Source organism: Shewanella psychropiezotolerans (assembly GCF_007197555.1).
In the GTDB taxonomy this organism is placed as follows: domain Bacteria; phylum Pseudomonadota; class Gammaproteobacteria; order Enterobacterales; family Shewanellaceae; genus Shewanella; species Shewanella psychropiezotolerans.
Genome location: NZ_CP041614.1, coordinates 4,088,281 through 4,145,951, shown reverse-complemented (window position 1 = coordinate 4,145,951; position 57,671 = coordinate 4,088,281). Strand labels below are relative to the sequence as shown.

General features: G+C 43.7%; 48 protein-coding genes and 6 pseudogenes (2 of these 54 only partly in view). 36 read left to right on the top strand and 18 right to left on the bottom strand.

Going from position 1 to position 57,671, the window contains the following annotated elements; genetic code table 11:
• From folC to FM037_RS18390, 5 genes are all read left to right on the top strand, one after another.
• Nucleotides 1–1,035: the 3' portion of a bifunctional tetrahydrofolate synthase/dihydrofolate synthase gene (gene folC, locus FM037_RS18410; protein WP_144047180.1), read on the top strand. Its footprint begins 249 nt before the window's first position; 1,035 of the gene's 1,284 nt are visible here — the last part of the coding sequence; its start codon lies beyond the left edge, outside the window; the stop codon is at nucleotides 1,033–1,035.
• A 2-nt stretch (nucleotides 1,036–1,037) separates the two neighbouring features.
• Complete coding sequence (dedD, locus tag FM037_RS18405; RefSeq protein WP_144047179.1) at nucleotides 1,038–1,709, top strand: cell division protein DedD; 672 nt, start codon at nucleotides 1,038–1,040, stop codon at nucleotides 1,707–1,709.
• Nucleotides 1,710–1,821: 112 nt separating this feature from the next.
• Nucleotides 1,822–2,310, top strand: coding sequence for a CvpA family protein (locus FM037_RS18400; RefSeq protein WP_144047178.1), 489 nt, complete (start codon nucleotides 1,822–1,824; stop codon nucleotides 2,308–2,310).
• Between the two features lie 99 nt (nucleotides 2,311–2,409).
• On the top strand, nucleotides 2,410–3,924 hold the full coding sequence (gene purF / locus FM037_RS18395) for an amidophosphoribosyltransferase (protein WP_144047177.1): 1,515 nt from the start codon (nucleotides 2,410–2,412) through the stop codon (nucleotides 3,922–3,924).
• 112 nt (nucleotides 3,925–4,036) lie between these two features.
• Nucleotides 4,037–4,957, top strand: a complete 921-nt coding sequence (locus FM037_RS18390; protein WP_144047176.1) for a M14 family metallopeptidase — start codon at nucleotides 4,037–4,039, stop codon at nucleotides 4,955–4,957.
• Nucleotides 4,958–5,067: 110 nt separating this feature from the next.
• Here FM037_RS18390 and FM037_RS18385 read toward each other — a convergent pair whose 3' ends face one another.
• Nucleotides 5,068–5,334 (bottom strand): hypothetical protein, encoded by a 267-nt coding sequence (locus tag FM037_RS18385; protein WP_144047175.1) that lies wholly within the window; start codon nucleotides 5,332–5,334, stop codon nucleotides 5,068–5,070.
• A gap of 185 nt (nucleotides 5,335–5,519) precedes the next feature.
• Between FM037_RS18385 and FM037_RS18380 the strand changes: the two genes are divergently transcribed.
• Nucleotides 5,520–7,469, top strand: a complete 1,950-nt coding sequence (locus FM037_RS18380; RefSeq protein ID WP_144047174.1) for a DNA topoisomerase III — start codon at nucleotides 5,520–5,522, stop codon at nucleotides 7,467–7,469.
• Nucleotides 7,470–7,601: 132 nt separating this feature from the next.
• Here FM037_RS18380 and FM037_RS18375 read toward each other — a convergent pair whose 3' ends face one another.
• Entirely contained in the window at nucleotides 7,602–9,473 is a 1,872-nt protein-coding gene (locus FM037_RS18375) for a methyl-accepting chemotaxis protein (RefSeq protein WP_144047173.1), read from the bottom strand.
• A gap of 264 nt (nucleotides 9,474–9,737) precedes the next feature.
• On the opposite strand from FM037_RS18375, the gene FM037_RS18370 reads away from it, so the two are divergent.
• Complete coding sequence (locus tag FM037_RS18370) at nucleotides 9,738–9,866, top strand: GrpB family protein (protein ID WP_185976854.1); 129 nt, start codon at nucleotides 9,738–9,740, stop codon at nucleotides 9,864–9,866.
• Here FM037_RS18370 and FM037_RS29635 read toward each other — a convergent pair.
• From FM037_RS29635 to FM037_RS18355, 4 genes and pseudogenes are all read right to left on the bottom strand, one after another.
• Nucleotides 9,856–10,274: pseudogene (locus FM037_RS29635) on the bottom strand (transposase); the annotation flags it as partial. The gene FM037_RS18370 and the pseudogene FM037_RS29635 sit on opposite strands and share 11 nt — an antisense overlap.
• 6 nt (nucleotides 10,275–10,280) lie before the next feature.
• Nucleotides 10,281–10,535: pseudogene (locus tag FM037_RS18365) on the bottom strand (DDE-type integrase/transposase/recombinase); the annotation flags it as partial.
• 289 nt (nucleotides 10,536–10,824) lie between these two features.
• Nucleotides 10,825–14,532 (bottom strand): hypothetical protein, encoded by a 3,708-nt coding sequence (locus FM037_RS18360; RefSeq protein WP_144047171.1) that lies wholly within the window; start codon nucleotides 14,530–14,532, stop codon nucleotides 10,825–10,827.
• A gap of 1,142 nt (nucleotides 14,533–15,674) precedes the next feature.
• Nucleotides 15,675–16,568, bottom strand: coding sequence for a LysR family transcriptional regulator (locus tag FM037_RS18355; protein ID WP_144047170.1), 894 nt, complete (start codon nucleotides 16,566–16,568; stop codon nucleotides 15,675–15,677).
• Between the two features lie 222 nt (nucleotides 16,569–16,790).
• Between FM037_RS18355 and FM037_RS18350 the strand changes: the two genes are divergently transcribed.
• On the top strand, nucleotides 16,791–17,291 hold the full coding sequence (locus FM037_RS18350) for a lactoylglutathione lyase family protein (protein WP_144049033.1): 501 nt from the start codon (nucleotides 16,791–16,793) through the stop codon (nucleotides 17,289–17,291).
• Between the two features lie 51 nt (nucleotides 17,292–17,342).
• Here the strand turns inward: FM037_RS18350 and FM037_RS18345 are convergent, their stop codons facing one another.
• Nucleotides 17,343–17,540 carry a DUF4250 domain-containing protein gene (locus FM037_RS18345; protein WP_185976853.1) on the bottom strand — a complete coding sequence of 66 codons (198 nt, stop codon included), beginning with the start codon at nucleotides 17,538–17,540 and terminating at the stop codon, nucleotides 17,343–17,345.
• Between the two features lie 662 nt (nucleotides 17,541–18,202).
• Between FM037_RS18345 and FM037_RS18340 the strand changes: the two genes are divergently transcribed.
• From FM037_RS18340 to FM037_RS18320, 4 genes are all read left to right on the top strand, one after another.
• Nucleotides 18,203–19,102: a hypothetical protein gene (locus FM037_RS18340; protein WP_144047169.1), complete on the top strand. Its 900-nt coding sequence runs from the start codon at nucleotides 18,203–18,205 to the stop codon at nucleotides 19,100–19,102.
• A gap of 430 nt (nucleotides 19,103–19,532) precedes the next feature.
• Nucleotides 19,533–19,961, top strand: coding sequence for a GNAT family N-acetyltransferase (locus tag FM037_RS18330; protein WP_144047168.1), 429 nt, complete (start codon nucleotides 19,533–19,535; stop codon nucleotides 19,959–19,961).
• A 47-nt stretch (nucleotides 19,962–20,008) separates the two neighbouring features.
• Nucleotides 20,009–20,614 carry a DUF998 domain-containing protein gene (locus FM037_RS18325; protein WP_144047167.1) on the top strand — a complete coding sequence of 202 codons (606 nt, stop codon included), beginning with the start codon at nucleotides 20,009–20,011 and terminating at the stop codon, nucleotides 20,612–20,614.
• Nucleotides 20,615–20,749: 135 nt separating this feature from the next.
• Nucleotides 20,750–21,691 (top strand): bile acid:sodium symporter family protein, encoded by a 942-nt coding sequence (locus tag FM037_RS18320; RefSeq protein ID WP_144047166.1) that lies wholly within the window; start codon nucleotides 20,750–20,752, stop codon nucleotides 21,689–21,691.
• Nucleotides 21,692–21,807: 116 nt separating this feature from the next.
• Here the strand turns inward: FM037_RS18320 and FM037_RS18315 are convergent, their stop codons facing one another.
• Together FM037_RS18315 and FM037_RS28590 are read right to left on the bottom strand one after the other, a co-directional pair.
• On the bottom strand, nucleotides 21,808–22,356 hold the full coding sequence (locus tag FM037_RS18315) for a disulfide bond formation protein B (protein WP_144047165.1): 549 nt from the start codon (nucleotides 22,354–22,356) through the stop codon (nucleotides 21,808–21,810).
• A gap of 10 nt (nucleotides 22,357–22,366) precedes the next feature.
• Nucleotides 22,367–22,522, bottom strand: coding sequence for a DUF5993 family protein (locus FM037_RS28590; protein ID WP_185976852.1), 156 nt, complete (start codon nucleotides 22,520–22,522; stop codon nucleotides 22,367–22,369).
• Between the two features lie 379 nt (nucleotides 22,523–22,901).
• Here FM037_RS28590 and FM037_RS18310 point away from each other — a divergent pair, with 379 nt between their 5' ends.
• Both FM037_RS18310 and FM037_RS18305 read left to right on the top strand, forming a co-directional pair.
• On the top strand, nucleotides 22,902–23,813 hold the full coding sequence (locus FM037_RS18310; RefSeq protein WP_144047164.1) for a cation diffusion facilitator family transporter: 912 nt from the start codon (nucleotides 22,902–22,904) through the stop codon (nucleotides 23,811–23,813).
• Nucleotides 23,814–23,959: 146 nt separating this feature from the next.
• Nucleotides 23,960–24,319, top strand: a complete 360-nt coding sequence (locus FM037_RS18305) for a nuclear transport factor 2 family protein (protein WP_144047163.1) — start codon at nucleotides 23,960–23,962, stop codon at nucleotides 24,317–24,319.
• Nucleotides 24,320–24,444: 125 nt separating this feature from the next.
• Here FM037_RS18305 and FM037_RS18300 read toward each other — a convergent pair whose 3' ends face one another.
• Nucleotides 24,445–25,017 (bottom strand): glycine betaine ABC transporter substrate-binding protein, encoded by a 573-nt coding sequence (locus tag FM037_RS18300; RefSeq protein WP_229380940.1) that lies wholly within the window; start codon nucleotides 25,015–25,017, stop codon nucleotides 24,445–24,447.
• Nucleotides 25,018–25,223: 206 nt separating this feature from the next.
• Between FM037_RS18300 and FM037_RS18295 the strand changes: the two genes are divergently transcribed.
• Nucleotides 25,224–25,754, top strand: coding sequence for a GNAT family N-acetyltransferase (locus tag FM037_RS18295; protein ID WP_144047162.1), 531 nt, complete (start codon nucleotides 25,224–25,226; stop codon nucleotides 25,752–25,754).
• Between the two features lie 124 nt (nucleotides 25,755–25,878).
• Here the strand turns inward: FM037_RS18295 and FM037_RS18290 are convergent, their stop codons facing one another.
• Both FM037_RS18290 and FM037_RS18285 read right to left on the bottom strand, forming a co-directional pair.
• A complete protein-coding gene (locus FM037_RS18290) occupies nucleotides 25,879–26,325 on the bottom strand; it encodes a DUF924 family protein (protein ID WP_144047161.1) in 447 nt (148 codons plus the stop codon).
• A 310-nt stretch (nucleotides 26,326–26,635) separates the two neighbouring features.
• The gene (locus tag FM037_RS18285) at nucleotides 26,636–27,391 is read right to left on the bottom strand and encodes a putative porin (RefSeq protein WP_077752138.1); all 756 of its coding nucleotides are present in this window, start codon (nucleotides 27,389–27,391) and stop codon (nucleotides 26,636–26,638) included.
• An 835-nt stretch (nucleotides 27,392–28,226) separates the two neighbouring features.
• Here FM037_RS18285 and FM037_RS18280 point away from each other — a divergent pair.
• Nucleotides 28,227–29,219 (top strand): catalase family peroxidase, encoded by a 993-nt coding sequence (locus FM037_RS18280; RefSeq protein WP_144047160.1) that lies wholly within the window; start codon nucleotides 28,227–28,229, stop codon nucleotides 29,217–29,219.
• 235 nt (nucleotides 29,220–29,454) lie between these two features.
• Here FM037_RS18280 and FM037_RS29625 read toward each other — a convergent pair.
• The 3 genes and pseudogenes from FM037_RS29625 to FM037_RS30465 form a co-directional block, all read right to left on the bottom strand.
• Nucleotides 29,455–29,670, bottom strand: a pseudogene (locus FM037_RS29625) (hypothetical protein); the annotation flags it as partial.
• Between the two features lie 177 nt (nucleotides 29,671–29,847).
• Nucleotides 29,848–29,973: pseudogene (locus tag FM037_RS30470) on the bottom strand (hypothetical protein); the annotation flags it as partial.
• 262 nt (nucleotides 29,974–30,235) lie between these two features.
• Entirely contained in the window at nucleotides 30,236–30,586 is a 351-nt protein-coding gene (locus FM037_RS30465; protein ID WP_194165811.1) for a winged helix-turn-helix domain-containing protein, read from the bottom strand.
• A 387-nt stretch (nucleotides 30,587–30,973) separates the two neighbouring features.
• Between FM037_RS30465 and FM037_RS18265 the strand changes: the two genes are divergently transcribed.
• The 8 genes from FM037_RS18265 to FM037_RS18230 all read left to right on the top strand — a co-directional run bounded on the left by FM037_RS18265 (nucleotide 30,974) and on the right by FM037_RS18230 (nucleotide 37,958).
• Nucleotides 30,974–31,756 (top strand): 1-(5-phosphoribosyl)-5-[(5-phosphoribosylamino)methylideneamino]imidazole-4-carboxamide isomerase, encoded by a 783-nt coding sequence (locus FM037_RS18265; protein ID WP_144047158.1) that lies wholly within the window; start codon nucleotides 30,974–30,976, stop codon nucleotides 31,754–31,756.
• Nucleotides 31,737–32,330, top strand: a complete 594-nt coding sequence (locus FM037_RS18260; RefSeq protein ID WP_144047157.1) for a hypothetical protein — start codon at nucleotides 31,737–31,739, stop codon at nucleotides 32,328–32,330. Before FM037_RS18265 ends, FM037_RS18260 begins: the two co-directional genes overlap by 20 nt.
• Nucleotides 32,312–32,788 (top strand): hypothetical protein, encoded by a 477-nt coding sequence (locus FM037_RS18255; RefSeq protein WP_185976851.1) that lies wholly within the window; start codon nucleotides 32,312–32,314, stop codon nucleotides 32,786–32,788. The genes FM037_RS18260 and FM037_RS18255 overlap by 19 nt, the downstream gene beginning before the upstream one ends.
• A 42-nt stretch (nucleotides 32,789–32,830) precedes the next feature.
• Nucleotides 32,831–33,487, top strand: coding sequence for an HAD family hydrolase (locus FM037_RS18250; protein WP_144047155.1), 657 nt, complete (start codon nucleotides 32,831–32,833; stop codon nucleotides 33,485–33,487).
• A 12-nt stretch (nucleotides 33,488–33,499) separates the two neighbouring features.
• Nucleotides 33,500–34,810 (top strand): adenylosuccinate synthetase, encoded by a 1,311-nt coding sequence (locus tag FM037_RS18245; protein ID WP_144047154.1) that lies wholly within the window; start codon nucleotides 33,500–33,502, stop codon nucleotides 34,808–34,810.
• The gene (locus FM037_RS18240; RefSeq protein WP_144047153.1) at nucleotides 34,807–35,259 is read left to right on the top strand and encodes an NUDIX hydrolase; all 453 of its coding nucleotides are present in this window, start codon (nucleotides 34,807–34,809) and stop codon (nucleotides 35,257–35,259) included. The genes FM037_RS18245 and FM037_RS18240 overlap by 4 nt, the downstream gene beginning before the upstream one ends.
• A 565-nt stretch (nucleotides 35,260–35,824) precedes the next feature.
• Complete coding sequence (locus tag FM037_RS18235) at nucleotides 35,825–36,217, top strand: H-NS histone family protein (RefSeq protein WP_144047152.1); 393 nt, start codon at nucleotides 35,825–35,827, stop codon at nucleotides 36,215–36,217.
• A 928-nt stretch (nucleotides 36,218–37,145) separates the two neighbouring features.
• Nucleotides 37,146–37,958 carry a RecX family transcriptional regulator gene (locus FM037_RS18230; RefSeq protein WP_144047151.1) on the top strand — a complete coding sequence of 271 codons (813 nt, stop codon included), beginning with the start codon at nucleotides 37,146–37,148 and terminating at the stop codon, nucleotides 37,956–37,958.
• Between the two features lie 438 nt (nucleotides 37,959–38,396).
• On the opposite strand, the gene FM037_RS18225 is transcribed toward FM037_RS18230, so the two are convergent.
• Nucleotides 38,397–39,293 carry a LysR family transcriptional regulator gene (locus tag FM037_RS18225; RefSeq protein WP_229380939.1) on the bottom strand — a complete coding sequence of 299 codons (897 nt, stop codon included), beginning with the start codon at nucleotides 39,291–39,293 and terminating at the stop codon, nucleotides 38,397–38,399.
• A gap of 228 nt (nucleotides 39,294–39,521) precedes the next feature.
• On the opposite strand from FM037_RS18225, the gene FM037_RS18220 reads away from it, so the two are divergent.
• Both FM037_RS18220 and FM037_RS18215 read left to right on the top strand, forming a co-directional pair.
• Nucleotides 39,522–40,616, top strand: coding sequence for an alcohol dehydrogenase family protein (locus FM037_RS18220; protein ID WP_144047149.1), 1,095 nt, complete (start codon nucleotides 39,522–39,524; stop codon nucleotides 40,614–40,616).
• A gap of 468 nt (nucleotides 40,617–41,084) precedes the next feature.
• Nucleotides 41,085–41,447, top strand: a complete 363-nt coding sequence (locus tag FM037_RS18215; RefSeq protein WP_407695665.1) for a GNAT family N-acetyltransferase — start codon at nucleotides 41,085–41,087, stop codon at nucleotides 41,445–41,447.
• Nucleotides 41,448–41,604: 157 nt separating this feature from the next.
• On the opposite strand, the gene FM037_RS18210 is transcribed toward FM037_RS18215, so the two are convergent.
• On the bottom strand, nucleotides 41,605–42,894 hold the full coding sequence (locus FM037_RS18210; RefSeq protein WP_144047148.1) for an alpha/beta fold hydrolase: 1,290 nt from the start codon (nucleotides 42,892–42,894) through the stop codon (nucleotides 41,605–41,607).
• Between the two features lie 325 nt (nucleotides 42,895–43,219).
• On the opposite strand from FM037_RS18210, the gene FM037_RS18205 reads away from it, so the two are divergent.
• The 10 genes and pseudogenes from FM037_RS18205 (at nucleotide 43,220) to FM037_RS18160 (ending at nucleotide 56,466) form a co-directional block, all read left to right on the top strand.
• The gene (locus FM037_RS18205) at nucleotides 43,220–43,864 is read left to right on the top strand and encodes an MBL fold metallo-hydrolase (protein ID WP_144047147.1); all 645 of its coding nucleotides are present in this window, start codon (nucleotides 43,220–43,222) and stop codon (nucleotides 43,862–43,864) included.
• A gap of 101 nt (nucleotides 43,865–43,965) precedes the next feature.
• On the top strand, nucleotides 43,966–44,985 hold the full coding sequence (locus FM037_RS18200) for an XdhC family protein (RefSeq protein WP_185977083.1): 1,020 nt from the start codon (nucleotides 43,966–43,968) through the stop codon (nucleotides 44,983–44,985).
• 25 nt (nucleotides 44,986–45,010) lie between these two features.
• Complete coding sequence (locus FM037_RS18195) at nucleotides 45,011–45,517, top strand: (2Fe-2S)-binding protein (protein WP_144047145.1); 507 nt, start codon at nucleotides 45,011–45,013, stop codon at nucleotides 45,515–45,517.
• A pseudogene (locus tag FM037_RS18190) lies at nucleotides 45,514–47,759 on the top strand (molybdopterin cofactor-binding domain-containing protein). The gene FM037_RS18195 and the pseudogene FM037_RS18190 overlap by 4 nt, the downstream one beginning before the upstream one ends.
• 371 nt (nucleotides 47,760–48,130) lie before the next feature.
• Entirely contained in the window at nucleotides 48,131–49,483 is a 1,353-nt protein-coding gene (locus tag FM037_RS18185; RefSeq protein WP_144047144.1) for a GMC family oxidoreductase N-terminal domain-containing protein, read from the top strand.
• Nucleotides 49,484–49,860: 377 nt separating this feature from the next.
• Nucleotides 49,861–50,376, top strand: a complete 516-nt coding sequence (locus FM037_RS18180; protein WP_144047143.1) for a DUF1097 domain-containing protein — start codon at nucleotides 49,861–49,863, stop codon at nucleotides 50,374–50,376.
• Nucleotides 50,377–50,437: 61 nt separating this feature from the next.
• A pseudogene (locus FM037_RS18175) lies at nucleotides 50,438–51,885 on the top strand (methyl-accepting chemotaxis protein).
• Nucleotides 51,886–52,197: 312 nt separating this feature from the next.
• On the top strand, nucleotides 52,198–52,836 hold the full coding sequence (locus tag FM037_RS18170) for a cupredoxin domain-containing protein (protein WP_144047142.1): 639 nt from the start codon (nucleotides 52,198–52,200) through the stop codon (nucleotides 52,834–52,836).
• A complete protein-coding gene (locus FM037_RS18165) occupies nucleotides 52,836–55,172 on the top strand; it encodes an EAL domain-containing protein (RefSeq protein ID WP_144047141.1) in 2,337 nt (778 codons plus the stop codon). Before FM037_RS18170 ends, FM037_RS18165 begins: the two co-directional genes overlap by 1 nt.
• 67 nt (nucleotides 55,173–55,239) lie before the next feature.
• Nucleotides 55,240–56,466 carry a hypothetical protein gene (locus FM037_RS18160; protein ID WP_144047140.1) on the top strand — a complete coding sequence of 409 codons (1,227 nt, stop codon included), beginning with the start codon at nucleotides 55,240–55,242 and terminating at the stop codon, nucleotides 56,464–56,466.
• Between the two features lie 58 nt (nucleotides 56,467–56,524).
• Here FM037_RS18160 and FM037_RS18155 read toward each other — a convergent pair whose 3' ends face one another.
• On the bottom strand, nucleotides 56,525–57,671 hold the 3' portion of the coding sequence (locus FM037_RS18155) for an NADPH-dependent 2,4-dienoyl-CoA reductase (protein ID WP_144047139.1). It continues 872 nt past the right edge of the window; 1,147 of the gene's 2,019 nt are visible here — the last part of the coding sequence; its start codon lies beyond the right edge, outside the window; it ends in the stop codon at nucleotides 56,525–56,527.

Here is a 57,671-nt window from a genome sequence, read left to right as displayed (position 1 = left end):
CATATGCTCAAATACAATGAACGGGTCCGTATTGATGGCAAAGATGTCGATGACGGGCTTTTTATTCAAGCATTCGATGCCATCAATCAGGCTCGTGGTGATATCTCCCTGAGCTACTTCGAGTTTGCTACTTTGGCAGGCTTATATATCTTCAAAGCGGCTAAGTTAGATACCGTGTTATTGGAGGTCGGACTGGGCGGCCGATTAGACGCCATCAATATTATCGATGCCGATATTGCCGTTATTACCTCAATCGATCTCGATCACCAAGAATATCTTGGCGATACCCGTGAGTCCGTGGGCATGGAAAAAGCGGGCATCTTGCGCGCCAATAAACCCGCGATAATCGGCGAGCCTGATTTGCCAGCCTGTGTGGTTGAATATGCCAATGATCTAGGTGCAGTGTTACATCGCGTCGGTCACGAATTTAGCTATCGCTGTGAGGCTGGTTTCTGGCAGTTTAGCGGTCTACAAACCATTAGTGATATTCCTCTGCCTTCGCTGCCATTGCCCAATGCGGCAACGGCACTAGCCTTACTCGAGCTGGGCTGGCCTCGACTCAGTGATGACATCATTCGCCAAGGCATACAAGGGGCAAGACTCACAGGTCGGCTCGAAGTGGTCAGCGAGCAGCCTCTGGTCTTGCTTGATGTGGCCCATAATCCTCATGCCGCACGTTATCTGGCTAAACAGCTTGAAAAGCATCAAGCTAAGCGGTTATTTGCTTTATGTGGCATGTTAAAAGATAAGGATTGTCGTCAAGTTATCGAGACGCTGGCACCACAGGTCGATATGTGGGCATTTTCCAGCCTAAAAACTGAGCGTAGCGCCTCAGGAGAGGCCCTCAAAAAGGTATTTGTGGAACACGTTCAACATACAGGTGGCGCATTGTCCGATGCTAAGCACTTCGATTCAGTAGAGTCGGCTTGGCGCGCAATTGCTGCAGAAATATGCCAAGGAGATGTAGTAATTGTATTTGGCTCCTTTTACACTGTGGCAGAGTTTAAAAATATCGAACTGGGTGGTCGTGATTAATCATGGATACAAAGGATAAAGAGCAAGATAACAAGTCGTCGGGTCATTTTCAGAACCGTTTAGTGGGCGTCATAGTCTTCGTTGCATTAGGGGTCATTTTCCTCCCCGATGTTCTCGATGGCAAGAAAGTGCAACAAGAAGAACAATTTTCCGAGATCCCCCTGCGTCCTCAAGTTGCCGAGATGACCTTGCCCGATGAGGCGATACAAGCGGTTGACCTCAGTGACAAGGAGCAAGCGTTTCAGCCTGAAGAGCAGGTCGCTACATCCGATTCTGGAAAGTGGGAAGTGGTCGAGACAGAGCCAAAACCACAGCAGACGGTGACTACTAATGTGAAGCCACAGAGCAAGCCCAAGAGTAAACCTAAAGTTAAGCCAGCTGTGAAGCCGACGAATAAACCTGTTGTTGAGCCTGTTGTACCGACGAGTTCAGCCTATACATTACAACTAGGCAGTTTCAATAATGCCGCCAATGTTAAAGGCCTTATCAGCAAGCTTAGAGCCGGAGGTTTCAATGCCTATACCTTGCCGACTAATCCCGTCGATGGCAAGTTGACTAAGGTGTTTGTCGGGCCTGAATTCTCCAAATCTAAGCTGCAGTCGCTTCAACCTGGTATCGAGAAGTTGACCAAGCTTAAAGGACGAATTGTCGCTTATCGCCCAACGGCCTCTTAAGCGAAAACTGTGATTAGAGATCGAAACAATAAATTATCCCATTTGGGGGTGAGAATGTGCTCGGTCTCTGTTAAAATCCCGCCGTCTTAACCCTATGTCGGATTATCATTAAATGGTTTGGATCGATTACGCCATTCTCACTGTTATCGGAGTCTCGACTCTAATCAGCTTGCTTCGTGGTTTCGCTAAAGAAGCCATGTCTTTAGTTGTCTGGTTTGCAGCCTTCTTTGTCGCGAGTCAGTTTTATCAAGACCTCGCGGTTTACCTCACCCAAATGCAAGATGAAATGCTTCGTAATGGCGTCGCAGTTGCTATTCTATTTATAGCGACACTTATCATCGGGGCGTTAATTAATTATCTCATCGGTCAGTTGGTCGACAAAACTGGGTTATCCGGGACCGACAGAGTCCTGGGTTTGTGTTTCGGTGCCTTGAGAGGCGCCTTAATTGTCAGTGCGTTACTGTTTTTCCTGGATGCGTTTACGGGCGCACCCAATACGGATTGGTGGCAGAGCTCAACACTCGTGCCTGAATTTGGCGTTGTTATCCAGTGGTTTTTTGACTACATAGAAAATACGTCAAGCTTTGTACCCAAAATATAAAATGCATTAAAGCATTAGTAGGTTTAGCTTAAGTCGATTCTGACTTTTGCGACTAAAAATTATAATTATCAGAACATCTTACAATGAGGAATCTCACCCATGTGTGGTATCGTCGGAATAGTTGGCCGGTCATCGGTTAATCAGCCTATCTATGATGCACTAACCGTACTCCAGCATCGCGGACAAGATGCTGCTGGTATCGTGACTGTTGATGGTAGTGCGTTTAGATTACGTAAGGCCAATGGTCTGGTAAAAGACGTATTTGAAGTTAAACATATGCAACGCCTGCAAGGTAACATAGGTATCGGCCATGTCCGTTATCCAACCGCAGGCAGCTCGAGTGCATCTGAGGCTCAACCTTTCTACGTAAACTCGCCATTTGGTATTTCATTAGCCCATAACGGCAATTTGACCAATACTGTAGAGTTACATCAGCGTCTGATTAAACAGCGCCGTCACGTGAACACCACATCTGACTCTGAAGTCTTGTTAAACCTGCTGGCCGATGAGCTTCAGCAGTGCAAAAACGAGAACTTAAGCGCCGATGAAGTGTTCGATGCGGTGACTAATGTGCACGCATTGATCCGTGGTGCTTATGCCGTTGTTGCCTTGATAATTGGTCAAGGTATGGTTGCTTTTCGTGACCCATTCGGTATTCGTCCTCTGGTACTGGGTAAGCAAGAGACCGAGAACGGCGTCGAATATATGATTGCTTCCGAGAGTGTGGCACTCGATGCGGTTGGCTTCGAGCTGATGCGCGATATCGCGCCGGGCGAAGCCGTGTATATCTCCCAAGATGGTGAGCTATACACACGTCAGTGCGCTAAAGATCCCGTCTACGCGCCTTGTTTATTCGAATTCGTTTACTTCGCACGTCCCGACTCAACCATAGATAAAGTTTCTGTCTACGGTAGCCGGGTGAACATGGGCGCTAAATTAGGTGAAAAAATTAAGCGTGAATGGGAAGATCATGACATAGATGTGATTATTCCGATTCCGGAAACGTCATGTGACACTGCGTTAGAGATAGCGCGTCACTTGGATCTTCCATATCGCCAAGGTTTCGTTAAAAATCGCTACATCGGCCGTACTTTTATCATGCCTGGTCAACAAGAGCGTAAGAAGTCGGTACGTCGTAAACTCAATGCCATAGGTGTCGAGTTTAAGGGCAAGAATGTCTTATTGGTCGATGATTCTGTGGTTCGTGGCACGACTTCAGAGCAGATCATCCAGATGGCTCGTGAAGCCGGCGCTAACAAGGTGTATTTTGCCTCTGCAGCTCCTGAAATTCGCTTCCCTAACGTCTATGGTATCGATATGCCAACGGCGAGTGAGTTGATTGCTCATGGTCGTGATGTGGACGAGATCAGTAAGATGATTGGTGCCGATGGTATGATCTTCCAGGATCTTGAAGACTTGGCTGAAGCGGTTCGCATGGAGAACCCTGAGATTAAGCGTTTCGAGACCTCGGTATTCGATGGCAACTACATCACTAACGATGTGGATCAGGCTTATCTGGATCATATCACTCAGTTACGTAATGATGATGCTAAGGCTAATCGCAGCAAAGATATCGGTACTAATTTAGAGCTTCACAACGTTTGTCATCCATAAACACTCGCTTAATAGTGAGTGTCTTCTTAGCGAAGGCAAGTTAACGTTTAGAAAGCCGACATATCAACTTTGAGTGTCGGCTTTTTTATTGTTCAAACTTTGGGGAATGAAGATGGTACAGGAAAACACTTATCCAATCGGCGTCACGGGTCAGAAGTGGGGCGCAGCGGAAAAGGTACTCTGGTTAACCAAGCAGACGATTAAGCGTTCCTATCAAGCTGAGGTGGCCGCGAGAATTGCGCCACTTGCCGAGCACTTTCAAGTCGACCAGTATGGCGCCTTGTCTTATAACCCCAGCGAATACCCCTTGTTTGTGGTCAAGTCTACGCAGTGGAGTGAAGATAAACCGACTGTGTTAGTCACGGGCGGGGTTCACGGCTATGAAACCAGTGGCGTACAAGGGGCGATACGTTTCTTGGAAACCAAGGCTAAGGCGTATGAGGACAGGTTTAATATCTTAGTAGCCCCATGTGTTAGCCCCTGGGGATATGAAACCATCAACCGCTGGAATCCCAATGCGGTCGATCCTAATCGCTCATTCTATCGAGACAGTCCGGCCGAAGAGTCAGCGGCCTTGATGGCGTATATTGCAGATTTAGGAATTGATATCACAGTGCATATCGATCTACATGAAACTACAGATACTGATAACTCAGCGTTCAGACCGGCCTTAGCGGCCAGAGATGCGGTGGAACATACCAATTGGAATATCCCCGATGGTTTTTATCTGGTGGGCAATACTGAGCTTCCGGCCGAGGCATTTCAAACTGCAATTATCGAGTCGGTAGAAAAGGTTACCCACATAGCTCCAGCCGATGATGCAGGTAAGCTTATCGGTGTCGCCTTGTCTCAGTTTGGCGTAATTAACTATGCTACTAAGGCTCTGGGACTGTGCGTCGGCTTTAGTGACAGCATCTATGCCACCACGACAGAAGTGTACCCGGATAGCCCTAAGGTAGATGATGAGAACTGTGTGTTAGCGCAAGTTTCCGCAATCACAGGTGGATTGGATTACATCTTACCACTCTCTTAATTACCTATCTTAATCCCTTATGTAAAGTTAGCTGTAGCCACTTATTAGCGTTAACTCTCTTATTGTAGAGTTAACGCTTTATTTATCGTTTTCCAAGCTCAAGCTGTAATTTAAGCTAAATGAACACACCAGACGAGCATCCAGATGGCGAAGAGTACGCTAGCAGCACGTTTACTCACAGTATGTCCCATGCTCAATCCTATGAGTGTGCTGATACAGGTTAAGACTATTTGCATGGTCACCAATAACATCAATTCAAAGATTTTATTGTCAGTGATTAGAGGGGTGATCAACAGGGCGACAGCGGTCACCATGAGGAAATGATATAGAAGTAGCTTATCTAAGCCGCTGCCGGTTTCTGTGGTCGATGCAATCATGATGTACCTGCTTAAAAGATTAGCTAGTCGCTAAATAATAACCAAATGATAATCATTCTCAACTGAATTTACACAATAATAAGTGTTGCAGTGCTATTGTAGGGAATTATACCTGCAGTGATTGCAGCTAGTGTCTCTTTAGGCTAAAGTTACTGGTAATTTGTACAGTAGTTTGAGTTCCGCTTATGATTCTTTATATCGCAGAAAAACCTTCCCTCGGGCGAGCCATCGCCGATGTGCTGCCTAAACCCCACAAGAAGGGTGACGGTCATATAATGGCGGCGAACGGTGATTGTGTTTCCTGGTGTATCGGTCATCTGTTGGAGCAGGCTGAGCCCGATAGCTACGATGCCGCATACAAGTCGTGGAAGTTTGAGCATCTGCCCATCATTCCCGAAAAGTGGAAGATGAATCCTAAGCCCAAGACTCGCAGTCAATTGACCGTGCTTAGGGGCTTAGTAAAAAAAGCCTCACAACTGGTTAATGCCGGCGATCCTGACAGGGAGGGGCAGCTATTAGTCGACGAAGTGATCTCTCATTTTGGCGTTAAAGGCGATAAGCTTAACAAGACACAGCGTCTGCTGATCAGTGATCTCAACCCCCAAGCGGTGAGACGTGCATTGGGTCAGATGCGCAGTAATCGGGAATTCATTCCCCTGTCTACTTCTGCTTTAGCTCGTTCTCGTGCCGATTGGCTCTATGGTATGAACATGACCAGAGCCTACACACTACAAGGGCGTAAGGTGGGTTATCAGGGCGTGTTATCAGTAGGGCGAGTGCAGACCCCCTTGTTAGGTTTAGTGGTTCGCCGGGATGAAGAGATAGCTAACTTTGTTTCTAAGTCTTTCTATGAAGTTCTGGCCAAGCTGACTACAGAGAAAAATGAGGCGTTTACAGCCAAATGGCAACCCAGTGAAGCCTGCCAACCTTATATGGATGAAGAAGGGAGAGTCTTGTCTAAAGGGCTGGCACAGAATGTCGCCGGTCGTATCAGTGATAAACCGGCACAAGTTACTCAAGTTACTGCTAAAGATAAGCAGCAAAATGCGCCTCTACCTTATAGTCTATCTTCGCTGCAGATTGATGCAGCCAAGCGATATGGTATGAGCGCCAAAGAGGTGCTCGACACCTGTCAGACGCTTTATGAGCGACACAAGTTGATCACTTATCCCAGATCTGACAGTCGTTACTTGCCGGCGGAGCAGTTTGCCCAAGCCCCTCAAGTCATAGATGCGGTGCTATCAGGGGCGGGTGAGTTAGTCGAAAAAAGTGATAAGCCAGATCCTAAGATAAAATCTAAGGCCTGGAACGACAGTAAGGTCGATGCTCACCATGCCATCATACCCACAGAAAAACGAGCCAACCTCTCGAGTCTTAGCGCTCGGGAGAGGCAAATCTACCTGCAAGTGGCTCGTCAATATCTCGCCCAGTTCTATCCGCCTTACCTCTATAGCGAAACTGAAGTTCATGTGTTGATCGAAGGCGGTCACTTCAAGACTAAGGCAAAGCAGGAAAGGGCGCAGGGTTGGAAGCAGCTATTTGCGCGAAATAATGCTGGTAACGCAAATAGCGCTAGCGCTGGCAAGGAAGACGATGATGAGTCACAGCAGAAGTTGCCAGCCCTGAAGAAGGGTCAGTCTTTGCATTCCGGGGCTGGTGTGCTTATCGAGAAACAGACCCAGCCACCGAAACATTTTACCGACGCCACCTTGCTTGGTGCGATGACGGGGATTAATCGCTATGTGACGGATCCTGAGGTCCGAAAAATATTGAAAGACACTGATGGGCTGGGCACCGAAGCGACCCGAGCCGGCATCATAGAATTATTGTTTAAGCGCACCTTCCTCAGCAGACAAGGCAAAACCATTATTGCTACCGAAGTCGGCAGGGGGCTGATTAACAGTCTACCTCTGAGTGCTACCACGCCGGATATGACTGCACTGTGGGAGAGTAATCTCGATGCCATCAGTCGTAAGGAAGCTAAGTATCAAAGTTTTATGACGCCACTCATCGACTCTCTAAGCAACTTGATCACTCAAGCCGGTTCACAACTGCCGACAGCCTTACAAGGGGTCAAAGCGCCGAAGAGCTCTTTTAAGAAGCGTCGTTACACTAAGAAAAAAGCCAAGAGTTAATCATAGGTCTGATTGGGATTAGATGACCATGAGCCGGGGATGGCTTGTTGAGGGAATTCACACCGATAGAAAAGGGAGAGAATGATTCTCTCCCTTTGGTTATGGCTTGTTATACCAATTGGTATTAATCAATTACAAAATGAAGGTGGATACCTGAGAGCTGAGATCGTTGGCACGATCTTTCAGTTTCTTGGCTTGTGATAAGTCAGCCATCGCCGCCACGGTTATTTCATCGGTGACATCTTTAATTGCGACGGTATTTTGGGTGATTTCACCCGTCACTTGAGTCTGCTCTTCGGCCGCTGTCGCAATTTGTCCCGCCATCTCTGAAATTGCATTGACCGCTTGAGTTATCTCCTCAAGGGCATTGGCCGCCTCATTGACATCTGACACACTGTTACTGGCTAATTCTTGACTACTCTCCATCAAGTTAACGGCCTTCTCTGTTGTGTGTCGTAACGTCTCAATCGTGGTGTTGATCTCTTGGGTTGAATCTTGCGTTCGACGAGACAAGACCCGTACTTCATCTGCGACAACCGCAAAGCCACGACCTTGTTCGCCCGCACGGGCCGCCTCGATAGCGGCATTGAGTGCGAGTAAGTTAGTTTGCTCAGCAATGCCCTGAATTGTCGTGAGAATACTCGAGATAGATTGAGCATGACGGCTCAGATCGCCGATGACATCTGTAGCTTGCTCGACTTCGTTGGCTAAAGAGTTGATGGTGGTGCGAGTCTTATCTACCAGGGCTTTACCATCTTCGCTGCTGGCTGCCGATTGTTGTGCAGCGGTCGCGGTATTTTCAGCATTGGCGGCAATTTCATTAGTCGCACTGGCCATCTCTGTAACGGCTGTGGCCACCATATCCACCTCTTGTTGTTGACGTTGCAGCTCGGTAACAGCCGTTTGGTTGGTGGCTAAACTTTGCTCAGCATCGGCATCGAGTTCGCTGGCTAATTGGCGGATATGACTGATAAGCAGATGTTGACTGCCGACAAAACGGTTAAAGCTATCGGCAAGAACACCGACCTCATCTTGGGTATCGACTTCGATGCGCTGAGTTAAGTCGCCATTACCGTCGGCTATTTTGGCCAGTGCCACAGAGACTCGGTTTAAGGGTCCCAGTAACACGCTAAGTAACCATGAGATTGCTATCACACTCAAAAATAACATTAAGGCTGATAAGCCAAGTTGAGTGAGCAAGAGAGCTGATAGCGGGGCTTCTAAAGTTGCTTTATCCAGTATGAAAATCAATTCCCAATCCGTGTTTGGAATTTCTTCGCCCCAAACCAGCTTCTCTTTACCTTCGCTCTCAAAATATACCGGTAGCAGTGTGTCTGTTTTGCGGCTTAAGTCCGGCAAACCACGGCTGAGTTCACTGTCAATATCACCTATGGGTCGCATCGTTTTGCTCTGGTCTTTGTATGCGATCACCGTGCCGTCTTTATGCATCATGATGGCGTAACCATTCGCCGGTAATTTCATTCTGTTAATACTATCGACCAAACTGTCGATAGATAAGTCACCACCCACAACACCTTGTGAGGTGGGTTGAGCCATGGTAACAACCAGAATGTTATAGGCAACATCGACATAAGGTTTCGTCAAGATAGGACCGCGTTCGCGCATGGCCTGTTGGTACCAAGGTCGGCTGCGGGGATCATAGCCGGTACGGTCGATGCTGGGATCTGAGTCCTGCATCTGCCCAGTTTTAGTGCCAAAATAGGTTAATTGAAAACCTCCGGAATCTTGTGCTTGTTGTAGAGCATTAAGAGGATCGCCTTCTAACTTGGTTGCGACGGCGGCTATGGCACTTTGGCGATCCGATAACCACTCCTGGATCCGTTGGGCTTGTTGATCACCCAAGCGTTGAACTTGCTCAATGCTGCCTCGCATCAAAAGAGATTTTTGGCTGGAATAGCTTTGCCAGGAAAGCAAACCTATGACGAGTGAAAGTGCTATTACGACGGAAATAAGTATCTTTTTCTTGAGCGAGTATGAGTTCATTTGAGATCTAATTATGCAAAGTAATGAAAATAGTGGAGATGCTGAGTGATTAGATAATATTTGATAAGCCTGAATTTCAGGTTAATCTCTTATCTAAAAATTAGCTGATCACCCCATAGTGAATTAAATAAACAAGGCGACCGTTCGGTTTTACATCTAAAGGTGTTAATTTTCGCATATTATGAGCAAATATGCCTTTAAGATAAAGCGCTTAGTTAAGTATTAGTTACAAGTTTACATATGGGGGCATTTGGAATGTCTATTATGAAACCTATCATGATTGTTGAACCTAAGCTTGAATGGTCAAATGAGTTTGATGCAATTGCACAACGGATCCGCGTCTTTGTCGGTGCTGAGGTGCAAAGAATGGATCACATAGGCTCTACCCTGTAGGCTCCCCTCGTAATTCATTCCCCCAACACCCACGAGTACTGAATATTTCGGATAACATTTTCGCGGCGTTAATAAGTTCACTTCGCGAGACTTGATAGTAAACTCGCCGCCTAAGTAGCTCTTTTGCCCATCCTTGCAGCAGAACGAGTTCGGCTGTGGCGTAAACTAAATCCATAGGCGGGATTTTTTAAGTCTCTGAACGTTTTTCCATTTGCATCCGCTTTCGATAAATGTTGACCAGTTTTTTAGGGGCACAGTTTTCATTGTTAAGTTAGTCACTAACGCCAGAGGTTCCTTAGCTGTTCTTCCATAAGCCTATTGGAGTGTATGGTGACAATCAGTCGTCGTACTTCTCTGACCAGTACTGCGCTCCTTAAATATAAGGGTGAGTGGCTTTTTTACGGATAACTCCAGGTAAACAGCTTCAATATTAAAGAGATGATTAATGAAGGCGGATCTCTCCCGCCCCAGGGTTTTACGTTAATCATTACGTAACCATAAATTATTTATCATCCGCAATAATTCGAATACCTGAAGCCTTGACCAGGCTCGTTTTTGTAATTTTAATTCACCGGTAGTGACAGTGAGCTTCTTTATCGGCGCATGATCAGGTTTGATACCATTATTGAAATATTTAACTTGCCGCTGTTCGACATCCGCTCGTAATCGCTGAGTTCGAAACCTTCATCGAGCCCTTTTTTAAAACATGGTAGGTATGTGGCCCTGACCTATCCAAGTGATGGTCTGCTTATCCACTTCAATCTTATATTTCGCAGGACTAAGTTTATGTTTCTTTTGAGGCCTGCGATTCCGTCAGTGCCACTGAATTTAAGTGCCACTGATGAGTGTCCATTGGCTTTATATTAACGGTTAGAGCTAGACGTTAAAAATCTAGCATTAACTAAACAATAGCAACGGACAGCCTGAAAGTTAGCTGAATCTATGTTTTTCAACAGAGTCATGGGGCATCATCAATGTAAGGATAATGTCCACCTGTAGGTTTAGGCTTATCTCTCAATACAGCCGATAGAGTGTCACCTTTGGGCCCAGGAACGATTCCTTTATCATTTAAATATTTGATTGGGTAAGCCAGCTGTTGAGCTTTATCTTCAAGATTATTAATATTCACTAATGCAACTCTCTCTCTTACCTTAACTTCTTGGAGCCTAGTCATACGAGAATCATTACTAGGCATAGACAGCACTGCAGCACGAGCTTTCATTGCTTTATTCTTGACAAACAGGCGAGCGGAAGGTAGCTGCTCTAAGATATTGCGTGCAACGGCATCTTTTTTGTAAATGCGTGCTGTTGCATTATCTATATTTTCAATGACAAAGTTTCTGGAGGCTACGGCTCTTACTGCATCAGTGGGGGCCATCGGAAAACTATGGGATGTGCCTCCTGCAAAAGTTAGATCCCTAGCCATGTCTTTTGAAGAAGAAATAATACTAGAGCCTTTTTTAATTTGGAATGATAAATCTGCTTTAAGTGTCTTTTTAATCATCAAATTACCTAGCCCCCCTGATAGGGACCCCGGTGTACCAGCGATGATGCTATGCACCCCGGGTATGCCTGGAACAATCCCCATAGCATAATTAACCCCAGAAACAGATATTTCTCTTGTGATATTTAAGGCTGTGTACCCTGATATTTTTTTTGCTGAAAAGCTCAGTAATCGAAGCTGATTCGCGGTCTCTTTTGCAATCAAATCAAGTTCACGTATATTCCACAAATACGTAAAAAAGCCTTTTACTTTACGGGGTGGGACTAATTGAGAAGTGGTTGAGGGAGCGGTTAAGAGATGACCATCACCGTCTCCAATAATAGACAACTCAACAGTCCGTGGCTCCATTTCAATTTTATGACGCCATGCAATATATTCTTTGTTGTTGCCATGGTGCCAATTTATACCCTCATTAGAAGACACTTCAAACGTCCCTTTGCGTGTCCTTGCCAGACTATCCGCTCCGTCTGCTGAAATTTTGACTGGTGTTGTTAGATCACCAATAATACGCCCAAGCCCTTTGCCAGCCAAATAGGCCCCTCCTTCAAAAGCCGCCTCAATGGCAACTGCAATCCCAGCATTTTTTAAGTGATTATCACGTTCATCTTGGGTATCACTAATCGCGGCTCTCCCCAGATGTGGAGCTGCAACTAACGCAGAGCCATATACAAACCCCGCAAATGGACTCATAGCTAAAGTAGGTACGAGTAAAAAGATGCTTGTAGCCTCGAGTACTTCAAAGAATTTTAGCGCATTGGCTTCTGAATGAGACCTGATTAATATATCCATATTTTTGGCATATTGGTCTATTATGCCTTCAAACAAATACGAGTAATCGCCGGCTCCCATTGATAGGGTGCTGGCCATGTCATCGTAGTTAGCATCAGAGTCTAACGGGAAATGCATCGAGACCCAATCACGTAGTTGACCCTCTTTTTTAGTGGTATCGATGAAATCATTTATTGAGGGAAATGAATAGGCTTGGTTGGTCGCTAAGGACACCACTTTGATAGGACTATGCTCAGGACTCAGGCCGACGGAGTACGTACTGGCAAGTCTCTGTCCCCCTTTTGAATCAGGGAATATCAATAGCATAGGCGCATTTTGGATGCTGTAGTGCTGATTTTTGTTCAGTCCATGTAATTCAATGACAGAGCTAGCATAAGAATAGAATTTTTGTTTAAATTGCCCATTATTTTTTATTTCTGTAAGCTGAGTAATGTAGCTATTCTGCATATCCACATTTTTAAGCTCTTGAAATAGCTCAGACGAAATATTAGAAGAAAGAACTTTTGAGTCACGCTCTCGGTAACCAAGATTCAACGCTCGCCATTCACGCTCTTTACCCATAAGGATATCCGCGATTGTAAATGTTTTTTCTTGTGTAGGTGAAAGTATACTTATTCCTGCTTGGAGATTCATATCATCAACCTTAGCGCGATATTCAACCAATACCTCATCGAATAAGTTATGCCCTGAGGCTAAGTCATTTAAGGTGTTTTGAAAGGCCTTTCTAGGTGATGGGATATTGGTTGATAAGCTACTTTTTTGACTTTCTAATTTTCGCCATTTATCCATGAACTTGGGGAATTCGGCAATATTGACTTTCTCCTCTTCCAAAAATACTTGAAGTGGTGGTTTAATCTCTTTTGGCCATAAAACATTCACATTTTTGCGGGTTGTAATAGAATGTTGAGTTGCAATGCTACCAAGGTAATCATTAACACTTATGATATTGCGCTCGGTTCTACCTTTATCAATATAGGTGTAAATGAGGTACGAATTAAAGAAACTGTTGATATCCAGCCCTTTGAAAAGGTAGGCATCAATGCCATTGTTAGCCGTTGCGATATTGTGGATTCTTGCCCTTGTATATGCTGAGAGGTAATTATTTTCAGGCTCTCGAGGTGAGCTCTGCAATAGAGTGGAAAGATGCCTTAATTCAGCTTCAACCTCCTCAATTCGCTCTTTAGAGGAAATTGCTAGCCGCTCATATCTAGCTTCATACACGTCTTGATAGCTAGATTTTGGATGGAAATAGAGTGGTGTTGCCTCTCCAAGCTTAGACACTCCTAACTTAAATTCTCTTTGTATGTCATATATCATGCTTTGATGGTTTTTATACTTGTTCAACAGAGATACGAAGCTTTCTTTAGATAGAAAATAAAACAGTGTCTGGAAGGTCGCTGCAATTGTTATGTTTCCATCATATATCTCCAATATGTCATCATAACGAGCGTTAATCCCCACATCAGTCAATGTTTTTTCTATTGTGGCTCTTTGCTTAATGTCTATAGCATCTTCATACTTTTGTACAAGCCTAACTAATGTGTTTTTATCGAAAGAAGCTCCTGTCGTCTCATACAAATAACCACGTTGAAATGATAAACGTAAAGATATAGAAGAAATGATTTCCTGAAAGGTCGTTACAACAATGTTTGATCTTTCGTCAAACATCAACAAATTCATACCATAACTATCGGTGAACTGCGGAAAATCATTCAAGGTTTTCTCAAGAACTTTCTTATCGATACCAAAATTATTTTTATATTTGTTTAACCACGTTTTTAAGGCTTCCTTTTGTTTTGAGGGCAACTCCTCGCTGGTGGCTAGTGCGTTTAAGGCAACAATAGTATCTTTAGAAGAGGAGGTTTTTGAATGTTCTTTTATTATGGCTCTTAACCAGAGATAATCTTCGTGTTTTTGTTCCTCTTTATACTTTGTATACTTTTTTACAAGCGAAAGAAGAAGTTTTTTATCAAATTGCTCTCCCTTTTCGTACAAATAACCACGTTGAAATGATGAACGTAAAGACTCAGAAGAAATCAATTCCTGAAAAGTAGTTATAACGCCTGATTTGTGGTCAAACACCAATAGGTTCATATCATAACTACCAACAAGCTCAGGAAAATCATTCAACATTTGTTCTAATATTTTCTTGTCGACACCAAAATCATTTTTATATTCATTTAACCACGTTTTTAAGGTTTCCTTTTGCCTTGAGGATAACTTATCGCTGGTAGCGAGCACGTCTAAATCAGGAATTAAATCACTGAAAAAATGAGACCCGGTTACATTTTCTCCTAATGTTTTCCTTAACCAGATATTATTTATGGAATCTTCATTATTTCCCGCAAGGGAGTAAATCGTTTTTTTATTCATTATTTTCCTATAAGGGGCTTTGTGCCTATTTAATTGAAAAGTTATAGGTAATACAAGATGGTTGATATTTATTGAGCGATTCAATGTACTGCTATTTATTTTAATTGAATCTATAGTGGTATATTTTTGTTTATCCTCCTTATTTATTTCGATATGGTGAGCCTAGAATAGGCAATGAAATTTACAATGTGGCTGTGATTTTATCCCCATCCTTTGATTGATAGAACCAAGTTACGTGGCTCTATCGCATTTTCATAAAAGAAAAGGCTCGCAGTTCCCTTCAGCTATAGTTAATCAGCTAAAAAATAGAATTTAACACCTATTATCCATTCACTTTTACAGCTCAATCTTGCTTTGGGATTCCAATTCGATCTTAATCTATGTTCTGTTTTTTAGTAATAGCGTTGAACTCTGAGGGGAATTATACGGTGATCAACATTAATTCCATGTTCTTCGAGTTCTTGAACGCTAACCCCATATTTATAATGCCAACGTGCTGACTAAATAATAACGCCGTAGAGGAGTTGTCGATATTTAAATCATGTCATTATAGCGTTGAGTAAAGTAAAATTAAAACTTAACTAAGTCAATATTATTTTCAATAGGGCTGGGCATGTGAATGTTTATTTTACTTGAAATGAATTTAATTGTTATTTGCTTGTTAAGGTTGTTGGGCGAAGCCGCTGTGCGGCAGAAGCGATAAACACCATTTTTACTCTCCCATCCTAAATACTACCTGGAGGTGACAAAAGTGGGTCGTAAATCTAGGAGTATTGTCATGAACACATCCGAACATAACTAATAGTACGAAGCGATTTGGTGAATATATTTTAGACTTAAACAAAAATCCACTAAATTGTTTATCAGTCTTCCTAAATCGAATGAACTTTTTTCCGTTAGCGTGATCTGATCTCCCAAGATTATTATGGGTATATTTATTCTGACGTTGCCATTGAAACTACATTAGGTGAATGGAAAACTCGTAAACATGGTAAGGGAAAACGTCGTACCTGGTGAAAGTTACACCTAGCTGTCGATAGTAATACACATGTAATGCGCAGGTTAAGAGAAGCTTTATCTAGGTGGTTTTCTCTTTAGCTGTATTTGTATTCGTATTTTGGTTTATATGTCTGGAATTAGAATTAGATAATGGTTAAACATTTTTTCAATTGCTTTTGTATGGTTTGAAAACGGGCGGGGAGTTGACGATTTCGTTTCTGTACCAGATAAAGCTGCTCAGTGACGGCCAGTTTGGGCTTATGAATAGTTACCCGATCTTTATGAGAGAAGCTATCCAATGCACTCTTTGGTAATACGGTAAAGCCTATGCCTTGGGATATGGGCAGCAAGATCTGACTGAGTTGATTGACATAACTGGCGGTGTCGAGTGTATCAATATTGAGCTGAGCAAGCTCAGGTTCGCCGCAGAGATCAAAATACAGAGACAGATAGTGGTCTGCGTCAGGGTGTTTTACCAGTCCACAGCGTTTGAGCACGTCAGCTGTGATGGGCACGCCTTGATACTGTTTAGGCAAAATCAGACATAGGGGCTCACAGCCTAAGGGTTCTGAGCTAAATAGACTGGGACTAGGTAGATGGGTCGCCACTCCTATATCGATTGATCCATTTTGAATATCATCGAGTATCTTATAATTGGGCGCGGCTTCAAGGTAAATGGTTAGCCTAGGGTGTTGTGTCTGCAACTTAAGTAATTCAGGGTAAATGAGCAAGGCTAATGCTCCCGAACAAGAGAGCCTGCATAAACCTGAATAGGGATCATCAAGACTTAGGTTTTCCAGTAGCTCAGTTTCATTACTCGCTAGCTGCAATGCAAAATCATAGACCTGTCGACCTTGCTCGGTGATCTCAAAACTTTTGTTTTCACGCTTTATCAGGGAATGACCACAGGCCTGCTCTAATTTCTTAATTTGCTGACTGACTCCTGACTGTGTCATATAAAGCTTGTCGGCGGTTTGAGTGAAGTGTCCAACCTCGATCAGGGTCTTAAAGGTGTGTAGCCAGGTAGGGTTTAGCATCAGCCAACTCAATATGATTATGTAATAACGAAAAATTATTATAATGAGAAATATTGATAATTTCTAATTATTGTTTAGCTTGAGTATATTTACCTCATCGAAAGCAAGTTCCTTTCAACATTGATTAACGAGGTCACTATGTCTACTCATAATGTCACTAACACTAGTGTAAGTAATACTCATGTAAGTAACGACAATACAGCCCCTGCACTTCAGCAGGCCATGCCTTACCCAAGAACGTTTTCCCATATCGGTATCTCAGTCCTGGATTTAGACGCAGCTGTGAAGTTTTATACAGAGGTGTTAGGTTGGTATGTGCTCATGGAGCCATCGGAAGTTATCGAAGATACCAGTGCCATAGGTGAGATGTGCACCGATGTCTTTGGCGCGGGTTGGGAGCGTTTTCGTATTGCCCATCTGTCGACTGGCGACCGTATTGGAGTCGAGTTGTTTGAGTTTAAGAATCAAGAAAATCCAGAAGATAACTTCGAATATTGGAAGACGGGCATCTTTCACTTCTGTGTTCAGGATCCGAATGTCGAAGAGTTAGCCGAGAAGATCGTTGCCGCAGGCGGTAAGAAACGCATGAAGGCGCCACGCTACTATTACCCTGGAGAGAAGCCTTATCGTATGATCTACATGGAAGACCCATTCGGTAATATCCTGGAGATCTATAGCCATAGCTACGAGCTACACTATGCCAGCGGTGCATATAGCGGCTAACCTATAGTGGCTTAGATAGAGATGCCATGGACCCGATAATATCTTATCGGGTTATTGCATCTCTCGGTATTGATTACTGACTGAGTCGTAGGTAAAGCCCGCATCAGTTAGTTTCTTCTCTAGTTGCTCTCCGGGGATATCCAGATCATAAAACAATGCCTGCTTATCTTCACAGGTGAGACGCAAGTGCTCATTGACTATGCCGATCAAGATATCACAGCTCAAATCTGCTAAATGGTAATCCATCATTTTTCCTCCCGTTTGTGTCCTTTTACTCTTTAGGTTTAGCCTAGTTAAGCTTGGCTTGCCATTCATCGTTCATCGTTCATCGTTCAATGTTCAATGGCCACATAGGACTTTGAGACCTTATGGATCATGTGTTTGTTGTAGGGCTGAAATTCGTATTTCTTGTTTTGTCTACCTGTCCTAAAGTGAAGTTACCTTGATCTGGGTTTTAGTCTATATTCGACTTGTATCAAAGTGCTACTGGTTACTTTGGTATGTTCCAAAATTTGCCTGTTGGTCTCTCTGTTCCGGTAGGTAGATATGCTTCTCAGTCATCACTGGTCCTTTTGGCTGGGAAGCACCCTTTACATCGCTGAAAATATTATTGTGTTAGCCGTTCTGAATCTGTATCCCTTCTTTTACTTTACTGTTCTTTTGCTCAAACCTGTTATGCCGAGACTGCGCTCCTTGAGGGTGCCGAACTGTCTCCCAATACCTTTCACTGCCATATCCTAAAATATATAAGCCTCTTTCTTAGACTAGGTTCTAGCTTGCCAGTGAATCTATGCCGTTATGTAAAGCCTATGTGGGAATCTTTTCCATATTAGTGATTGATAAATAATTGAATCATATGGTTTGCATGTGTAATCTGGGTATAAATCAAACAAGAAATTACTGGGGATTCAATGTTATTTGACGATGCCTTGACAAGGATTGCGGCGATTCATCAGCAGCATGCTATTAAGTGTTTCCTCGCTATCGAGGCATTGAAAAAAAGGTTCGATTGGACAAGTGAAGAATGGGTTCAAATCGACAATTTAGTCTATCTTGATGAGCCTGAATTTGATTGTGCGATATTGAACTCGAATGTCATTCCTTTTGATACTAAAACTCAACGGCGTCATTGGATTTTATCTCACGGTATATATCCACATTCCTATTTTACTATGCAGGAGTGGTTTCAGAGTGCTCAAACTGCAGAGGTTTTTGATTATTATCTAGAGCAGTGCCTGGAGAGTAACCAATATCTTGGCCACAACATCACTATCTTATTTGCCTTTAAAGAGTCGTGGGAGCTGGTTGAAAGTGAGAAGCAACGATTGAGATTTATTGAGAGGTTCTGTGAGTTTGTTACATCGACCTTCTACGGCAACAACTTCATCGCCTATTCTGTCGAGCAAAGCTTTGTCCCGGATGATACTCCAGATAAATATAAGATATTAAAAGACTGTCTCAGCAATCCTGGCTTTTGGGGGCATCATCTTATTTCGCTCACCTGGGTTTTGAAAAAGCAGTATGAGTTATCAGGCGATCAGTTTAATCAGTTAATCTCTAATATACAGCTGCAGTGCCATTGGCGATATGAAGACGAGACGGATAGGCCGAGTATCGATACTCGCTTTGTAGGAACGGTGTCTAGTGACGTACTGGAAGCATACTGTAGAAAATTATTACTGAACAGTGTGAGCAACTTGCATCAAATTACCTTGTCGGAATCTATCGTGTTTCTATTCTCACAAGAGTGGATTAAAGAGGAAGAGAGGGCAAGATTAATTGATGTGTTGGCGTTTTTCTCCAAGTCTTAATCGGTCAAAGATAGATACATAGCTTTGCAGTGCGTCTTTTGTAGATAACTGAGTGATTGAAAGGAAAAGTGGGATTTATGGCGGGCGTAGTAAGTCGTCTGCTTATAAGGATTTGGTGTGGACCGTGGCAACATCCTCAGATACTTCATAGAGCATTGAGGGGCAGGCCAAACTCTCTCTAGATACTATTCAGGCTAACTTATTAGAATTAGACTCTGATAAGACACGTATCGTTTCGGCTCAAGTTTATATTATAAATATGGCAGATAAACCTTGAAGGAGATGTGCTGATTGAAGTGACGGTTACCGCAGTCAGGTGTACATAAATTAAACATAATAAATGTCAGTATAAATGGCTATTTAAACTTTTGTTTTAACTGTTATTTTAACTATTATTTTAACTATTATTTTAACGCTGATGAGGTCATTAATGAGTTTTGAGTTTATTCTTGCCACACTAGACGATAGAGCATATCTATTAAATTTGCGTAAATTGACTATGGTTGAGCATCTCGAGAACTCTGGGCAGTTTTTGTCTGATGCAGAGCATGAGATACGCTTAGATGATGCCTATGCCTGTTCACATTTAATCATTTTCAAAGGAAAAATCATTGGCACGTTAAAGTATCAAGAGGATGACTGCAGAGTTGAGATCATGCAGATTCAAATTCACCCTGATTTTCAAGGTCAAGGGTTAGGTAAGAAAGTGATGCAGCAAGTGCTAGTTAAGGCTCGAAATAAGACGGTTGAGCTTACCGTGTTAAAAGATAATCCGGCACTTAAATTATATCAAAGGCTTGGCTTTACCATTACCGGCGAAGATGAGTATGAGTACCATATGCAAGCGACTAAAAAGTAACAGCGAGCATAATCAATGAGAGCTAGCAGTACAAAAGGAGTTGGACATTGTTTGAAATGATAGCGGTGTATTCAGGTTTAATCGCCACGGTTTGGATTTTTGTTGGGGTGTTGATCGCGGCAAGGTGTTATCCAAATTACTCCCATTCAAAACAGTTTTGTAGTGAGTTAGGGGCCTGTGGTAGCCCAACCCAGAAGCTGTCACCTTTAATTAATAATTATCCATTGGGTTTCCTGTTTTGCTTCTTTGGTTGGTACCTAGTCCAGTTAGATGATGTTTCTATTTTGATTAATCTCTCGGGTTGGCTAGTTATCGCTCATGGCATAGGCACTTGGGTCGCGGGTTACTTTCCGATGGACGCCGATCCCTACACTAAAGAACCGACATTTAATTGTAAAGTCCACTCATGGGCTGGGTTTATTATGTTGCTATCACTGTTGATTGCACCGATTCTGGTGGCTATCAGCCCAACAAGTGCACTTATCTCAACAGGATTTCGGGTGTTTTCTATCGTTTCAATGTTGGTGGCCACCTATTACCTTGTTGCGTTAGCTAAAGCGTTTAAAAATCGAGAAAACGCCGGGGGATATCAACGTGTTTCTTATGGCGCGCAGCTGGTATGGTTGAGTGTTTTCTCTGTAGTGCTGGCTTAAAAACAAGCTGCTAGTTGAAAGCGTTATACTGCTCGTTACGCAAATACGCCTAGTAATTGTTGGTTATTTATCCGATGAGTTTATTGCTCATTTAAGAGTGTTTACGAAAATAGACATATGTTTTAAAGAGGTCACATGCTAGAAAATATAAACCGCTTTTTCCCTATCTTTGCACTACTCGGTGCTACAACGGCTTACTTTATGCCCCAGTGGTTTACCGAGCTTAAATTCTTAATTGTGCCTCTGCTGATCATTATCATGCTTTCTATGGGGTTAACCCTTAGCTTAGATGACTTTTCTAGGGCGCTTAAGCAGAAGCGTGCCGTGTTGATGGGGCTAATTCTGCAATTTAGTATCATGCCCACCAGTGCACTGCTTATTAGTTTAGCCTTAGGCTTAGATCGTGACATGGTCATAGGTATGGTGCTGGTGGGTAGCGTGGCTGGTGGCACGGCTTCAAACGTGGTCTGTTATCTGGCAAAAGGCGATGTGGCATTGTCGATCACCATGACCGCACTTTCCACCTTGGCAGGTGTGTTACTCACCCCATTGATTATTAATCTGCTCTTGGGGCAGATGATAGATATTCCACTGTCGGCAATGCTGATAAGCTTGGTCAAAATTGTACTTATGCCAGTGGCTGTTGGTGTGCTAATTAACCACTTTTTCCGCTCTCAGATCGGTAAAATTACGCCAGTACTGCCTCTGGTGTCGATACTGGCCATTGTGATGGCAATCACCATTATAGTGGCATTGAATGCGGGTCAGTTCGATAAGATAGGCCCAATCATATTGGTGGCCGTGGTGTTACATAATGGCCTAGGTTTAGTACTGGGTTATACCTGTTGCCGCTTATTAGGATTCAATCATAAGATCTGCAAGACCATCTCTATCGAGGTCGGCCTGCAAAACTCCGGTCTGGCCACCGCGCTATGCATCAAATTCTTCAGCCCTGCATCGGCGCTACCTGCTGCGATATTCTCTATTTGGCATAACTTGTCTGGTGCTTTGTTAGCAGGATATTGGTCGAGGGAAAAGCAGAAAAGCCTTAAACAGGGTTATGTGGCAGATAAGTAGTGTCCAGAGCAGCATTTACAGAACCAGATTAGCGCTTAGTGTAAGACTCTAGTCGATTGAGGACATAATAAAACGGACAGGGCCAAGGCCGTGTCCGTTTTTTGTTCGAGTCTGGTTTAGTTGAATAGCCAGTACTGAACAGGATCTGCAGGGCATTCGAATGGACCACATTCTGCGAAGGTACTCAATACATTCATCAGAGTGACTAAAAGCACTGCGCCAACAGCAAGCTTACTCAGTAGAGGCATTTTAGACAGACTTTGATGTTTTACCTCTTGATACTGAGAGGAAAACGACAGCATGACACCAGTGCCTAATATGATCACCGAGAACGTGATAAAGGCCCAGGTATAAAAATGATATGAGAGGAATGGATCGCCATAGAAGGGCGTCCCTGGGATGACGTGCAGTGCCACTTGTCTAAGGGCTACAGCAGCGCCAAATAGTGCACCGAATAACATGATGCCGTAGTGTGAGGTTCTCGGACCATAAATGACGTTACAGAGCAGGCCAAACATGACGGCAACAAAACCAACCCTTTGCAGCAAGCACAAGGGGCAGGGGAGTTCTCCGGCAGCAAATTGAGAGTAAAAAGCGAATGCCAGTACTAAAGATATGGCTATGGCGCCAAGCGCATTGAGTTGTCGCGAAAATGATTCAGTCATCTTAAGCCTCCTATAGTAAAATTGAGAGTGTGTCAGTTGCATGGTGTGAGAACCAGTACAGGCTCACCATAAGAGAGACACCAAAGCCATAGAATGCCAAGTTGCGTTTGCCCTGTACCGCTAAAATCATAGCGATAAAGAACAAACAGAATATCAATGCCATCATAATTATTCCCCTAAATTATAATTGGTTACGTGGATATGCTTTTAGAATATATCTTATGTTTATTTACTTAAGCAAGGAGTAAATTAGTCAGAATAATTGGCTCAACATTACTATAAATACACATTTTCAAAAGGAAGTAAGTCTTGAAACACTTGTTGATTATATGTATCAGTAAATGGTGATGATAATCAACATGATAATTGGTTTACTGCTCATAGGTGTTAATTTTTATTGTCATGGATACGATTTAAAAATTTTGAGTGGGGCAATGTAAATTATTCAATAATCTTAAGCTTCCAAGTAACCTAGGCTTGAGTTAGCCAGCATTACATAAACGATGGTATAAGGTATTCTCACATTTTTATTAAGGAATGAATCAATGACACAGGATCACGACCATAACGCAGCGGGACACTCACATGGCTCGGGGAATCAAAGGGCGGTTGGTATCGCAGCGATTCTAACCGGCGGCTTTATGATTGCCGAAGTTATTGGTGGCATTGTGTCAGGATCGCTAGCCTTGATAGCCGATGCGGGTCATATGCTGACGGATTTTGTTGCATTGAGCTTAGCCTGGTTCGCTTTTCATCTCGCTAAACGTCCAGCGTCCTGGCAAGCCACTTATGGTTTCGATCGTTTTTCGGTATTGGCCGCCCTTGTCAATGGCCTGTCTCTTTTCCTGATTGCGGCATGGATCTGTTTTGAAGCCATTAAGCGGCTTAATGAGCCCGTGGAAGTCCTTGGCGGAACTATGCTTTTGATTGCCGTCGGTGGTCTGATTGTTAATATTCTCGCTTTTTGGATCTTGACCCGAGGTGAGAAGGACAACCTGAATATCAAGGCGGCACTCTTACATGTTGCAGGAGATTTACTTGGGTCTGTCGGCGCTATCATTGCGTCCTTAGTCATTATCTATACTGGCTGGACGCCTATAGATCCTATTCTCTCAGTGTTTGTTGCGATCATCATTCTACGTTCAGCCTGGCACGTAGTGCGTGAGAGCGGACATATTCTGCTGGAAGGGGCACCACGGGGTTTCGATCGACGTAAGCTTATTCAGGACTTGGAAGCTGAGCTGTCAGATGTGATTAAGGTGCAACATGTCCATGCATGGTCTATCACTCAAGAGCGGCCTATGATCACCCTCGAAGTTGATGTCAAAGAAGATGCAGACATAGGTCAAGTAAAAATGGCAGTAAAAACCTTGCTGAAAGAGCGCTTTGCAATCGCGCACTCAACCGTTGAAATTAATCAATACAGCCAGAAGCAGGAGGCTGATCTCAAGGATTAAAACCGCAACCATGCTGAATAATGTTTTATGGGATGCTGGCGTTATTTGCTATGTATTTGGTGACAGGCGATAAAGGCAGAGACAGCACAAGATTAGTCGATAACTTCTATAGTTAGATAGTACAAAAAACTATAGGAAAGAAACTAATGAGTTTAGCGGATATAGTGAAAGCAGGTTGGGAAGCCGTTGACACTGGTGATTTTGACACCTTAGTGGCTGATTATGCTGAAAAGATGACATTCATTATGCCGGGGCAAGCCGATGTTTTAGAGGGACGTCAGGCATTTCGCTCAGCTTTGGATGGTCTTGGGGATATTCTCCCACCAGGTTTTGAAATCACTGGTTTGCGTCAAATAGAGGGAGAGAGTGAAGTCGTCTCCATTGTTGAGTGGAAGTCAAATAAAGTGGCAAGCTCTCAGCTTGCGGTCTTGTTCAAGTTCGAAGGGAATAAAATCTTTGAGGAACGATGGTTTGTCGATACTGAGCAATGGAAAGGCACATTTTGAGTTAGCTTCGAATGAAGCTTCGTTCAGAGAGTTTTAATATGTGGAGTATTGTCCTGAGCTTACCGCCGTATCTAAACTCTCTGAACATCAAGGTGGCCATTTAATCGCTCAATCCCTTAACTGTTTCAGCATGACGATTGACTTAACCATGCCTTGGTCACAGTATCTATAGGCTTGCCTTCTCGAGATACTTGGTAATCAAGCGCTGCAATGATTTCATTTGAAAAGCGCAGTGCATCTAGTCGGTCTAATTGTGCCTGAGTAAATAGAGAGGCGCGGTCCTGACGTAGCAAAAGCACGGCTCTGTCTAGGATGCCTAGCAAGCCTTTTGGCTCTGATATTTCACGAATTTGGTAGCTGTGGTGCAAGAATTGCGGCTTCCATAGCGGTACGATAATCCACTCTTTATTGTTTACGGCTGTCTCAAAGGCACTAAAGCAGTCTTCTTCGCTGCCAGTATGGAAAAAGTAACCTGCATCCTTAAGGCCATATGTATCCATTATTTTGGTTGAGAAACGAGTGATCCCCGCACCTGGATTAATGCCTTGAATATCTTTATTCATTCGAGCAATAGCACCGGGTTTGACTAAGTCGCTGACTTGCAAAACCGCATCTTCTGGTACGTAATCAGGCACTCCCCAAAGTGCATAAGGTTCGTAATGCAAACCTAACTCAAGTAAAGGCTCGACGGCAACCATACTGACGACAACAGATCTATTTTGCCTGATTTTAGCTTAGCGAAGTTGTCTTGGTGAGTAGAATAACAAGCTAGTGTGGCTTTATTTGCTGGGTATGATATTTTTCTTGAGTAAGCTGCGATAGTTTTGCTTATAACCGTTTAACTTACTGGTAAGTTAATTAATGGCGCTCTTAAGCCTTCAATATTCAATTTGTGGAGTCAGTAATGGAGCAAATCTTGCTGGAAACTGAGAGACTCATCCTACGCCCATTTGAGTTATCAGATGCCGTTCAAGTTGCCAATTTGGCTGGTGATCCCAAGGTATCAAGTTCAACCATGAATATTCCTTACCCCTATACCTTAGACATGGCAAAGGGGTGGATATCAACCCATGTAGCTAGATGGCAGGATAGCTCAGGATTAATTTATGCCGTAACGGAAAAAGAAACTGATCGATTATTGGGCACGGTCAGTTTGGTACAAATTTTCGGTAAAAAAGCCGAGTTGGGCTATTGGTTTGGTGTGCCTTTTTGGGGACTTGGTTATTGCTCAGAGGCTGTTACAGCACTGATCGACTTCTCTTTTACTAAATTGGGCATAGATCATCTCCATGGAGAACATTTATCAAGCAACCCAGCTTCGGGTAGGGTAATGATAAAAAATGGTATGAAGCCTGTGGCGAGTATAAAGAGAGAGAACCGAGACGGCTTACTGTCCAGTGTTGAGACATATGAAAGAAAATGTCCTCAGATATAGTTCTTACCTAAGTTCATTTTTATGAGTAATTGTTTCTCGTCATTCCGGTAGAGTTGTTGGGCTGGAATCCAGAGGCTTGTGGTGTTGGGATATGTCATTCAAGGTCGTACTTTTATCCAGTCCATTATCCAATGGAGGAAGCTTGTGTAAACCAGGTAAACCACGCTTTTTTCTCATCTTCAGATGCTTGAGATTCCATTCCTTTAAGAAGTAGCAACAATAGCCTATGGTCTTCAGCTTTTGATGAATAAAATAGTGGATCGTAAAAACATCGACGTTGAACTAACTTTAATTGGGAATCAAATCCTTTTCTTATCCCCTCAATACAGAGCAATTTAGCCTCTTCATGTAGCGCTTTATCATTGTCTTTGAGTAAGTAAGCCACAGGACCAAACAGCAAGATCAGTGATAACCTCCCTGGCGGGCATTTATTCCAAGCATTCAATTTTTCCGCCTTAGCAAGCTGAAGGAGATCGAACCATTGCAATTTTACATCATTGGTGAGGGATTCAAGCTCAACTCCATTCCCTTTATCGTATATATCGAACCATTGATTTAGGAAATTATTCACTTTTGTATAACTCCAGTTTGAGCAAGGATTTTATGGTTTTATCGTGTAGCTATTGTTGAGGTAAATATAGAACTTGAATAATTTTGGGCACCAACAATGCTTTTTTGGCCAAAGAAGGCAATTATTTAAAATGATCTTCTCTATAGTGAAGGGGAGATCAATGATGAGCTACTGTCCTAAAGAACAGTTGACGCGATGGTGATCTTCTCTGTGAATCCAAAGGGCATAACGGAATTTAAATAAACGTCATGTGAAAGCCCAGGGCTGATGAACCGCCCTGAGCGCCATATAAGTTTGTATGACTACAGGATTAGAAACGACCTGTGAGTGCGATACCTAAACCCACACCGTCGATATCCCCATTAATGATTTTTGAGACAGCGAAGTTAGCGGAAAAATCATCAGAGATGCGTAACCAATAAGCTGTCCTGATATCGAAATCCCCATCATCCGAATCACGCGTATACCCTGAGCCAACAGACCATGAGTTGGATACGTACCAGTCAGCGCCTAAGGTGTAGTTGTTTTCTGAGTCGGCATGTAGCCAGTTTGCTGATAAATCAATACCAGGCGTGGAGTCTAATTCTAAATAACGACGAATGGTTAATCCGTAACTTTCCTCTGCATTGTCATCTGTGCCATCATCAAAAAAAGCTGAAAATGAGGTGTTATCATTAACATAATAACCCAGTTCAACGCCGTAAGTGTTGAGGTCAACATTGCCGATACTGTTACGTTGGTAGTTTAGGCCCACAAACCAATTGGAATCGAAGACATAAGTGCCATCAACACCGACGGTATCAATATTTTTGTCATCAAAATTAGTATAGAGTGCCCCGATATTAGATTCTTGAGCCAGAAATCCATTGAGTGCGTAAGGGCTGGTGTTTTGTTCTACAGGATTAACATAGTATCGGTAGTTGACGCCTAGAATCCCATCTCCCATTTCATCTGAGTTGGTCAAGTAACCGACACTAGCTTCATGTTGAAAGGCATTATCCTCGGCAGCCATTGCGTTTACACTTAATAGGGCTATCGCCAATGTTGAAGCTGTAAATAATCTCATTCTCTTTCCTTGATATATCACGTTGATAACTGCATAAAGTTAAGCGAATTTAAAGGATTCAGCCTGTTTACAGGCTGAATTTTTAGTCGCCACACAATATGTGGGGGCATAAGGTAAACATAAAACAGCTAGAATGTGAATATAAAAAGTAAATTAAACCAATGTGTTGCAATATTGTTCCCTTTCCCTTTTTGTGGCGCTGTTTGTGTTGAGACGCCTGCAGAGTGGTGTCTGAGTGTAAAGTGCGTGGTAGGTTTTATAGAGGTGTTCTGCGTAAAAGATGCTGGAGTGTTATATATGTTATCTAATTTGGTTTTTGAGCGATAAAACCTGTCGCAATACGGGGTATAATGAGTGGATAAACTCAGAGTTTAAGCGTTTTCTGAGTCCATTTGAGCTTATTCGCTACGCCCCTTTATTTTGATCGACTTCTCTTTTACTAAATGGGTCATTGTTTCTCGTCATTCAGGTAGCGCTTTTGAGCCGGAATCCAGAGGCTTGTGGTGTTGGTATATGTCATTCAAGCTCGTACTTCTATTTAATCTAACGTCTGCCAGGCGCGGGAAATGCACTCTTAGACTTTCATTTGCAGCCCTTAAAAGAACCGCTAATTTCTTTATATCCCGCTCAGTCGTTAGAGAATGGCTTAGCATCTGATTACTCTGTTGGGATTAACTCTGCTTTTTACTTACTTGCTGCGGGTTCGCGTACTCATTGATCTTGTTGTGTTTGCAAAGTGTTAAAAAGGACAGTGCGTCAGCTAATAGTGAAAGATTTACCCCTTCAAGCCGTACTTGTTTCTTGTTAATTATATAACTAAGGGCAGGACAGAATCATGATTTCAAAAAATGTTAATAGCCTCATTAAGGTCAGTATTTTATCTAGCTTATCAATCTTCTCAGCACCATTGTTTGCTACTGAGAAAACCATCCCCGAATTAGTCGATGCCGTTAATGGTACTTTGGATACTGAAAGTCGTGAAGCGGGTAAAAAGGTAAAATTGCGTAACCACGCTAAAGGCTTTTGTACGTCAGGTGTATTTAAACCTTCGCCCAAAATAAATAACGCATTAGCTATACCACTTTTTAATCAAGCAGAAATCGGGGTTATCGCACGTTTCTCCCTCGGAGGAACCAATCCACATGCCTCAGATAAGGGAGCTGGTCGTTTTATGTCACTCAAGATTGATGGCAATAATGAAAGCTTGAATTTTGTGACTACGAATTCGCAAGTCTTTTTTGCGAGTGATCTTGACGATTTTTTTACCTTTCAAACCAAAGTCAAACAAGGGGCCGAAGGTAAGCAATGGCTGATTGATAATAAACCTGATGCGAAAGCATTCTTTGAACATATAGATCAGATGTTACCGAGCTCTAGCTTTGCAAACAGCGCTTACTTTGGTGTTAACAGCTTTCTATTTAATACTTATGATAATCAAATAACGGCAGGGCGTTGGATATTTGAACCTGTTGAGGAGAAAAGTACGCTATCCCAAGTTCAATTAGCTCATCTAACTGATGATTTTTTAAAAGAAGAGTTGTTAACACGTATAAAAGCTAAACCAGCAATGTGGAATGTGTATATTAAATTTGCTGAAGAAGGTGACTCTATAGATGATCCTACTATTCTATGGCCTGAATCTCGCCAACACTTGTTAGTAGGCGAAGTGATTATTAATGGCAGTCGAGATGATGAAGCTGCAACTCTACAATGTGAGAAGAGTATTTTTAATCCAGTACAATTACCTAAGGGAATAGCCCCGTCAGCAGACCCAATATTAAATGCCAGAGCACCAGCCTATATAGAGTCTTTCATTAGGCGTTTATAATTGAAACCGGCCTTGTTTCTAATTCGATTGAACCTTTTACAACTTGTATGATCTGCTCTCCCGATGTGGTGATCGGGAATATCAAAATGGGTCAAGCTAAGGGTAAAATCACCAACTAGTCTCTGTACAACAAGGCCTTGGTCAATCGAAGTTCGTTGACTTTTTTGATTGATGAGCAAGACATTAAATCTTGGTGTTACTCTGAACATCACGGACGCCGTGGTCGTGGGTATATTTACGCTGATGTTGAGGGATCCCCACGAATTTTATAGCCTGCTTGTGGAGTCCTGACTAAATTTAGCAGTGACTTAATTGCTGTTTGCCAATTAGGTTTCAGCAGCTTTAACTTCCGATCCTTGAATGCTCTCAAGCCAATAAATTGGTTTGAGAGCACATTACGATATTTAATTTAGTTAGCTTGGTATTTGTGCTTATCAGCAGCTTTGACGCTGGAGTTATACCAATCGGTATAAAGGTATGATCTAATATGGCTAATGAATTCTAAAAGTTGATTTGCATATGGAAAAGCTTGAAACCACTGATTGTCCATGATCGGCTTCTACCTCATGATTTAGATCGTTAATTTCCTGGTGCTAAAGTGGTGCTGCTGGCATTTGTCTGCTGACCTTCACTCCGTCATGGCGACGGCGTAGGAGGCGGCTTTGTCGGTAGGGATGATGGAAGCACTTGAGTATTTCAAACTCTTACCTAAAAGCCATTTAGCTGCCTTAGCATTACGGCGGGACGATAAATAACAATTGACGGTATGCCTTGCTTATCAACGGCCCGATACCGATCCCGCCATTCCTCTTTCACTTTGATGTCGATTTCATCGACCGTTCAGCTCAATTCCGCTTTGAGCGTTCAATACCTCTCTTATTTGTTTTTTATTTCTGGAGCATCACGTCAGATCCATATTTACAATACTCACGTACCGCCAAAATGGTAATGCCATAGGAACATTGTTGCTACTTAAAGCGTGTCATTAAATAGCTGCCCTAACATAAAAGAGCTGCTTAGATTATTCGACGACCTTTGCAACTGGGCGCTACATTAGTGACGGGTAAAAGCATGTAACCTTTACCTCTCACGGTGATAATTTTAAAATTCAGATTTTTCATCATTTTTCTTAACTCACAAATCACTACGGGTAAACTGGAGCGACTAACTGGAACACTCTCCCACACAAAGCAAACTAAGTCTTCATACAAACATAACTCATTTAATGATTTATACATGAAGCACAAAGCCCTCTTAGCATGTTCACTCAGAGGCAAATAACAGGCGCACACATCCAACTTGTTAAATGCAACGCTCAACTCTACACAATTAGCGCACACTACAGCAGGACATAATATTTGTTGCATACAAACCTCATTTTTTAATCCATATCCAAATAACCTAAAAACACCAACTCGTAACAGGGTAGACACAACGAAGCAACCTAATTAATAACCAGTTCATGCATATTTAAATAGCTATAGTAATACTTTGTCACCTTTCGATTTATTAAATCTTATTAAATCTTATTAAATCTTATTTTTCACCTTCAATTCGTAATTCCAGATGATAATAAATAAAGGCGTCAACAGTTGAGTTTTATAGCAACAGAAAAGGTCTGTAATTATTGTAATTATGTTAATTTTTCATTATTAAAATGAATATATTATCCATTGCCTGTCATTTTGGCGCATTAAATCAAGTCAGTTACTCAATGAAGATGAAATACATAAAAACAACAGTGTGAGATGTTAATGAATAATTTCACGTTATACCCATCGTTAGACATTGTTGGTGGGCAAGCCCTAACTTCACAGTCAGCAATACGAGTGACACAAGGGAAAAGGCAACAAAAAAAAATTATTGGTTCGCCCTTAGATATAGCTAAGTCTTATCAAAATATGGGAGCAAAATGGATACATATTGTCGATTTAGATGCAGCTTCTGGAAAAGGGAATAATGTAAATGAAGTTATAAACTTAATAAAGTCGGTTGGGACTAAAACGCAAATTTGTGGTGGGATCCGTAACGTAGAAACATTAGAAACATTTATTAATGCCGGTTGCGATCGAGTGAACATCGGTTCATTAGCCATTGATAACCCTGAACGATGTAAATTATTACTGGATAAATACGGTGATCGGATAGCAATCGCTTTGGATGTAAAAATACTTGGTTCTGAGCACCGTCTAGCAACCCAAGGGTGGAATAACATCTGCGGTGATCTTTGGCAGATGATAAAGGCACTTGATGCTCATGGTTGTCGCCGATACGTCGTTACGGATATCGACAGAGGCGGCATGATGAACACCCCGAACCTGTCTCTATTAAAAAAAGTCATGTCAGTAACAGACACACCCATAGTTTCAGGTGGAGGAGTCTCTTGCCTGAAAGACATCGAAAATTTAATGGATATTGGTGTCGAAGGTACTGTTCTTGGTCAGGTTCTGCACACTAAAAGTATGTCTTATGAACAATTTAATCGACACTTAACACTGATGCGAGGGAGTGATGAGGATGATTCACCATCTATCTGATATTGGTATTCTAGGTGAGATAAAGCTTACCGACAAAGATGTAAAACTGTCTAATGACTTTTATTTAAAAAAGATGATCACCCCATCCATAGAAGGCATCTTTTCCTCAAGAGGAAAAAGATATTATATGAATTTAACTTTTGATGAGTTAATCAGTGATATATCCAATTACATAAATCAATATGGGAATACCGCTGAGTGTCATCATTCAAGATACATACTTCTGGACTATATATTAAATGGCTTACTTCGCATTGTTGATACTCTCATTATCAACAATGCTAAAGATGAGGTTATCAATCAAGTTATCGATAAAGCCTTAGAAACAGCTAAGTTGATAGTAGATTATTTTCTTGGGAAAACACTTGGTCCGCTAAGCCGTTTATTCTTTGATGTTCCTGATGCCATTAAAAGATTACAACCAAGAGTGTATTTAGAGGGAGATAACCACCTACTATCTTTACTCTTTTCTATGTATACCCCTCTAAAGACGTCTGTGTTGGAATATTGTTTGGGGGCGGGGCCTGTGCTGCGGTTTATGCTGCTTATCATGACGTGCAACTCAATTACGTAAAGCTCTCTTACTATGACGATATCGGTAGAAGTAGCAAGAAACTCTGGGGGCGACAGGTCAATATAGATGCGTCGGTATTATTACTAGATGATAATTGTGGCACCGGAAATACACTACTTTGGGCAAAAGACATTCTCCATGAAAGATATGATATTGATGCGAAAATTGGTGCAGTTGAATTGCATTGGGAAAAACTTCTTCGTGTAAAAGGATATGACCATCAAGATACCGTATTCGATCTTTCACAGTTGGACTATCTATCTCCCTGGACTTTTCGTCATCACAAATTGCTTAATTATTTGGTTAATAGTGACGCTTCCCCTTCAAACCATAAACTGACGACAATAAGAGATTGGGCGAATTATTCGAGAACTATTATTTATCTCCTGTCGGATCTTGGTATTTCTGACATAGGTTTCGAAAGAGCAAAACAATTCTATTTGAACTTAGACCTCTAGTACCGAAAGTCATGTTTCTAGCATTTACCAAAAGGACACAATATGGAAGCTCATATCGTATGGGATTGGAATGGTACATTACTTGATGACGTACATGTATCTCTTGAAGCAACTAACCGCGCATTGCGTAAAGTGAATGTGCCCTCTCTATCAGTAAAGGAATACAAAGAAAACTACTGTGTGCCAGTCCATGATTTTTATCAAAAAATATTGTCTCGGACTCCAACTGAATATGAATGGAAAGTGATTGGTCAAGAATTTAACACCTACTATAAGCCTGTCATTTTAACTGCCTCCCTGTCCAATGGGGCGAAAGAGATCATCCAGCGAAGAGAAAGCCAGTCAGTTTGCTCTCTGATGGAGCATCATCTTTTGGAGGAAATGTTGAGTACTTTTAAGATTGACCATTTTTTTAACTTAGTTCAAGGACGCATGGTAGCGCTCTCAAGAGAAGGTAAAAAAAATCACCTTGAACAGCATATCCAATCATTAAGCAGTAAACATCATCTTTCTAAAGATCAAATCGTACTGGTTGGCGATGCCAACGATGATGCTGAAGCCGCGCGTTCTTTGGGCATAGCTTCGATTCTTTACTCCGGTGGAACTCATAGTTACGACCGTTTAAAAAATGTAGGTGTCCCCGTTGCGAACACGCTACAAAAAGCAATTGAGTATGCTGACAATATGGTAAATAGATAAAGAGAGGTAGGTATGTTTAAAGCAGTTATAGGTCTTCAGTTTGGGGATGAAGGAAAAGGAAAGTTTGTCGATCTTCTCGCACAAAGGTACAAACATATAGCCAGGTTCAATGGTGGAACCAACGCAGGCCATACCGTCAGTTTCAATGGAAAGCGTACTGTGTTTTCCCAGATCCCTGCAACAGTCATAGATGGGAAACATTTGTATGTGTGCCAGGGAGCCTTAATCTGCATGGAAAAAATGATTGAGGAATTAGCCTTTTTACGTGAATACTGCCCAAATAGTAAGGTGTTTATCGACCCAAGATGTCATATCACCTTACCTATCCATATCGAGTTAAATAAAGCGTCTGAGGCCTATAAGGGGAAAAATAAAATCGGGTCCGTCGGCGTTGGAGTCGGAGCTTGTTTTGAAGATAAGACCAATAGAACAGGTATCCGCTTGATTGATACAATGGACGAAAAAAGATTAAAAGAGAAACTTGAGATTCTATGGCATTTAAGGCAGAAACAAATATCCAAAGTCTTCAATAGTGAGCTTTGGTTGGACTTTGAACAAGAGTATTGCCGTCTTCTTGAGCAGGGAAAAGAGCTAAAGTCCTATTTCGCGTATACCAATGAAATCATAGGGGAGCTAATATCAGATAAAGTTAATATCCTGCTTGAATCTTCACAGGCTACATTCTTAGACAACAGTTTTGGGACTTACCCTTATACAGTGGCCTATCAAACACTGATCCAAAACTGCTTCCCATCAATTGGTATACCTGCAAATAAGATCAGTATTCTTGGTGTGATGAAGTGCTACATGATACGAGTTGGAAACGGACCATTTCCAACTGAGCTATTCGACGAAAAAGCCAACTACATTAGAGTAAAAGGGAATGAATTTGGCTCTGTATCCAAGAGGCCAAGACGTTGTGGGTGGTTAGACTTAGTCTTGATTGAGCACTCAATAAAATTAAATGGGGTAAATGAAATAGCAATTACCAATGTGGATGCCTTGGCTGGAGTTGAAACCGTTCAGGTCTGCACGAGCTACAAGCTAAATAATAGACCAGTTTGTACCAATGAAGCGTTACTTTATCTCGATGATGTAACACTTGAATATCAGAGCTTTAAAGGCTGGCCAGAACTAGCTGAGCATTATGATAATGTAGAGCAGCTTCCGAATGAATTGATAGAGTATCTGTGTTTTATTCAATCAAGAGTGAATGTCGATATCAGTCACATTTCCTATGGTCCGGATCGAAGTCAGACAATTGAAGTGAGGACCAAATTGCTCAAATGTAACTTCTCCCTGCTTGAGGAGATGTTAGTATGATTCGATATGTAACTGGATTTATGTTTTCTGATAATTTACAGAATGTTGCGCTTATCTCAAAGATAAAACCCGCATGGCAAAAGGGTCTATTAAATGGGGTTGGAGGGAAAATAGAACATTCGGAAACAGCTGAAGAGGCAATGGCAAGAGAATTTATGGAAGAAACTGGAGTTAACACCAATCCAGAAGACTGGAAGTTATACACGATCTTAAGTAGGCCAGATGAATATGAAGTTAATTTTTTTTATATGCGTGATGATCGAGTTTATTCAGTAAGAACCATAGAAAAAGAAAAAGTGGACGTTTATCAATCAAATTTTCTTCCTGATAAGGTCATCTGGAATTTACGCTGGTTAATACCTTTAGCACAAGATAGCGCATTACAATTTTCTCAACCTCTGAGAATTTACGAAAAAATAGCAGGTTCAGTCACCACGTTGATGGAATAAACTGAAGTGTTGATGGTGTTCTCACTTTGCGCTAGAGCGCCAACAGCATGACACTCAATCTACAGGACATGAGGCCCTATCAACAGGCGTATGGATGGCACATAGATAAGGTAATAGCAATATAGTAAGCGTGCGGCGAATTTCGCCTTGTCTAGAAAAGCAGAGGCTTACTCAAAGGAGTCGTATAAACCCGTCTATCGGGGCGGGTTTTATGTTTGCAGAACACTGTAGTGGCAGACTAAATACGAGCCCCTTTAACATTAGGCAATCTTGATGCGAACCAAACAATATGAAACTTTGATTGGTCCGCAATACACTAATGTACAACTCGACGCCAACCGATATTGTAAATGACACCCTGATCACACCAACACATTTGGGTTCCTCACCCATGAATATAGTAGGGCAAGCGTTAGAACTGTCCTACTCATAATGATTCAAAAAATTGCTGACTAGATGAGGAGGAATATAATTATCCACTCCCCTAGGACAGTAGAATGCCCCCCTTGTTTCCTATACTGTGCATCACGTTTATCGCAACACTACATCGAATAGGATCATTTTTATGTCAAAATTTTTATCAACCCTTACGCACGGAAAACGATTTAAGGCAGCCGTAAAAGAACTCCCCTTTGACGAACTTATGGTGTTCGCCATCCGACTTGAGAACATCATTAAACAAAGAGAAACACAGGCCGCTGCCGACCTTGAAAAAAATGCAGAACGTAATGCGCAAATTGAGGCCATAAGAAAACAGGTGGTCGAGCTAGGACTCTGCATGGATGATATAAATTCGCTCCCTAGATCTGCTGGCGGGAAAATCGAGCGACGTCCAGCAAAATACAAGATTCAGGTTAATGACCAAGTCATCACTTGGACGGGGCGGGGGCGCAGGCCAACCGTATTTAACATTAAGCTGGATGAAGGTTTTGAGCTTAATGATTTTCTAATCAGATAACCTTTTTCCTTCTTTTTGTGTTTAGGGGAAATGTGCTTTCAACAAATAGATTGATGCCGCTGTGATTCAACATCCAGATAATGCATTTTGCATTTATGGGTCATGGCTTATCACAAAGCAAGTAACGTAGCCCCTCAGATATCCGGCTGAGCTTGAACAGAATAAACCTGACCGAATGACCTGTATCTCACCCCATATCCCTCGTTATTACAAGAGCGTCATTCGACGTCGCCTCGATTTTAAGTGACTCTTTTCAAAGTGTTGAAACGTAAAGGTACATCGGAAAACCGAAACCTAATACTCAACTAATCGTTTTTCATAATTAAGCATAAATCACATTTTTTTATGTTACTAAGTGAAAAAAACACGTTATCAGTAAACCTGCCAGATCACCGAAGCACTTTCGGGCTAAGAGTAATCTTTGCAGAAAGAGCCCTAAATTTACCGTTATCATAGGTAAGCATCATGGAAAAACTATCCGGGCTTTCGCGCCGATGTGTCATTACAATTCTCTGGCCTGGACGAGGAATGATGCCTGATCAAATCTCAGAAGAGATAAAAGCAGGCGGAATTATCCTAGAAGACATTGCTTTATGATCATTGATGACTTTATTTTTGAGAGGGTTTTGGTGTTTCAGGTATTAAATATAGCGCTAGAGTTGATTGATAATCTACCCACCGTTATGTTTTTGCTCAGATGTTAACCAATACTTTAGTTCGTCTATTTTCTTGGTGGTTTCCTGATTGTATCATCGTGAAAAATATGTTGAAGTTAAGGTCCAATACCATAGAAATAAGGTATTGGGTTTGTCCTCAAATTACATTCAAACACAAGTGTCCTGACACAAAGGGGTCTAGCGCGTACTCAATAACGCAGTGATCTGCTACACTGCTTTTGATTATTTTTTTAATTTAAGATCAATTTGTTATGCAGCGCCCACCACTACGTCAAGCCAAAACCATAGATAACGTTTTTAATAGTGCCTATTGGCACCTTGGTCAGCAAGACTTTACCATAAATGAAATTCGCACCAAGCTTGAGCGTAAAACCGAAAATCAAGAGTGGATTGAGACAGTACTCGCCAAACTCATAGACAACGGTTACTTAAAAAATGACTATGACTTTACGGTACGCTATTGCGAGATGGCCTTTAGTAATGAACTCGGTGCAGGCGCGATAAGGCGTAAGTTGCAACGGCGCGGCGTATCCGTTACCGAGATTGATACTGCGATAGAGCAAGTGATGGACGAGCAAAAAGTCGATGCCTTTAAGATGGCCACATCTAGGCTGCTAAGCAGATTCGTTAACTTTCATGGCACCAACAGAGAAAAAGTCTATGCCCAGATGACCACAAGAGGGTTTTCTCGTGTAGAAATTGATCACGCATTATCACAACATCCACAACGTGAAACACTGCGCAGTAAATTAGCCGTAAAAGCAGACAAAGCCGACTTAACAACTGAAATAATCAAACTATTCAACAAAGGCAAAGGCGAAACCCTCATCCTGCAGGAACTAAAACAGCGGCTGATTGATGTGAGCGACTTTGAAGACACTCTGTACCAATTAACGCTCACAGAGGATGTCGATTTTTATCAAAGCTGTAAAAATGAGCTGGCTAAAAAGCGCTATGACTTATCGGACTATAAAGGAAAGTCGAAAGCCTATGCGTATTTATCCCGTAAAGGGTTCGGCAGTGATGAAATAAAAGAGGCAATGAATCCGGATGATGACAACTAGGTAGAAACCACTGAGACAGCTGGATTACTCACTTGAAATATTATAGAAAGTGATACATAGGTATGCGTCTAGAGTAGTTGGCACTTCTATTTTTCTACTTGTATCGGGTGCAGTTCAATATCGCAAAGCATGTTAGGCCGATCAATCTAAGCTGGCAAGAATCAGCCCAAAACTTGCTAGTCCTCGAATGAAGTCTGATTGCATTCTCACTATGGGTAGTTGGGAAGAGTGCTTGAATGTTTAGTCTTTGTTGTCATCTATTACCTGATTTAGTGAGGCTAACATCATGATTTATAGCTGTATTTAACCCTCAGTTTATGGGTGGGCATTTGTGCCTCACTTCTACTTAGATTAATTGTTCATTCATACCCTGCTAACCAGACTTTACCCTATCTGAGCTAATCCTTTATTCGATTGGGTAGAACACTTGAAACCAGCCTAAACAGATCGACTTCCTAATCGTTGGGTGTTGCTGGCTAGCCGCAAGCATTCTGCTATTTTAGTGAGTATTGGTTCGTCTATCATTGGTGAATTAATCATATTCATATTGAGTACTGAATTACTTTTTAGAATACTTGAAGATACCTCTTGTATTTTGCAACTATCAAACATCGATTCTGGCAACAGTGACATGGCGAAACCGGAATGAACGGCGGTGGCGACATTTTCAAGTATTGAACTGCTAAATACCTGCCGATATGAAATAGTGGACTTTTTCAGTCCACTGATGCATAAATCGCTGATGATGCAGTTATCATCATAAATGGCGACAGGTATTTCTTTCAGTTCTTCCACATTGATCTGGGCTGAGGCTGACCAGATCAATCGCTCACTCCAGAGCAATTGATCATCAGTGTAGTCTGGTTCGCCTGCAACAATAGCAATATCCAATTCGCCAGCTTTAAGCTTCTTTCGTAAGGTTCGACTGCGGTCACAGATTATTTTTGCTTCAAGGTTTGGTATTTCACGGGTCAATACAGGCATAAAGAAGTTTAAAAAATCTTGAGCATAATCCGTCGGAACGCCAAAATTGAACTGCCCGGACAGGTCTCGCTCATTTAATGCCGAAAAGGTTGCGTTATTGAGTTTCAGAAACTGTTCGCTGTAGCCGAGCAGGGTTTCTCCGGCATCGGTTAATTGTATCCCCCGGTTATTGCGTTCCATCAGAGTGCAACCAACCAATTCCTCTAGTCTCTTCATTTGCATACTAACGGCAGCTTGAGAACGAAAAATAGCTTGAGCTGCTTTCTTTAATTCTCCGGTCTTAGCAACCATGACAAAAGTTCGCAATAGTTCAAGATCGAGTAATAGATCCATTTTCAATCTTTTATTCATTTCCATCACTCCAAATTAAACTATAAATCAGTAGTTTCCAGCTCAGTTCAATAATTCTGAATCGTGGGTTAACTATTATTCGCTTGGCTGAATCATACGTTTTTTTTATTGTTATAGGTAGTCGAGTTGCTCCGGCTTTGAAACGCTGATAGGTGAAGAAAGAGTCTGAATCGCAATAATGTGAACAAATTTATGTCGTCCAATGAGATCGAGGAGAGTGATATCACAATGAACAAACTACCTAAGAAAATGTCTGGCGTTCTATTGACTGGCCACGGAGGTTTAGAAAAACTTGAGTATCGTACTGACTTGCCCGTGCCAATTCCAGAAAATGATGAGGTACTGATCAAAGTTGGAGCTAGTGCGGTGAACAATACCGATATTAACACCCGTGTCGGTTGGTATTCAAAATGCGTAAAAGAGCAGACTGATGCTGGTGCTGTCGATAGTTTTCAGACTATTAATGAGGATGATGCCAGTTGGTCTGGTATTCCAGTTAAATTTCCTCGGATACAAGGTGCTGATTGTTGTGGTGAAATAGTCGCTGTCGGTGAACAAGTCAGCCCTGACCGAATTGGCGAGCGGGTGCTGGTGCGAACTTTGCAACAAACGGTAATGACACCGGCTGAGTACAGTTGTATTACTTATGGCTCTGAATGTGATGGTGGGTTTTCCCAGTATACTAAGGTACTGGCAACAGAAGCATTTCCGATTCAAAGCTTCTTGAGTGATGCTGAATTAGCGTCGTTTCCATGCTCGTATTCAACGGCTGAAAATATGATCGATCGGGCCAATGTTAAAGCCAATGATACAGTTCTCATTACAGGAGCATCGGGTGGTGTTGGCTCAGCTGCGGTGCAATTGGTCAAACGACGTCATGCTGAGGTCATTGCTATCTGTAGTGAAAATAAAAAGGAGCAGCTTTATAAGCTCGGCGCAGATAAAGTGATCCAACGTGGACTGAACCTGCTTAATTCCTTGGGGAAAAACTCAGTGGATGTAGTCATTGATCTCGTTGCAGGAAAGCAATGGCCCGAACTCCCAGAACTACTACGAAGAGGAGGCCGTTATACTGTTGCGGGAGCTATAGCGGGGCCAATAGTGGAATTGGATATCAGAACGTTATATTTAAAGGATTTGAGTTTTTTTGGCTGCACCTATCAATCAAGAGCAGTGTTCGAAAACCTGATCCGATATATTGAACGTAGTGAGCTTCAGCCCTTAGTCGCAAAACAATATTCATTACTGGAAATTAAAAGTGCACAACAGGATTTTATGGCTAAAAATTTTGTAGGAAAACTGATATTACTGCCATCTCAGTAATATTGATTAAACCTATTTTATTCTTGGTTCAGCTAAGCGTTAGTTTCTACTCCAACTCTATTCCGCTACAATCGAGTTTAGATTAGGAAGTGAGGATAACTTCACCGTTTTATGTCATTTGGGGACTCTGTCGTTTAAGGAAACAACTTGGGCAGCCCAATGCTAATGGCATATTTTTGAATCAGGCGAGTCTTAACTTTCGGTTGTCTCTAGAAAAAAGTGTCATTGCCTGGGGGAAATATACTGGTATTGGTCTTATTATTTTCAAGCTGTGTCATTGCTGACGATTGTTCATTTGAGCCAAGTATTACTTAGTTGTTTATTGCGGCGTAGTTTCAAAAAGGAGTGTTAATGTCTATTGTAATACGAGACGCTAATAAAGATGATTCCAGTCTAATTCTGGGATTTGTTAAAGAACTAGCAAAATATGAAAAATCTGAACATGAAGTTGTGGCAACATAATTATGTATTCAAGATTCAATTTTTGGTGAAAATTCTACAACAACAGCTGTAATTTGTGAGAAAGAAGGCTGTCCTATGGGTTTTTCAGTTTACTTTTTTAATTACTCAACTTGGTTAGGGAAGCATGGTCTCTATCTTGAAAATTTGTATGTTACTCATACTGAGCGTGGCAGTGGAGCTGGAAAAACTCTCCTTAAACATCTAGCAAAAATTACTGTTGATAATGGATGTGGGCGATTTGAGTGGAATGTTCTTGGTTGGAATGAGCCTGCAATTAATGTTTATAAATCTCTTGGTGCTAAATCAAAAGATGAGTGGATAGGCTATCAACTAACAGGTTCGAAATTAACCGAGTTGGCAGAGTCATGAAACTAACAAGGTGACAAATAAACATAACACTAGGGTACTTAGTAAACTAACCAAGTACCAAACCGCCAATGAACTCACAAAAAAGATATTTGAAACTTGTTATCCCACAAGTCCCTCCTTTGTGAGGATTGTTGTCACCCCTTGTGAGTGGTATCAGCTATCGCAGCTGCTTGCCACGATTGAGTGCTATCAGTTTATCAAGAATATGCTCGCCATCCATGCGGATGCCGTTGTGCTCATACTCAGACGTTAACCAATACTTTAGCTCGCCTACTTGCTTGGCGGTTTCCAGGCTGTAGTTCATCTCGACAAACATATCTTCGCTGTAGATGGCTGCTGCGACGGGCACCTGGTTGTTCGCTAGGGTGTCTAAGTCATATAGCTGTGACCAATCAGATTTTTCCGCGAGTAAGTTGGCGGTATGTTTGAGTGGCTTAAGATTAGTGAACTGCTCGAAAAACCAAGGGTAGACCATCTCGCCGGTAAACAGGAAGGGCTTGCCTGACTCATAGTTAAATTCATCATATTGGCCGCGAACGCGCTGAGCCGACCAATTTGCGGCGCTTTGCTGGCAGTAGATACTCTCGTGGAGTAGGGCAAAAATAGGGTTGGTGTTGAAATCGAGCTGCTGGCAGAATTGTCCCAGAAAAAGCGGGTTAACCTCTGTACCTGACTCAGTTTCGATAAGTGCCTGTTCAAGCAAGTAGTAAACCAATTCTGGGCCTTGCTCCATGCCTATGTTAAGCCCGAGTAGCTGTAGCATCTCGACGGTGAGTCGTTCACCCGTGGCGATACGGACCACATTGTTACTGATGTGCTCGGCTAGCTGAGTGATAAGTGTCTGGGCATCGCTGAAGCGCTTAAAGAAGTCTTGGTTTTTCGCTAACACTCGTTTGTAGGTGGCTTGGTATACTTCATCTGCGTGGCGGGTCAGTGATGGCATGCCGCCAGTGATATAAGCTTCCTTTAATCCTTGTGGTGCATCATTTAAGTATTTAAGTACACAAAAACCACCGAAACTTTGGCCTAAGATGCTCCATTGTTCATCTGGGCAAAGCTGAGCACGTATCGCTTCGGCATCACGGATGATATTATCGGCGCGAAAATGCGTCAGGTATTGGGCTTGCTCTTCTGAGTCCATATGATTCAGGCTCAGATAACTCACAGGGGTAGAGAGGCCCGTGCCACGTTGATCGAGTAGTAAGACTTTGAACTCTGTCAGTGCGCGCTTAATCCAGCCTCCATTGGCGGCGGGGCGAATTGCCCCGAAACCTGGACCACCTTGAAAAAATACCAGGTATGGAAGTTGTTTGTCTTGGTTCTCAGGGGAAACCAGCTCACGAGCGAATACTTTGATCTGCTCGCCTTTGGGATTGGCATAATCTAAAGGGAGTGAGAAGCTGTGCTTTATGGCTGTTAATCCTGCAAACGTTAAGTCAGATTTCATGGAGGCCTTGTACAATAGAGTTAGAAATTGATGCTCATTATGTGTCTCACTACAATGGTGAGCAGAACGTGTTTATTGGCAAATTGTATACAAAATCACTGCAGATACAAAGTTTAAAAATTGCGTGATAATTTAGGCTGGCTTGATATAAATTGATCTAGATCAATTTATGCGCATACCCGAGAGAGAAAATAGTGAACTTGGCTTAACCTTAACTTAATATGCAAAGGTACTTGTAGAGAATGCCAATCTCTTGTATTAACACCTCTTATTAAAGAGTCATTTAACATCCCCGAATTAGATAGCTAGCTTTAGGCGGAAACCTATGAAGTACCAGATTATCCCAGTCACCCCATTTCAGCAAAATTGCAGCCTTATCTGGTGTGACAAAACTAAGGCCGCAGCCGTAGTGGATCCTGGCGGAGATATGGACCGAATATTGACTGAGGTGGACAAGCTTGGGGTTAAGCTGGAAAAAGTACTATTGACCCATGGTCATATCGATCACGTAGGTGCGGCTAAGAAACTATCCGAGCATGCTGGCATACCTATCATAGGTCCGCACAAGGCCGATAGTTTCTGGTTAGAGAATCTAGCAGAGCAAAGCAAGCATTTTGGATTTGTGCATTGTGAGCCATTCGCGCCGACGCAATATCTTGAAAGCGGTGATACCGTGACCTTAGGTGCTTTGACGTTAGAGGTGCTGCATTGTCCGGGGCACACACCGGGCCACATAGTGTTTTTCTCGGCCAGCAGCTGTACTGCATGGGTGGGTGATGTGTTGTTTCATGGCTCAATTGGTCGCACCGACTTTCCTCAGTCAAATCATCAAGACTTGATCCATTCAATTACCCAAACCCTTTGGCCATTGGGCCGTGATGTGGAGTTTATTCCTGGTCATGGTCCCATTTCGACGTTCGGCACTGAGCGAGATCAAAATCCTTTCGTGGCAGATCAGCTGTTTAGCTAACTTTAAGCTGAAATATTTTGCAATGTATTGGCTATTCACTCCATTAAACATCTCTGTTAGCTTAGATTTTCTGTATCGATAACAATAAGAGACAAATGGATATGTCCCATCATATCGAAGATATTCTCTCCCATTGGCAGTCTGCGCCAACCGATGACTGGGTGCTGGCCATCATTACTCGAGTACAAGGTTCTTCTTACCGTAAACCCGGTGCCATGATGCTGTTTCACCCCTTGGGGCGTGCGATTGGTATGCTTAGTGGTGGCTGCTTAGAGGGTGACTTGAGACGCCATGCACAGATGGCGATACAGAAAAGGCAAGCCATGCTGGTGCAATATGATGCCAGCGATGAAACCGATGCGAGTTATCACTTAGGTTGCGGTGGCATCGTAGATCTCATGTTAGTGCCACTGAGCCGAGATAACCATTATCTGCATTTTCATCAGCTTGCCGAGCAGTTACATAAAGGTGAGTCCTTCTTTTATCAATTGACTCTGCCCAGAAGAGATACTGATCTGGCTAATGTCAGCGCTAAAATTGTCGAGTATTGCGATGCCGCATTTTCTGTCGATAACTTTACGCGAGCAGGGATCTTGCAAACCGATAGAAGCGAGCTGGTCGTGCCCATGCGGCCCAGGTTTAGGATTGCCATATTTGGTGGCGGTTTAGATGCCCAGCCTATGGTGTCGATGGCGCTTAATCTAGGCTGGCAGATTGATCTTATTGATGAAAGAGCCAGTTATGCCAGAAATTATGATTTTCCTGGAGCCAAAATATTTAAGCATTCGATAGACGATCTACCTGATAACTTCGCTGATAATTTAGATGGAGTCATTATCATGCAGCACAACCTTGAGTTAGATGCCAAGGCATTAGTATTTGCCTGCCAGGTTTCAGAAAATATTCTGTATGTGGCGTTATTGGGGCCAGCTCATAGGCGAGATAAAGTATTGAAAAAATCTGGGTTGTCGCTAGCTGATTTTAGCTGCCCGTTTGCGGCACCCGCAGGTATTGCCCTGGGAGGGGAGCTTCCCGAATCTGTGGCCTTGAGCATCTTGTCTCAGTGCCATGGTGTATTTCATAAAGCAGAGCAGGTCTCTCTCGATAAGGTAATGCTATGAAGGTTAAACAAACAAGGAGTGTGTAATGTCTGATACCGATCTGACACTGAAAATTAATGGCAAGCTGTTCCAGGTGGACGCCGATCCTAAGATGCCAGTCTTGTGGGCCGTGCGTGATATGCTGGGCCTGACCGGTACTAAATATGGTTGCGGTGCGGGCCTTTGCGGCGCTTGTACTATTCACGTTGACGGTAAGCCTGCTCGAGCTTGCTTAACCAGTTTGAGCCAAGTGCAAGGCAAAGAGCTAACTACCATAGAAGGCCTTGAGGCGGATAAGCTCAAGCAAGCATGGACGGAGCATAAGGTCCCCCAATGTGGTTACTGTCAATCCGGGCAGTTGATGTCGGCGGCGGCGCTGTTAAGCCAAAACCGCAAGCCCAGCGATAGCGATATCGATGAAGCTATGGCGGGGAACATTTGTCGTTGTGGCACGTATACCCGCATCAAATCAGCCATTAAATCAGCTTCCGGTCAGCAAACTTTTGCACAGCATAGCGATGTGAAAAGTGATGAGCAGGAGGTGACCGCATGAGTTCATTCACAGCTACGCAGAATTTTAGCCGTCGTGATGTACTTAAGCTTTTCGGTGCCACAGGAGGCGGCCTGGCATTGGGAGCCAGTGGCCTAGGTTGGAGCCCCATGGTGATGGCTCAAAGCGCAGAGTCACGCCTCAATTTATTTATTGCTATCGGTGAAGATAACAAGGTGTATCTGACCTGTCACCGCTCTGAGATGGGCCAAGGGATCCGTACCGGCATAGCTCAGGTCCTGGCGGATGAGTTAGGTGCCGACTGGGATAATGTGGTTGTGGTTCAGGGCCTGGCCGATAAGCGTTACGGCAGTCAAAATACCGATGGTTCACGCAGTATTCGTAAAGGCTTCGATAAGATGCGTGAGATGGGGGCCATGGCCAGAACCATGCTCGAACAAGCCGCCGCAGATAAATGGCAGGTCCTGATAACGCAAGTTTCGACGAGCAACAACCGAGTGAATCATGCTAAATCGGGCAAGAGTGCCAGTTTTGGTGAACTCGCCATGGCGGCGTCAAAAGTGAAGTTGCCAGATGTTGAAACCTTGCCCCTTAAATCTCCCAAAGAGTACACACATATAGGTGCGTCTCACGCTATTGTCGACATGCAGGACATGCTCACGGGTAAGGCGCAATATGGTTATGATGTGCAGGTAGACGGCATGCTGTGTGCGAGTATCACTCGCCCCCAGTGTTTGGTAGTGAAGTGGCTAAACTCGATGATAGCGCAGCCAGAAAAGTAGCTGGGGTTGTAGACGTTATTCAGCTGTCAGCGACGAAAGGCGCACCCATGTTTTATCCCTTAGGTGGCGTCGCGGTTATTGCCAGTAATAGCTGGAGCGCTCTTGAGGGACGCAAGGCGTTAAAGATTGAATGGACAGATTCGAGCAATGATAGCCATGACTCTCAAGCGTATCTTTTTTTGCTAAAAGAGCGGGTCAGTCAGCCCGGAAAGTTGATGCGCCAGCAAGGAAAAGAGGTCACGGACTGGCCTAAAGAAAGTACCATCAGCGCCTTGTATAGCGTGCCTTATCTTGCTCATGCACCAATGGAAGCACCATCGGCCACGGCAAATGTGACTAAGAATGGCTGTGAAGTGTGGGCATCGACTCAGACACCTCAAAGTGTACAGCAGAACGTGGCAAGTGCCTTAGGGCTTAAAGAGGAGCAAGTAAAGGTGAATGTCACCTTGCTTGGCGGCGGTTTTGGGCGTAAGTCTAAGCCTGATTACTGCGTCGAGGCGGCTTTGTTGTCTAAAAAAGCAGGCAAGCCCATCAAGGTATGTTGGAGCCGTGAAGATGAGATCCAAAATGGCTATTTGCATGCGATCAGTGCTCAGCTTTATCAGGCAAAAATTGGCACTGATAATATGCCAGAGGCGATACTGCAGCGCTCAGGTTTCCCGAGCATAGGCTCAACCTTCTCCGAAGGCGCAGATTACCCCGCGGGCTGGGAGCTGGACTTAGGTTTTGTCGATGTGCCGCTAGCGGTCAAGAGCTTAAGGTGTGAAGCTGTTAAGGCCGAGGCTCATACCCGTATAGGTTGGATGCGCTCAGTGTGTAACATTCAGCATGCCTTCGGCATCGGCAGCTTCGTCGATGAGCTTGCAGTGAAGGCCAATAAGCCCAGCACTGTGATGTGGAAAGAACTGCTTGGTGATGTGCGCCAAGAGACCTTTACCAATCAAGAGTTTAAATACGGTAACTATGGCGAAGATCTTGCCCGTCACCCTGTGGACATTGCCAGATATCGAGGCGTAATCGATGCGGTAGAGCAGGCCATGGAAAAAGCAGGCACTGCGGGTGATAACCAAGGTTGGGGCTTTGCGGTTCACAGAAGTTTCACCGCTTTCGTGGCAACGGCTTTATTCGTCGAAGTCTCCAAGGATAAGCAGTTGAAAGTGCTAAAGGCGATATCAGCCATAGATGCTGGCACTGTGGTCAATCCTGACAGAGTTAAATCTCAGACCGAAGGCGCGGTGATGTTTGGCTTGAGTTTGGCCATGATGGGGGAGATAGACTTTAAAGAGGGCAAGGTAGTGCAGTCAAACTTTCATGACTACCCTATGTTGAGAATGCCCCAATGTCCTGAAATCGAGATTATTATTATCGAGTCTGATGCGCCGCCGGCAGGCGTAGGCGAACCAGGCGTTCCTCCGGTCGCGCCTAGCCTGACCAACGCAATCTTTGCGGCCTCAGGAATGAGAATACGAGACCTACCCGTGAGTAAGCAGCTTAAGGTGTAAGCAATTAACTCTGCTTATCGGACTTTGTTGAAAAATAGCAATACCAGTCAGTTTGACTGGTATTTTTTTCTTTGGCTCGTATTATACCAACCCTATTAAATATGTGATCGTTCAGCGGGAGTTCAGAGTGCTGTAGGCAAGGCGAATGTTTGAAGCTAATAGTGATTCTATATCGAGAACATGTAACGTAGCATAAAGTGCTTTGAAACCCGCACTACGTGAGCCTCTCAGGCATTCCACTTCTGTGTTTCACTGACTTAAAAGGGAATAACCATTTTTACATCAATGCGCCTTGAATTGAAAATCCTGAGTGGCTCTGAACTGAGAAAATATTTAATGAGGTTGGTATTTCAAACTTTAAAAATAAGAGGGTGTGCAACTTGGTAGGGAATGGCAAGCAGCCTGATACAGAAAGAGTCGATGTCATCATAGTTGGAACAGGACCGGGTGGTGCAAGTGTGGCTAAAAAACTCGCCGAAGTCGGGCAATCTGTGGTGATGCTGGAATGGGGCGATGATGCACCTCTGACTGGTCAATTGTCTCAGATGGTGAAGATTGCCGGAATTCCGGGCCGAGGAGCTTTGATGCATGCCGACATGTCACTGCTGATGCGTGGCATTACCGTCGGCGGCAGCTCGGCGATTAACTTTGCTACGGCCATGGCACCGCCGCTAGCCATGTTTCAAAAGTACGGCATAGACCTGACACAAGACTTAGCGGCCATGAGTCAAGAGCTGCCCATCAATACCTTGCCCGATCATCTTATTGGCCCGTTAGCGGGCCGGATCCATCAGGGGGCGTTGTCTCTAGGACACGATTGGCAGAAATTGCAGAAATTTGTCCATATAGATAAATGCCGTGCATCTTGTCATCGCTGTACCTATGGTTGCCCCTTTGATGCCAAATGGACGGCGCGTGAATTTGTCGATTCAGCCATAAAGAGCGCAGCGGCCTTAGTGACGAAAGCTAAGGTGACGCGGGTATTACAAAGAGATGGGCGGGTCCTAGGCGTCGAATATCATCAAGCTGGCAGTGTGCATACTCTGCTTGGGGACAAGGTCATTCTTGCGGCGGGTGGCGTGGGCTCGCCGAGAATATTGCAGAACTCATGTTTAGCATCAGTGGGTTTAGATACATTCGGTTTTGATCAAGCTGGTAAAGATTACTTTGTCGACCCTGTGATTGCCGTGATGGGAACGGTGAATGATCTGGAGTGCAACCCAGATCAGATGGGCGGGCAAGAGATCCCCATGGCCGCAGGCATGCATTTGAGCGATGAAGGTATAACGCTTGCGGATCTCACCTTGCCTAAGCCTTTGTATCTGGCGTTTGCGACGCAAGTGGGTCGCGTAGACAGGCTTATGGCACACGACAAAACCTTAAGTATCATGGTGAAGGTTAAAGATGAGCTGGGCGGGAAAATAAGTCAGAAATGGCTCAATAAATCACTGACCTCAGATGATAAATTCAGGCTGGCTCGTGGTACTGAGCTTGCCCGAAGTATTCTGACTGAGGCGGGGGCGACTAAGATATTTAATAGTCATCACTTTGCTGCACATCCCGGGGGCGGCGCCAAGATAGGTGAACTGGTGGATGAAAATCTGGAGACGGGAGTCAAAGGCTTGTTTGTCTGTGACGCCTCGGTCATTCCTGAGTCCTGGGGGCTTCCTCCGAGTTATACGCTTCTGTGTTTAGGCCATCGTTTAGGTCGATACCTATCATGAAACTAGGAAGCCAGGAACTAATGATAAAATCCTATTTGTCTGTGGTTGCATTGGTGATCCCCGAGCCTAGGGGCTATCGCCTAGTTCTACGTTTTTGTGTTTAGGCAATCGTCTATTTCTTTGAATGCTGCAGCGAATGAAATTTAGTCTTATTACTACAAATTTCATTTTAGTCATGAGTAAAAGCATGCTGTAAAATGGTCTTAATGTTAACTTTATGCTTGATTAGTGCGACATGAGCCCAATTAAACAGCAGTTAATACTGAGTTTATGTCCTAGATCCTATTTTTGTTTTACAAAAGGGAGTAATTTAATCAACAAAATGGTCAATCAAAAATAAGAATTGGCCTTCTTCCTATGTAATGAGGGGTCAATACATGGAAAATCGTTGGCAAGTCGCCATTTCGGCGGGTCTACTTGCGGCTGTTTGGGCCGGCGTCGCCGATTCATTCAGTCTAGTCACTTGGATAGGCTTTCTAGCCTGTAGTACCTATTTCGCTCAACCTAAACCAGGTTTTCAAGGCGTACTCATGAGTTGGGCAACTAACCTGTCGGGTGTGTTTTGGGCCTGGATCGTGATCAGCGGCAGTGGTTATTTTGAGTCGGCTTTTGTGGGGTATTTACTCACAGGTATCGTCACATCTGGCATGTGTCTTCAAGCAAGCTATCATAAACTCGCCTTCATTCCCGGCGCCTTTATCGGTTGCTGTATTACTTTCGCTATGGTTGGTGATATTTCCAATATTTTGCCAGCATTAATACTGGGCGCACTGCTTGGTTACTCCATGGTCTTATTAACCGGACAACTTGTTAGTCTGACTCAGAGATGGCGCGCGTTTATGGGGACATCAACTGCAAATAAAGTCACCGCTCAAACGACCACTAACGATTAACAGCATTAGATATGGTCGCCTATAAAGAGTGATTATCCGAACTAGGACCTAGGTAAAAAACATGAAACAAATTGAATTTAGAAAGATTGACGCCTTGATGATCAAGCTGAGCCTGAACGGTAAGTTTTGGCTGGTTTGTTCTTTGGTAGCACTGATCACTGCCAGTATTGCTCTGGTTAATTTGAATGATGCAAGAGAGCACGCTGTGCAGGCGAGTCAAGCCAAGGCGCAAGCTATGGTGGATACCTTTGCGGCTGTGGCCAATTCACAGGGCATTAAAGGTAATGAGCTGAGTCAATTTGCCACAGAGCAAGGTCTGCAAGTGGTAAGCCGTGTGAACTCATCTCGCCGGGGGATAATGTCACAGTCACCTCAGCCGTTGGCAATCAGTATCTGCAGCTCAACACTCATGTGGCCGACTGGGAAGCCGAATCTCAGAGTGATGCTAACTTCATGTTCTGGATCGCTCTAGCGGGTCTACTGCCCCTGTTCCAGTTGAGTTACTGGACCTCCACTTCCTTAGGCGGTGGCTTGTGGGATATGTATATCGCGATTAAACGTTTGGCCGATGGCGATCTAACTCAAAGGCTTAATTTCTTCGGTAAAGATGATTTCAGTATAATCGCCACCGAGATAGATCGCAGCGCAGATAATATGAGTGAGATGGTCACTGCGATTGGCAGAAATGCCGCGACTCTGGCTCAAGCTGCCGATGAATTTAATCAGCAAGCAAAACAGAGTGATGAGTTAATAGGTTTCCAGCATCAGTTTTTAGATACTGTGGCTGTGGCCATGGATCAGATGACCGCCGCTATCGAAGAGGTATCAAGTAATGCTGCCAATACTTCTGAGCAGACTAAGGCTAATTCACATCAAGCACAAGAGAGTAAACTGCGGATCACAAATGCGGTTGAGCGTATCTCTGGGCTGGTGGCTAAGATTGGCTCTGCATCAGACTCGGTCTCTCAGTTGTCGCATAATGCCTCTGAGATTGGCGCGGTAGTGACCACCATTAATAGTATATCTGAGCAGACTAATCTACTCGCTCTCAATGCTGCCATTGAGGCTGCCCGTGCAGGTGAACAGGGGCGCGGATTCGCCGTGGTCGCAGATGAGGTGAGAACCCTTGCAGGGCGAACCCAACAGGCCACGGTGGAGATTCAGTCTATGATTGAAGGCTTGCAGTCTGGTTCGACTAAATTGACTCGGGTGACAGAGGAGATAGTCGAACAGGCCGATCAGGGTCGAGGCGCTATCGTCTCAGTGGGGGAAGATGTGGACTCTATGGCGGCATCGACTAATGATGTGTTCGATATGAGTTCACAAATTGCCGCTTCTGCCGAGGAGCAGAGTGTCTCTGCACGCGATATAGCCATGCAACTCAATGATATACGCGAACAGTCGGAAACGATAAAGCAAACAGCGCAGCGTTCGGTGTCATTGGCGGAAGAACTGCGCAACTCATCTACCGAGTTAGAGGGGATTTTGCAGCAGTATCGAACCAGCTAATCTCACCATTGAGCACGAATTTAAAAAGCAAAACCTTGGTTTTGCTTTTTTATTGCCTATTATTTATCTCATAAGCTCGCTATTTCTACATAATCACTATTTGTTAGTGGTATGTGAAATTTATTATTGTTTATTCCGTTCTTTTATAATCGTGGCTCCCCGCGGGCGAAATGAAACCTGGTAGTTTTCTCCTGTTAGCGTTTTTTGGTGATGACTAATTCTGTGATGACTAATTCTGTGATAAGAAGACTTGAGGTAGATGTGAAAAATAGAGGGATAGCATTATTATGCGGGCTGCTTTTAAGCCTGTCGATGACGGTAAGTTTTGCTGTGAGTGCAGAAACAATCAAGCTGGTAAATTCGGCCGGTGAGGCGATGAAAAATATGGTGGTCTATCTGCAACCGAAACTCCTTGTTGGGTCTCAGTCAGAACTTGCTGGGGAGAGTGTTGATAACATGGCTGCGCCGCTAGAAGTCCATCAGAGAAATAAGCAATTTACCCCTTATATTACAGTGGTGCAAAAAGGCTATGAGTTGCAATTTGTCAACGATGATGATATCACTCACCACATCTATTCCGCGGCGGGGCCCAAGCGCTTCTCCTTTAAGTTACGCAAAGATAACGCCACTAAAAGCATGGTGTTTGATCGGGTAGGCCATGTCTCCATGGGATGTAATGTTCATGATTGGATGAGTGGCCATCTGCTGGTGGTTGACACGCCTTACTTTGGTTTAACCGATGAGAAGGGACGGGTTAGCTTCGCCAATACACCTGATGCCGATTATACTTTAGTGATCTGGCACCCTCAGCTATCAAGTCAAGACAACAGCTTGTCACAGGGGGTGACTCTGCCGCTGACACAGGCGTTAACCATCACAGTTTCAGCCCTTATGGGGGATATTCCGTCCCAGAAGAGCCTGGATGACTTTGAGTTTTTGGAAGGTTATTGATGTTCGGTCTATTCAATCGAATACAGACGCGCATATTTGCCTTCTTCGTGATCTTATTGGTCGCGGTACAGGCTATCTCATTCTCCATCACTTTTTACGCCAATAAACGCTTGGAGCAAGAGCAGTTAAAAAATCAACGCTCGGTGGCCGAATTGGTGTTTAAGTCCGAGTACAACGACCGAAATTATTACCTCTCGGCCTTCGCGGAAACTGCGGCCAAAGACTTCGGCCTCAAAGATATCTTTATCGATGGCGACAGACGCAGCTTCCTGGTGGCATTGAATAATCACAGGAAGCGTATCAATGCGGATATTGCTATCGCCGTGGACAAGGAAGGTGAAATTATCGGTGAGCTGATGCTCAACACTAAAGGGATGGAGAAGGGAAAGGTGAGAGTCGGACCCGAGCAAGGCGAGGTATTTCGCTATCAGTTGGGCAGTGAATTTCAGGGAGCCAATCCTTTTTATCCCCTGGAAGATAACATATATCAGATTAAATTCGCCCCGTTAACCAGTGGGGCCAACAATGTCATCGGTTGGGTGGGGTTTGGCTTCATCATTGGCGATGAATTAGCGCGTTCACTACATATGAAAACCGGACTCAATGCCGGTTTTATGGTGACATCTTCGGGGCAAACAAATCAGTTAATCAGCTTGTCAGCCGAACGGTTAAATACCTATGATTATCGGGCCGTGTCTGATTATATTCGAGATGGTCAACTGAATGACGAATATGTGTTGTGGCATCAAGCACTCGGAGAGGTAAACGAAAAACAGCTGCATGCTTTCATGTATCTGACCCGTTATGACGTGCTCGAGTCATTTCAGAAACAATGGCTACAGCAACTTGGCTTAATCGTCTTGATGTTACCCATCTCCTTGTTGCTGGCGTTCGTCATATCCAGTGGTGTGACTAAACCGATTAAATTATTGATTGAGCAGGCGAGATATATTGCCAAGGGTAATTACAACTCTAAGGTGCAGGTGGGCAATAGCATAGAGATGCAAGAGCTAGCCGAAGAGTTTACTGTGATGCAGCGGGCGATTCTCAGCCGGGAAAGCAAGATTGCCTTTCAGGCCTACCACGATCCATTGACTAACTTAGCCAACAAGAACGAGCTAGAACGTGTGACTCAGCCCTGGTTTGACGCTAAATCGGCCGTGGCTATCTGTTTGATCAACATTAAGCGCATGACCGAGGTGAATGGCACCTTAGGACATGTGGTGGGAGATGAGGTGATAAAAGAGATAGGGCGACGCTTGTCTTCTATCGATGATATCAGCCTAGTGTGTCGTATGAGCGGCGATGAATTCGTATTAGCCTTTAAAGACACTTTTCCTAAGGCTCTGCGTAGCTTACTGGCTAAGGTGCAGAAAAATATCGAAGCCGAATATCGCTATCAAGACATCTCCTTGCATCTACAGTTGACCATCGGCGTGAGCTTTGTTCATTATCCCAGTGATTTAGAAACCTTGCTCCGTCAAGCCGATACGGCGATGCAACATGCTAAGAAGAATAAGCTGGAGCAACAGATCTATAATCAACAAATAGATGTGAACACCTTAGAGCGATTGCAGCTGATCAACGAACTCAAATCTGCCATACAGCACGGGGAATTGGTGCTGTTTTACCAGCCTAAGTTAGATTTAACCTTGAATAAGGTGACCCATGTGGAGGCACTGGTGCGTTGGCAGCATCCCGACAGGGGAATGATCCCTCCCGATGAGTTTATTCCTATTGCCGAGCAGATGGGGCAGATGAACGCGTTAACCCGTTGGGTGATGAATGAAGCTATCGATCAATATCTGAGTTGGAAAGCCCAAGGTATAGATTTAGGCATAGCGATAAACATCTCGGCGGAGAACTTAAAAGATGCCAATTTTTGTCAATATGTGCTGGATGTTATCTCAGATAGAAATGTGCCAATAGAAGCGTTAACCTTAGAGATCACCGAAGATGCCGTGGTGTCCGATCCTGAGAATGCCATCAAGCAACTCAAGGTGCTGAAAAAGTATGGTTTGAAGTTATCTATCGATGATTATGGCACGGGTTACTCGTCTCTGGCTCAGCTTAAGCAGTTACCCGTGGATGAGTTAAAGATAGACAAGTCATTTGTGCAAAACCTGATGGTTAACTTAGATGACCAAATCATAGTGAACTCGACCTTACAGTTGGCCCACAGCTTAGGTTTACGTGTCGTCGCCGAAGGCATTGAAGATGAGGGCGCGCTGAAATGGCTCGCCGAGAGAGGTTGTGAAATGGGGCAAGGCTATTATCTCTCTAAGCCAGCCGATGCCGACACCTTAGTCGCTTGGTTGGCAAAGTCAGGTTACTGATCTATTTCCCTGTCGCTAATTAGGGATCGTGTACCAATCGAGAACAAGATAGAACAGAGGAGCATGGATGAAATATTGGGTATGGATACTGGGTTTGTACTCGTCAGTGGGACTCGCTGCCGAGCAGAGTATCTCTGGCATCATAGATGTCAGGGCCAGCTATACCGACGGCATCACCTCCTATGTCGATGGTGGGCTTGGCAAATTTAGATTCAACCCGGACGGCCAACTCTCTCTGGCTCAAATGGGTCTGAGTTATAATATCGATTGGGATAGTCCGCTCTCTGCCCATGTGGTGGCTAATGCCTATTGGGATGGGGTGCGGGATAATATCGGTATTACCGAGGCCTATTTGAAATACAAGGGTCTGCCCTGGGACAATGGATTACGTTTGAGTGGTAAACTGGGGTTCTTGTATCCTGAGATCTCCATGGAAAATATCGCTACCGCCTGGTCTTCTCCCTACACCTTAACTTATTCAGGGATCAACAGCTGGTTAGGTGAAGAGGTGCGCCATATTGGCGCTCAGATGAGTTTGGATTATCTGGGCAAGTTTCATGATTCCCGCCATGACTTTACATTTTCCGCCGAGTTGTTTCAAAATAACGATACCACAGGGGCCATGTTGGCCTGGCACGGCTGGACCAATAGTTCACGTCAGACGCTTGCTCAGGAAAAACTGCCCTTGAGCGAGCTTCCTAGCCTGGACGGCGGCTCATTGAGCTCTCAGGCAAAAGAGTCTGATCCTTTCTTAGAGCTCGATGATCGTATCGGCTACCATGTGAAAACCCAGTGGCGCATGCAGGGGCTGGGGCGACTCGAAGTGGGCTATTACGATAATGATGCCGATACGCGAATAGTGAAAGAGGGTCAATATGCCTGGTTGACTCAGTTTGTGCATATCGGCACTAAGTGGCGTCTGCCCTATAACATAGAGCTGATCGCTCAATACATGAAAGGGAATACCTTGATGCAGTCTCCCTATGGCATGGACATAGTCGATAATGGCTTCGATTCGGCATTTATCTTGTTTAGCCATAGATGGCAGAAACACAGGTTATCGGCTCGATTCGAAGATTTTAGTATCACAGATAATGACCTTACACTCGATGACGATAACAGCGAGGAGGGTCAAGGGATGACAGTCTCCTATAGCTATCAATTCAGTAAAGGTTGGTTTATGCAAATGGAATATAACCGCATCGACTCAGAGCGAGCCGCTAGGGCCGAACAAGGTTACTCTAAGGACTTAGTCGAGCAGCAGTGGCAGCTGGCGAGCCGCTATTATTTTTAAAGAAGGTGCTAGTTCCTAGGAACTAGCACCTCAATCCTCCAGCACTCATATTTGGCAATTAAAGAGCTGCAGCAACCTCGGTGCCTTGCTTAATCGCCCGTTTCGCGTCTAGCTCTGAGGCGATATCGGCGCCGCCAATCAGGGTGACGTTCACCTTGTGTGCCTCAAGCTTAGTCTGCAGCGCCCTATGTGAGTCTTGTCCGGCGCAGATGATGATGTTATCCACCTCGAGCAGTTGCTCTTCACCATCGACAGAGATATGAAGTCCCGCATGATCAATCTTGTTGTACTGCACACCTTTGAGCATCTTCACGCCCTTGTTTTTCAGCACGGTTCTGTGGATCCAGCCCGTACTCTTACCTAGACCTGCTCCCACTTTCGATGTTTTGCGTTGCAGTAAAAAGATCTCTCGTGGAGAGGGCTCACATTGTGGTTCGATTAAACCACCCGGCGTCGAGCCGCTAAGGTCCACTCCCCACTCTTTCATATAGGCATCTTTATCTAGGCTGGTGGACGGCCCTTGATGTGAGAGGTATTCACCCACATCGAATCCTATGCCGCCAGCGCCTACGATGGCCACGCGCTTGCCTACCGGTTTTTTATCTCTTAGTACATCTAAGTAGTTCAGTACCTTGTTGCTAGTAATTCCTGGAATGTCTAATTGTCGAGGGATGATACCGGTTGCCAGTAATACTTCATTGAATCCAATCAAGTCCTCTTCGCGGGCTCTGGTATTGAGCCTGACATTGACGCCGGTGAGCTCGAGTTGTTTCTTAAAGTACCTGATGGTTTCGCTGAACTCCTCTTTACCCGGTACTTGCATGGCAATATTGAACTGACCGCCAATCTTGTCGTCGGCCTCGAACAGGGTGACATTGTGCCCACGTCTTGCTGCGGTCGTTGCCGCGGCGAGACCCGCGGGTCCTGCGCCAACCACGGCGATTTCCTTGCTTTGCTTGGTGGGCTTTATAATCAGTTCGGTCTCATGGCAGGCCTGGGGGTTCACCAGACAAGACACGAGTTTCATCTGGAAAATATGATCTAAACAGGCCTGATTACAACCGATACAGGTGTTGATCTCATCGGATTTTCCCGCTTGAGCCTTGGCCATGAAGTTAGGATCGGCAAGCATAGGCCGGGCCATGGAGATTATGTCGGCATTACCCCCGGCGAGGATCTCTTCGGCGACTTCCGGGGTATTGATG

Bases quoted from the DNA above. Each gene is read 5' to 3' on its own strand.
- FM037_RS18295 (WP_144047162.1), top strand. From the start codon at position 25,224: ATGGAGCAAATCTTGCTGGAAACTGAGAGACTCATCCTACGCCCATTT.
- FM037_RS28590 (WP_185976852.1), bottom strand. From the start codon at position 22,522: ATGATGGCATTGATATTCTGTTTGTTCTTTATCGCTATGATTTTAGCG.
- FM037_RS18235 (WP_144047152.1), top strand. From the start codon at position 35,825: ATGTCAAAATTTTTATCAACCCTTACGCACGGAAAACGATTTAAGGCA.
- FM037_RS18380 (WP_144047174.1), top strand. From the start codon at position 5,520: ATGATTCTTTATATCGCAGAAAAACCTTCCCTCGGGCGAGCCATCGCC.
- FM037_RS18300 (WP_229380940.1), bottom strand. From the start codon at position 25,017: ATGGTTGCCGTCGAGCCTTTACTTGAGTTAGGTTTGCATTACGAACCT.
- FM037_RS18220 (WP_144047149.1), top strand. From the start codon at position 39,522: ATGAACAAACTACCTAAGAAAATGTCTGGCGTTCTATTGACTGGCCAC.
- FM037_RS18285 (WP_077752138.1), bottom strand. From the start codon at position 27,391: ATGAGATTATTTACAGCTTCAACATTGGCGATAGCCCTATTAAGTGTA.
- FM037_RS18320 (WP_144047166.1), top strand. From the start codon at position 20,750: ATGCTAGAAAATATAAACCGCTTTTTCCCTATCTTTGCACTACTCGGT.
- FM037_RS18195 (WP_144047145.1), top strand. From the start codon at position 45,011: ATGTCTGATACCGATCTGACACTGAAAATTAATGGCAAGCTGTTCCAG.
- FM037_RS18330 (WP_144047168.1), top strand. From the start codon at position 19,533: ATGAGTTTTGAGTTTATTCTTGCCACACTAGACGATAGAGCATATCTA.
- FM037_RS18370 (WP_185976854.1), top strand. From the start codon at position 9,738: ATGAAACCTATCATGATTGTTGAACCTAAGCTTGAATGGTCAAATGAG.
- FM037_RS18265 (WP_144047158.1), top strand. From the start codon at position 30,974: ATGAATAATTTCACGTTATACCCATCGTTAGACATTGTTGGTGGGCAA.
- FM037_RS18375 (WP_144047173.1), bottom strand. From the start codon at position 9,473: ATGAACTCATACTCGCTCAAGAAAAAGATACTTATTTCCGTCGTAATA.
- FM037_RS18200 (WP_185977083.1), top strand. From the start codon at position 43,966: ATGTCCCATCATATCGAAGATATTCTCTCCCATTGGCAGTCTGCGCCA.
- FM037_RS18210 (WP_144047148.1), bottom strand. From the start codon at position 42,894: ATGAAATCTGACTTAACGTTTGCAGGATTAACAGCCATAAAGCACAGC.
- FM037_RS18170 (WP_144047142.1), top strand. From the start codon at position 52,198: ATGACGGTAAGTTTTGCTGTGAGTGCAGAAACAATCAAGCTGGTAAAT.
- FM037_RS18225 (WP_229380939.1), bottom strand. From the start codon at position 39,293: ATGAATAAAAGATTGAAAATGGATCTATTACTCGATCTTGAACTATTG.
- FM037_RS18180 (WP_144047143.1), top strand. From the start codon at position 49,861: ATGGAAAATCGTTGGCAAGTCGCCATTTCGGCGGGTCTACTTGCGGCT.
- FM037_RS18315 (WP_144047165.1), bottom strand. From the start codon at position 22,356: ATGACTGAATCATTTTCGCGACAACTCAATGCGCTTGGCGCCATAGCC.
- FM037_RS18360 (WP_144047171.1), bottom strand. From the start codon at position 14,532: ATGAATAAAAAAACGATTTACTCCCTTGCGGGAAATAATGAAGATTCC.
- FM037_RS18310 (WP_144047164.1), top strand. From the start codon at position 22,902: ATGACACAGGATCACGACCATAACGCAGCGGGACACTCACATGGCTCG.
- FM037_RS18400 (WP_144047178.1), top strand. From the start codon at position 1,822: ATGGTTTGGATCGATTACGCCATTCTCACTGTTATCGGAGTCTCGACT.
- FM037_RS18340 (WP_144047169.1), top strand. From the start codon at position 18,203: ATGTTATTTGACGATGCCTTGACAAGGATTGCGGCGATTCATCAGCAG.
- FM037_RS18355 (WP_144047170.1), bottom strand. From the start codon at position 16,568: ATGCTAAACCCTACCTGGCTACACACCTTTAAGACCCTGATCGAGGTT.
- FM037_RS18160 (WP_144047140.1), top strand. From the start codon at position 55,240: ATGAAATATTGGGTATGGATACTGGGTTTGTACTCGTCAGTGGGACTC.
- FM037_RS18305 (WP_144047163.1), top strand. From the start codon at position 23,960: ATGAGTTTAGCGGATATAGTGAAAGCAGGTTGGGAAGCCGTTGACACT.
- FM037_RS18385 (WP_144047175.1), bottom strand. From the start codon at position 5,334: ATGATTGCATCGACCACAGAAACCGGCAGCGGCTTAGATAAGCTACTT.
- FM037_RS18280 (WP_144047160.1), top strand. From the start codon at position 28,227: ATGATTTCAAAAAATGTTAATAGCCTCATTAAGGTCAGTATTTTATCT.
- FM037_RS18245 (WP_144047154.1), top strand. From the start codon at position 33,500: ATGTTTAAAGCAGTTATAGGTCTTCAGTTTGGGGATGAAGGAAAAGGA.
- FM037_RS18230 (WP_144047151.1), top strand. From the start codon at position 37,146: ATGCAGCGCCCACCACTACGTCAAGCCAAAACCATAGATAACGTTTTT.
- dedD (WP_144047179.1), top strand. From the start codon at position 1,038: ATGGATACAAAGGATAAAGAGCAAGATAACAAGTCGTCGGGTCATTTT.
- purF (WP_144047177.1), top strand. From the start codon at position 2,410: ATGTGTGGTATCGTCGGAATAGTTGGCCGGTCATCGGTTAATCAGCCT.
- FM037_RS18260 (WP_144047157.1), top strand. From the start codon at position 31,737: ATGATTCACCATCTATCTGATATTGGTATTCTAGGTGAGATAAAGCTT.
- FM037_RS30465 (WP_194165811.1), bottom strand. From the start codon at position 30,586: ATGCAACAAATATTATGTCCTGCTGTAGTGTGCGCTAATTGTGTAGAG.
- FM037_RS18250 (WP_144047155.1), top strand. From the start codon at position 32,831: ATGGAAGCTCATATCGTATGGGATTGGAATGGTACATTACTTGATGAC.
- FM037_RS18390 (WP_144047176.1), top strand. From the start codon at position 4,037: ATGGTACAGGAAAACACTTATCCAATCGGCGTCACGGGTCAGAAGTGG.
- FM037_RS18240 (WP_144047153.1), top strand. From the start codon at position 34,807: ATGATTCGATATGTAACTGGATTTATGTTTTCTGATAATTTACAGAAT.
- FM037_RS18205 (WP_144047147.1), top strand. From the start codon at position 43,220: ATGAAGTACCAGATTATCCCAGTCACCCCATTTCAGCAAAATTGCAGC.
- FM037_RS18345 (WP_185976853.1), bottom strand. From the start codon at position 17,540: ATGATGGATTACCATTTAGCAGATTTGAGCTGTGATATCTTGATCGGC.
- FM037_RS18350 (WP_144049033.1), top strand. From the start codon at position 16,791: ATGCCTTACCCAAGAACGTTTTCCCATATCGGTATCTCAGTCCTGGAT.
- FM037_RS18165 (WP_144047141.1), top strand. From the start codon at position 52,836: ATGTTCGGTCTATTCAATCGAATACAGACGCGCATATTTGCCTTCTTC.